General features: G+C 34.3%; 46 protein-coding genes. 30 read left to right on the forward strand and 16 right to left on the reverse strand.

Annotation, left to right across the window (positions count from 1 at the left end; translation table 11 throughout):
* Nucleotides 1-460 precede the first annotated feature (460 nt).
* From mnmM to MWH28_RS11610, 6 genes are all read left to right on the forward strand, one after another.
* Complete coding sequence (mnmM, locus tag MWH28_RS11585) at nt 461-1,024, forward strand: tRNA 5-(aminomethyl)-2-thiouridylate-methyltransferase MnmM (protein WP_248619542.1); 564 nt, start codon at nt 461-463, stop codon at nt 1,022-1,024.
* A 138-nt stretch (nt 1,025-1,162) separates the two neighbouring features.
* On the forward strand, nt 1,163-1,522 hold the full coding sequence (locus MWH28_RS11590; protein ID WP_248619543.1) for a four helix bundle protein: 360 nt from the start codon (nt 1,163-1,165) through the stop codon (nt 1,520-1,522).
* A 274-nt stretch (nt 1,523-1,796) separates the two neighbouring features.
* Nucleotides 1,797-2,741, forward strand: a complete 945-nt coding sequence (gene mnmL, locus MWH28_RS11595; RefSeq protein WP_248619544.1) for a tRNA modification radical SAM protein MnmL/YtqA — start codon at nt 1,797-1,799, stop codon at nt 2,739-2,741.
* Nucleotides 2,742-2,756: 15 nt separating this feature from the next.
* Entirely contained in the window at nt 2,757-3,803 is a 1,047-nt protein-coding gene (locus MWH28_RS11600; RefSeq protein WP_248619546.1) for a GGDEF domain-containing response regulator, read from the forward strand.
* Between the two features lie 46 nt (nt 3,804-3,849).
* The gene (locus MWH28_RS11605; protein WP_248619547.1) at nt 3,850-3,996 is read left to right on the forward strand and encodes a hypothetical protein; all 147 of its coding nucleotides are present in this window, start codon (nt 3,850-3,852) and stop codon (nt 3,994-3,996) included.
* Between the two features lie 12 nt (nt 3,997-4,008).
* Nucleotides 4,009-4,203 (forward strand): hypothetical protein, encoded by a 195-nt coding sequence (locus MWH28_RS11610; protein ID WP_248619549.1) that lies wholly within the window; start codon nt 4,009-4,011, stop codon nt 4,201-4,203.
* A 144-nt stretch (nt 4,204-4,347) separates the two neighbouring features.
* On the opposite strand, the gene MWH28_RS11615 is transcribed toward MWH28_RS11610, so the two are convergent.
* From MWH28_RS11615 to MWH28_RS11640, 6 genes are all read right to left on the reverse strand, one after another.
* On the reverse strand, nt 4,348-4,998 hold the full coding sequence (locus MWH28_RS11615) for a DUF3786 domain-containing protein (protein WP_248619551.1): 651 nt from the start codon (nt 4,996-4,998) through the stop codon (nt 4,348-4,350).
* A 42-nt stretch (nt 4,999-5,040) separates the two neighbouring features.
* Nucleotides 5,041-6,477 carry a VWA domain-containing protein gene (locus MWH28_RS11620; protein WP_248619552.1) on the reverse strand — a complete coding sequence of 479 codons (1,437 nt, stop codon included), beginning with the start codon at nt 6,475-6,477 and terminating at the stop codon, nt 5,041-5,043.
* A gap of 188 nt (nt 6,478-6,665) precedes the next feature.
* On the reverse strand, nt 6,666-7,544 hold the full coding sequence (locus tag MWH28_RS11625; protein WP_248619553.1) for an AAA family ATPase: 879 nt from the start codon (nt 7,542-7,544) through the stop codon (nt 6,666-6,668).
* A 153-nt stretch (nt 7,545-7,697) separates the two neighbouring features.
* Nucleotides 7,698-8,348, reverse strand: coding sequence for a DUF3786 domain-containing protein (locus tag MWH28_RS11630; RefSeq protein WP_248619554.1), 651 nt, complete (start codon nt 8,346-8,348; stop codon nt 7,698-7,700).
* 154 nt (nt 8,349-8,502) lie between these two features.
* Nucleotides 8,503-8,967 (reverse strand): hypothetical protein, encoded by a 465-nt coding sequence (locus tag MWH28_RS11635; RefSeq protein WP_248619555.1) that lies wholly within the window; start codon nt 8,965-8,967, stop codon nt 8,503-8,505.
* Nucleotides 8,968-9,242: 275 nt separating this feature from the next.
* Complete coding sequence (locus tag MWH28_RS11640) at nt 9,243-9,482, reverse strand: YkuS family protein (RefSeq protein ID WP_248619556.1); 240 nt, start codon at nt 9,480-9,482, stop codon at nt 9,243-9,245.
* Between the two features lie 365 nt (nt 9,483-9,847).
* Here MWH28_RS11640 and MWH28_RS11645 point away from each other — a divergent pair, with 365 nt between their 5' ends.
* A complete protein-coding gene (locus MWH28_RS11645; protein WP_248619557.1) occupies nt 9,848-10,996 on the forward strand; it encodes an EAL domain-containing protein in 1,149 nt (382 codons plus the stop codon).
* A gap of 11 nt (nt 10,997-11,007) precedes the next feature.
* Here the strand turns inward: MWH28_RS11645 and MWH28_RS11650 are convergent, their stop codons facing one another.
* Both MWH28_RS11650 and MWH28_RS11655 read right to left on the reverse strand, forming a co-directional pair.
* A complete protein-coding gene (locus tag MWH28_RS11650) occupies nt 11,008-11,448 on the reverse strand; it encodes a hypothetical protein (RefSeq protein WP_248619558.1) in 441 nt (146 codons plus the stop codon).
* Between the two features lie 136 nt (nt 11,449-11,584).
* Nucleotides 11,585-12,259 (reverse strand): hypothetical protein, encoded by a 675-nt coding sequence (locus MWH28_RS11655; protein ID WP_248619559.1) that lies wholly within the window; start codon nt 12,257-12,259, stop codon nt 11,585-11,587.
* A gap of 288 nt (nt 12,260-12,547) precedes the next feature.
* On the opposite strand from MWH28_RS11655, the gene MWH28_RS11660 reads away from it, so the two are divergent.
* Nucleotides 12,548-13,147 (forward strand): hypothetical protein, encoded by a 600-nt coding sequence (locus tag MWH28_RS11660; RefSeq protein WP_248619560.1) that lies wholly within the window; start codon nt 12,548-12,550, stop codon nt 13,145-13,147.
* A 30-nt stretch (nt 13,148-13,177) separates the two neighbouring features.
* Entirely contained in the window at nt 13,178-13,882 is a 705-nt protein-coding gene (locus tag MWH28_RS11665; protein ID WP_248619561.1) for a DUF5714 domain-containing protein, read from the forward strand.
* Between the two features lie 279 nt (nt 13,883-14,161).
* On the opposite strand, the gene MWH28_RS11670 is transcribed toward MWH28_RS11665, so the two are convergent.
* A complete protein-coding gene (locus MWH28_RS11670) occupies nt 14,162-14,365 on the reverse strand; it encodes a cold shock domain-containing protein (RefSeq protein WP_248619562.1) in 204 nt (67 codons plus the stop codon).
* 292 nt (nt 14,366-14,657) lie between these two features.
* On the opposite strand from MWH28_RS11670, the gene clpB reads away from it, so the two are divergent.
* From clpB to MWH28_RS11685, 3 genes are all read left to right on the forward strand, one after another.
* A complete protein-coding gene (gene clpB, locus MWH28_RS11675) occupies nt 14,658-17,237 on the forward strand; it encodes an ATP-dependent chaperone ClpB (RefSeq protein WP_248619563.1) in 2,580 nt (859 codons plus the stop codon).
* A 288-nt stretch (nt 17,238-17,525) separates the two neighbouring features.
* Nucleotides 17,526-17,699, forward strand: a complete 174-nt coding sequence (locus tag MWH28_RS11680) for an aspartyl-phosphate phosphatase Spo0E family protein (protein ID WP_248619564.1) — start codon at nt 17,526-17,528, stop codon at nt 17,697-17,699.
* A 582-nt stretch (nt 17,700-18,281) separates the two neighbouring features.
* Nucleotides 18,282-19,754 carry an SLC13 family permease gene (locus MWH28_RS11685; protein ID WP_248619565.1) on the forward strand — a complete coding sequence of 491 codons (1,473 nt, stop codon included), beginning with the start codon at nt 18,282-18,284 and terminating at the stop codon, nt 19,752-19,754.
* 49 nt (nt 19,755-19,803) lie between these two features.
* Here the strand turns inward: MWH28_RS11685 and MWH28_RS11690 are convergent, their stop codons facing one another.
* The 4 genes from MWH28_RS11690 to MWH28_RS11705 all read right to left on the reverse strand — a co-directional run bounded on the left by MWH28_RS11690 (nt 19,804) and on the right by MWH28_RS11705 (nt 23,137).
* Nucleotides 19,804-20,877 carry an HD-GYP domain-containing protein gene (locus MWH28_RS11690; protein ID WP_248619566.1) on the reverse strand — a complete coding sequence of 358 codons (1,074 nt, stop codon included), beginning with the start codon at nt 20,875-20,877 and terminating at the stop codon, nt 19,804-19,806.
* 281 nt (nt 20,878-21,158) lie between these two features.
* Nucleotides 21,159-21,458 carry an AzlD domain-containing protein gene (locus MWH28_RS11695; RefSeq protein ID WP_248619568.1) on the reverse strand — a complete coding sequence of 100 codons (300 nt, stop codon included), beginning with the start codon at nt 21,456-21,458 and terminating at the stop codon, nt 21,159-21,161.
* Nucleotides 21,455-22,201 (reverse strand): AzlC family ABC transporter permease, encoded by a 747-nt coding sequence (locus MWH28_RS11700; RefSeq protein WP_248619569.1) that lies wholly within the window; start codon nt 22,199-22,201, stop codon nt 21,455-21,457. Before MWH28_RS11700 ends, MWH28_RS11695 begins: the two co-directional genes overlap by 4 nt.
* A gap of 60 nt (nt 22,202-22,261) precedes the next feature.
* Nucleotides 22,262-23,137 (reverse strand): permease, encoded by an 876-nt coding sequence (locus MWH28_RS11705; protein WP_248619570.1) that lies wholly within the window; start codon nt 23,135-23,137, stop codon nt 22,262-22,264.
* 522 nt (nt 23,138-23,659) lie between these two features.
* On the opposite strand from MWH28_RS11705, the gene MWH28_RS11710 reads away from it, so the two are divergent.
* From MWH28_RS11710 to MWH28_RS11755, 10 genes are all read left to right on the forward strand, one after another.
* Nucleotides 23,660-24,913 (forward strand): GGDEF domain-containing response regulator, encoded by a 1,254-nt coding sequence (locus tag MWH28_RS11710; RefSeq protein WP_248619571.1) that lies wholly within the window; start codon nt 23,660-23,662, stop codon nt 24,911-24,913.
* Between the two features lie 105 nt (nt 24,914-25,018).
* Complete coding sequence (locus tag MWH28_RS11715) at nt 25,019-25,744, forward strand: hypothetical protein (RefSeq protein ID WP_248619572.1); 726 nt, start codon at nt 25,019-25,021, stop codon at nt 25,742-25,744.
* A gap of 459 nt (nt 25,745-26,203) precedes the next feature.
* Nucleotides 26,204-26,449 carry a hypothetical protein gene (locus MWH28_RS11720; protein WP_248619573.1) on the forward strand — a complete coding sequence of 82 codons (246 nt, stop codon included), beginning with the start codon at nt 26,204-26,206 and terminating at the stop codon, nt 26,447-26,449.
* Nucleotides 26,450-26,480: 31 nt separating this feature from the next.
* Nucleotides 26,481-26,864 carry a DUF2721 domain-containing protein gene (locus MWH28_RS11725; RefSeq protein ID WP_248619574.1) on the forward strand — a complete coding sequence of 128 codons (384 nt, stop codon included), beginning with the start codon at nt 26,481-26,483 and terminating at the stop codon, nt 26,862-26,864.
* An 11-nt stretch (nt 26,865-26,875) separates the two neighbouring features.
* Nucleotides 26,876-27,334: a DUF2721 domain-containing protein gene (locus MWH28_RS11730; protein ID WP_248619575.1), complete on the forward strand. Its 459-nt coding sequence runs from the start codon at nt 26,876-26,878 to the stop codon at nt 27,332-27,334.
* Nucleotides 27,335-27,765: 431 nt separating this feature from the next.
* Nucleotides 27,766-28,716 carry a diguanylate cyclase domain-containing protein gene (locus MWH28_RS11735; protein ID WP_248619576.1) on the forward strand — a complete coding sequence of 317 codons (951 nt, stop codon included), beginning with the start codon at nt 27,766-27,768 and terminating at the stop codon, nt 28,714-28,716.
* Between the two features lie 32 nt (nt 28,717-28,748).
* The gene (locus MWH28_RS11740) at nt 28,749-29,048 is read left to right on the forward strand and encodes an Hpt domain-containing protein (protein ID WP_248619578.1); all 300 of its coding nucleotides are present in this window, start codon (nt 28,749-28,751) and stop codon (nt 29,046-29,048) included.
* Nucleotides 29,049-29,079: 31 nt separating this feature from the next.
* The gene (locus tag MWH28_RS11745; protein ID WP_248619579.1) at nt 29,080-31,092 is read left to right on the forward strand and encodes a PAS domain-containing hybrid sensor histidine kinase/response regulator; all 2,013 of its coding nucleotides are present in this window, start codon (nt 29,080-29,082) and stop codon (nt 31,090-31,092) included.
* A gap of 62 nt (nt 31,093-31,154) precedes the next feature.
* On the forward strand, nt 31,155-31,598 hold the full coding sequence (locus MWH28_RS11750; RefSeq protein WP_248619580.1) for a PPC domain-containing DNA-binding protein: 444 nt from the start codon (nt 31,155-31,157) through the stop codon (nt 31,596-31,598).
* Between the two features lie 45 nt (nt 31,599-31,643).
* Nucleotides 31,644-32,246, forward strand: coding sequence for a DUF2846 domain-containing protein (locus MWH28_RS11755; RefSeq protein WP_248619581.1), 603 nt, complete (start codon nt 31,644-31,646; stop codon nt 32,244-32,246).
* Nucleotides 32,247-32,319: 73 nt separating this feature from the next.
* Here MWH28_RS11755 and MWH28_RS11760 read toward each other — a convergent pair whose 3' ends face one another.
* Both MWH28_RS11760 and MWH28_RS11765 read right to left on the reverse strand, forming a co-directional pair.
* Nucleotides 32,320-32,784: a chemotaxis protein CheX gene (locus MWH28_RS11760; protein WP_248619582.1), complete on the reverse strand. Its 465-nt coding sequence runs from the start codon at nt 32,782-32,784 to the stop codon at nt 32,320-32,322.
* A 20-nt stretch (nt 32,785-32,804) separates the two neighbouring features.
* Nucleotides 32,805-33,209 (reverse strand): bacteriohemerythrin, encoded by a 405-nt coding sequence (locus MWH28_RS11765; protein WP_248619583.1) that lies wholly within the window; start codon nt 33,207-33,209, stop codon nt 32,805-32,807.
* A 353-nt stretch (nt 33,210-33,562) separates the two neighbouring features.
* Here MWH28_RS11765 and MWH28_RS11770 point away from each other — a divergent pair, with 353 nt between their 5' ends.
* Nucleotides 33,563-34,867, forward strand: a complete 1,305-nt coding sequence (locus MWH28_RS11770) for a four-carbon acid sugar kinase family protein (RefSeq protein ID WP_248619584.1) — start codon at nt 33,563-33,565, stop codon at nt 34,865-34,867.
* Nucleotides 34,860-35,849 carry a 4-hydroxythreonine-4-phosphate dehydrogenase PdxA gene (gene pdxA, locus MWH28_RS11775; RefSeq protein ID WP_248619585.1) on the forward strand — a complete coding sequence of 330 codons (990 nt, stop codon included), beginning with the start codon at nt 34,860-34,862 and terminating at the stop codon, nt 35,847-35,849. Before MWH28_RS11770 ends, pdxA begins: the two co-directional genes overlap by 8 nt.
* 455 nt (nt 35,850-36,304) lie before the next feature.
* Here pdxA and MWH28_RS11780 read toward each other — a convergent pair whose 3' ends face one another.
* The gene (locus tag MWH28_RS11780) at nt 36,305-37,300 is read right to left on the reverse strand and encodes a DUF3231 family protein (RefSeq protein ID WP_248619586.1); all 996 of its coding nucleotides are present in this window, start codon (nt 37,298-37,300) and stop codon (nt 36,305-36,307) included.
* A gap of 384 nt (nt 37,301-37,684) precedes the next feature.
* Between MWH28_RS11780 and MWH28_RS11785 the strand changes: the two genes are divergently transcribed.
* From MWH28_RS11785 to MWH28_RS12925, 6 genes are all read left to right on the forward strand, one after another.
* Nucleotides 37,685-39,568 (forward strand): sigma 54-interacting transcriptional regulator, encoded by a 1,884-nt coding sequence (locus MWH28_RS11785; RefSeq protein WP_248619587.1) that lies wholly within the window; start codon nt 37,685-37,687, stop codon nt 39,566-39,568.
* Nucleotides 39,569-39,821: 253 nt separating this feature from the next.
* A complete protein-coding gene (locus tag MWH28_RS11790) occupies nt 39,822-40,115 on the forward strand; it encodes a UxaA family hydrolase (protein ID WP_248619588.1) in 294 nt (97 codons plus the stop codon).
* A gap of 19 nt (nt 40,116-40,134) precedes the next feature.
* On the forward strand, nt 40,135-41,292 hold the full coding sequence (locus tag MWH28_RS11795; protein WP_248619589.1) for a UxaA family hydrolase: 1,158 nt from the start codon (nt 40,135-40,137) through the stop codon (nt 41,290-41,292).
* A 122-nt stretch (nt 41,293-41,414) separates the two neighbouring features.
* Nucleotides 41,415-42,362: a 2-keto-3-deoxygluconate permease gene (locus MWH28_RS11800; RefSeq protein WP_248619590.1), complete on the forward strand. Its 948-nt coding sequence runs from the start codon at nt 41,415-41,417 to the stop codon at nt 42,360-42,362.
* A 174-nt stretch (nt 42,363-42,536) separates the two neighbouring features.
* Entirely contained in the window at nt 42,537-42,878 is a 342-nt protein-coding gene (locus MWH28_RS11805; RefSeq protein WP_248619591.1) for a single-stranded DNA-binding protein, read from the forward strand.
* A gap of 223 nt (nt 42,879-43,101) precedes the next feature.
* Nucleotides 43,102-43,236: a hypothetical protein gene (locus tag MWH28_RS12925; RefSeq protein WP_282580220.1), complete on the forward strand. Its 135-nt coding sequence runs from the start codon at nt 43,102-43,104 to the stop codon at nt 43,234-43,236.
* Nucleotides 43,237-43,526 lie beyond the last annotated feature (290 nt).

Raw genomic sequence — 43,526 nt, forward strand, 5'->3', positions numbered from 1 at the left:
CTCCGGAACGAATAAGAGTTGCCTAATAATAGGTGCAAAAACTTAATTACTAAACTTCGTTCAAATCTTTCTAGTACTACATTGCTTTTTTAGGGTGTGCGAAGTAAGAGAAGCCTCCGTTGCTTGTCTCGGAGGTGGTTCACCAGAAGCCCGAGGGGAACTATAAAAAGTATAATTGAGTAGGTTAAATTAGGGAGAATTGTTCTTGGGATTTGCAGGATATTTTTAACTGAGGCGGAATAATTATAGTAAAAGCGTATAATATAGTTTACAGTTGACAGTGTACAGTTTACAGTGGATAGAAAAAATCTAAAAAGATAAAGATTTTTGAGAAGCATTATACCTATAGGTTTAGAGTGGTTTTGAATTTAGGGTTTCAACTGTCAACTGTAAACCGTAAACTGTACACTGATATTTAGTGGCATTTTGCCACTAAATATCTATAGGGAGGGAATTTAAGTTGAGATTACAGCAAGGGGTTGAATATTCTCACTCCATTTTAACAGAACAGTTATTTGAAGGGGCCAACGTAGTAGATGCTACCGTTGGCAATGGTAATGATACTGAATTTTTAGCAGAATTGGTAGGAGATGAAGGACAAGTTTGGGGCTTTGATATTCAACAGCAAGCAATTGAAACTACTAAAGATAAACTGGCAGAGTCTGGATTATTAAAGCAGGTAACTTTAATTCAAGATGGGCATCAGAAGTTGGCTTCATACATAAACGAAGAAGTTGATGGGATCTTATTTAATTTAGGTTATTTACCTGGAGCAGATAAGAAGATTACTACAACAGTAGAGACTACTTTACAAGCGGTCAAAGCTGGCTTGGAAATATTAACTAAAGGTGGAGTAATGATAATTGTAATTTATACTGGCCATCAAGCTGGAAAAAAGGAAGCAGAAGTTCTCTTAGAGTATGCTCAAGACTTAAATTACAAAGAATATAATGTACTACACTACCACTTTATTAATCAGGCTAAGAAGCCACCAGAAACAGTAGTTATAAAGAGCAGAGAATAGTGAATAGTGAATAGTGAATAGTGAATAGTGAATAGTGAATAGTGAATAGTGAATAGTGAATAGTGAATAGTGATCGGAGGAATAAAAACCCAAAGAAAGAAAATAATAATATAAAGATAACTTTGGGGGGGATTAGTGATGAGAGAAAAAAGTATAGCTTATCAGAAGGCATTTGATTTTTCAGTAGAAATTGTTGATTTGTATAAGTATTTGGTTAAAAATAAGAAAGAATATGTGTTATCTAAGCAGCTTTTAAGAAGTGGCACAAGTATCGCTGGAAATATCAAAGAAGGGATTTATGGTCAAAGTAAGAGTGACTTTATATCTAAATTATCTATTGCATTAAAGGAAGCTTCTGAGACTGAGTATTGGATTGAATTATTAGTAGAAACTGATTATTTGCAACAAGAAAAAGGGAGAGATTTAACTTCTGATGTAGTAGAAATCATAAAAATTTTAACTAAGAGTCTGAAAACAGCAAAGAAAAGCAGAGGATAGAAAAAATCTAAGAGCGGATTTTTTCATCACGAAGGGTTCGAAGAACCCGGAGGGAGAAGCTGGGAAACAAATGTATAATTTACAATGTACAATTTACAGTTAAAAACCAGGTGATAGAGAGTAATAGAAAAAATCTAAGAGCGGATTTTTTCATCACGAAGGGTTCGAAGAACCCGGAGGGAGTGAATAGAGGTTTGTGTTAAAAGGTTTTGAACTTAACTATTCACTATTCGTTATTAGTTATTAACTGCTTTTTACCGTGGGGGTTGAAAAAATGGATAAATATTATCGTTATTCTGATTACTTGAAGCATAAATATGGAACAAGGACTTATAAAATTCCAATTAATTTAGCACTGACCTGTCCTAATCGTGATGGGAATATAGCTGAGGGTGGTTGTATCTATTGTGGTGAGGGAGGAGCCAGTTTTTCTGAGGACCAAGAAGTAAATCGAGCTGAATTCTTAGAGAAAAAGGAAAGAATTGCTAAGAAGTATCGAGCTGAGAAGTTTATTGCTTACTTTCAAAATTTCACTAACACATATTTACCTTTAGAGCAACTAATGGGCAATATTAAGCAGGTGTTAGGAATAGATGAGGTTGTGGAGATTGCTTTGGCGACTAGACCAGATTGTACTAGTCAAGAGTATGTAGCCCAGATTATGGAGTTAATCGAGCAATCAACTTCTGAACCTACCCTTACCTTTGAACTAGGATTACAGTCAACTAATTATCATACATTAGAAGAGATCAATCGAGGGCATACGCTTGCTGAATTTATTGATGCAGTCTTGACTGCTCATCGCTATAATGCTGAAATAGGAGTCCATATCATACTGAATTTACCTGGTGATGATAAGCTAGATGCTAGAGAAGCAGCTAAGATAGTATCTTCATTAAAGGTAGAGAATGTAAAGTTACATGCGCTCTATATTAGAGAGGATACTCAGTTGGCTAAACAGTATCAGCAAGGACAGTTAGAGATGATCTCATTAGCTGAATATATTGATCGGGTGATTGAATTTTTGGAGTATTTAGATCCCAAGATAGCAGTGCAGAGATTGATTGGCAAAGCTCCTAGAGAAGGTACATTATTTGTAAATTGGGATTATAATTATGACCAGATCAATAATTTTATTATGGATGAGATGGAGCGAAGGGATAGTTGGCAAGGAAAGAAGTTTGATTATTTAGATGGTAAGGCTTTGTCTAAATTATAAAGGGGAGGCAGCTAAATGGAGATTTTGGTTGTTGATGATTCTCGATTTATACGGTTGTTGTTGGCCCAGATTCTTAAGGAGGAAGGCTATCAGAAATTACACCTTGCCAGCTCAGCTCAAGAAGCATTTAAGATTTTAGGTTTAGAAGGGAAGAAGGTGACTAAGAGTAAGATAGATTTGGTATTATTGGATATTGTGATGCCCCAAGTAGATGGAATTGAGGTTTGTCAGCGAATTAAACAAGATCCGGTTTTGAAGGATATTTCTGTAATTATGGTTACCTCTAAAACTGATGTTGATTCTTTAGAACGAGCCTTTTCGGCAGGGGCTATTGATTATATAACTAAGCCGATTCAAAAAGTGGAGTTATTGGCTCGGGTTAATTCGGTGCTGAGACTTAGAAAAGAAATAAAAAAGCGTAAAAAACGGGAAAGAGAACTTGAAGAGAAGACGCAATTATTAGAAAAGCTTAACCAAGAGATAGAAGATGCTAATAAAAAGTTGGAAAAGATGGCTTCGAGTGATGGTTTGACTGGGCTTGCTAATAGAAGGTTGTTTGATAATAAATTAGAAGAAGAGTGGAAGAGAGCTAGACGTCAAGCAGCCTCATTGGCTTTGATTATGATTGATATTGATTATTTTAAGGAATATAATGATACTTATGGACATCAAGCGGGTGATGAATGTTTACAAAAGATAGCTCACAAGTTTGAAGAGTTAGTACTGCGGCCTGCTGACTTGGTAGCTCGTTATGGAGGAGAAGAGTTTGCTGTGATTTTGCCTGAGACAGGATTGTATGGAGCTATTAAGGTTGCTGAGAGGATTAGAGTAGGGATAGAGGATTTGAAGTTGCCTCATCGCAGATCAGGGGTTTCCGAGTATGTAACAGTCAGTGCAGGAGTGGCTGCAGTTAAACCTGAGCGTGAAAAGGGTGCAGAAGAACTTATTGAAGCAGCCGATGATGCTCTTTACTTAGCTAAAGAAGAAGGTCGAAATCGGGTTAAAGCAGAGTCTAGGTTGGTTAATATATCAAGCGGAAGATGGAACAGTAATAGAGTTTAAAAAGGAAAGTCATTAGGTATAATAAAATAGGAAGGAGGTGCAATAAGTGAAGAAGTTTGTTAGTTTTCTTTATAAGTTGGCTAGAGTGGCTAATGATGTTGAGACATTATCTAGTGGTGATCCCAAAAGGGTGGCTAAGCGAGCTAAAAACAAGGTGATTGGTCGTAAATTAATCAAGAAATTAATGAAATAGGAGGAATGGATAATGAAAATAATTGAAGAAAAAAAGATTGGTGAAAAATTAACTGTTGGTGTTCATAAGGAACATGGTGAAATTGGGATTTTTATAGCTTCTGAAGATGTATCAGCCAGCTGTGCTTTTAGACCACAAGAATGGGAGAAGTTTGTTGGAGTGATCAATGAAGCAGATCGGTTGCTTAAAGAGAATGAAGCAGAATAAAATTGTCAGGTGACAATTTTAGTTTAAGGTTAAGTCTGAACTTAAAATTAAAATTAAATAATAAAAAACCCTTTTCTGAAATGTTAAATTAGAAGAGGGTTTTTTATTGGTTTTACTTAACCTTAAATTTGGACTCAGCCTTAGTTAAAGGTTTTTAATAATTCCTTTGAAAGCCCAAACAGGTACACTAGCTACAAAAGCTAAATCTTCTGTAGGAAGATAAGAGATTACTGAAGCATCAAAGAGAACACTGCCTGATGGAGGTAACTCATCATCTCCTTCCCAGATTACATAAGTAACTGGGATCTTAGGAAAGACAGGAATAGTAACACTAGCATCACCTAGATCAGCTGACTTTCCCCCTAAGTATTTAGCAGCAGGAACCAATTTATCAGCATTTTCACCAAATAATCTGACTAAAGGATTGGTTGCTCGCTTTTTAAAGGTGCTATAGTAAAAATCGCCTCCATTAGGCACTTCACGATAAGAGATCAATCTACCTTCAAGAGAAGCCCCGCTAGCTTGATTAAGATAATGCAAGATCAATACTTTGATTGGTAGTTGTACCTCTTGATCTTTAGCTGCAAAAGTTACCTCTCCTTCGGGATAGCTGATTAGATAATCTTCACCAGCCATGACTAACTTAAACTCCTGTTTAGCTTCATTATAGTCTGCTCCGCTGCGTTCAACTATTCCTTCAGGTTCGAGGGTAGTTAACTTTTCTTTTGCTTGCTTTAAAGCAGCAATGTAGTTGTTTTGCTTAATTTCAGTTTTAAATCTTTTCTCTTGAGCCATTTTTTTAGCACACTCCTTTTATTTGATAATTGATTTATAATTTTAAAAGAATTTCATCTTTGCAAATTCTTGGAGATGTTTAACTGTATAACACTCAGTCATTGTACTCATCTCTTTAAAGACTTGGACTGACTTTAAATCTTCCCATTCTGATTTTGGGAGAGTATTAAGCCAAATTAAGTCTTTAGTTTTATCTTTAATTTCCTTTAGAGTAGAAGCAGCATCATAGAGTTTGATTGTCTTTGTATCACTCATGATGATCAAATTAGTTTCAGGAGTTACTAATTCCATATAATTTTCCTTAAAGGTTTTTAATGATGTGTTAAGATCGGTTGCTGATCCCCATTGTTGGCTATTAGTAATGATTTGATTCATCGTAACTTCAAAAGATTCTGTACCAGTAAAGTAATCGGTGATACGTTCTAAATCTTCTGAAAAAATAAAGCTTTCAATATCCTTGACCACGCTAGAAATTCCATAAATAAATTGTAAAATAAAAGTGGCGTAACGAGCCATAGAGTCTGATGCATCACAGATCAATAAAAACTTTGGTTTTTGAATCTTCTTTTCTTTATATTTAAGCTCAAATAAATTTCCACCATATTTAATATTATTTCTGATCGTCTTTCTTAGGTCTATCTTACCTGTCTTTTTATTCTGGCGGAATCTACGAGAAATTTTAGTTGCTAATTTATAAGATAAATCTTTAATTAACATTGTTACTTGAGGTAGATCCTCTTTAGGAATTGATTTAAAATCTTTAGCAGCTAAATTATCACTATTATTCTCAAGGTTAGAAATGACATCTTCAATTACTCGATCCATCTCTAAATCACCAGTTACTTCATGCTGGATAGGTGGTTTAGCTTGATTATCATCATCTTCTTTTAACCTTCTTTGCCAATAGCTTAAGCTACCACCGATCAATCTCTCTAAAGCGGGTTTAGTATGAGATGAATGGCGTAGATGGCCCGGGAAACTATTTTCGATATAATTTTTAATTTTTTCTTTGGTCTCTGGATCTAACTTGCTATAGATCTCTTTTTGTTTTTCAGTCAATTCTAACTCTACTTCTTCTGTTTCTACATCTTCTCGGACACTATCTTTTTCAAACTTTAATTCTTCAGAAGCTTCTTGTTTGGCTGCTTCTTGTTCTTCAATCTTTTCTTGATGTTGGGTCTGTTTTTTTTCTTTAATCTCTTGAGGGATGAAAAATGAGTCGAAAGCTTGATCAAAGATCTCTTTTTCATGATGATTTTTGACCAGTAGTGAGCGTAAAGTAACTTTAAACTCTTCTTTATTAATGATATCTATTAATTGTAATGATTGCAAGGTCTCGATTGATTCAGCTAGGCTGATTCTGATGCCTAGCTTTCTTAAGATTTGAATAAATTTGACCAGATTGTGTTCAATATGATTGACTTTTGCTTGACTAGTCATCTCTTGAATTTCTTCTTCTAAATTCTGCTGGGAGCTCAAAGTACTACCTCCTTTCAAATGTAGTTGACAATGTATAATGAACAGTGTACAGTTAAAGAAAAAGACCTTAAAAGATTAAAATTCTTGAAAAAGTTTATAATTACACATGTAAAATAATTTAGACTTTAAGGTTTAAATGTTTTTAATTGTTAACTGTAAACTGTAAATTGTAAACTATACACTGATATTTAGGCTCGCATTTTTTGAGTCAATTCTTTGGCCCCTAATTCTTTAAAGACATCAAGGTCATGTTTAGTCTTAAATAATAATGCTTGGGTTCTTTGAATCAACTCTGGACTTAATCGATCAGCATCTAAGCTTACTAGAGCACGAGCCCAGTCTAAAGTTTCAGAGATAGATGGTTGTTTTTTGAACTCAAGGTTGGCCCGTAAGTAACTAACGGCTGCAGCTATATCGCGAGATAACTCTTTTCCAATACTTGGAACCTTAGTTTGGATGATTTCGATCTCCTTTTCCATAGAAGGAAGCTCGACATATAAGAAGATACAGCGTCTTTTTAAGCCATCAGATAATTCACGATCAGCATTACTAGTTAGGATTACAATTGGTCGTTGTTTAGCTTTGATTGTTCCTAATTCGGGAATAGAAACTTGAAAGTCTGATAATAACTCAAATAAGAAAGCCTCAAATTCTTGGTCTGTTTTATCGATTTCATCGATTAATAAGACAGGTCTTTTATCAGTTTGAATAGCTTTCAGAAGCGGTCTTTCTAGCAGATAATCTTCTGAGAAGATATCATCTGTTAGTTGTTCTTCTTCTGGATTATTCTTATTAAGTTGAATATTAAGTAACTGTTTTTGATAATTCCATTCATATAAAGCTTTATTTTCATCTAATCCTTCATAACATTGTAGCCTAATTAACTCTGTATCGAAAGCATTGCTTAAGACTTTAGCAATCTCTGTTTTTCCTACTCCAGGTTCACCGGTGATTAAGATTGGTTTTTCTAATTCTAAAGCTAAATAGACGGGAATAGTGATCTCGTCACCACAGATATAATTTTCTTCTTTAAAACTCTTTTTTAAATCTTCTTTAGTAAGTTTCAATTTTTACTCCTCCTTAAATTAGATGATAGCTGAAATTTTAGAATTTTTAAATTAACAACTATATTATAACTAAAAGCTGGAAATAATTATATGAGCTAAATCACATTTATATAAGGGGCGTTTAACTTTTGTAGTTAATTTGATTGAGTTTTATTACTGTTCGCTATGTTTGAGTAATAAATAGGTTGTATACTCACCTAAAAAAGCTAGATCTTCTGTATGCAGTTTGGTAATTGCTGAAGAATCAAAGAGAATATTGGATGATCCTGGTAATTCATCATCGCTTTTCCATAATATATAGGTTAGTGGAATGCTAGGTAATACTTCAATAGTAAAGCTTAGATCACCTTTAGTTAAAAACTTTGCCCCTAATTTTTGAGCAGCTGATTTTAACTGTTCAGGATCAGAGCAGAAATTATCACTGATCGGGTTGATTGCTTCACGCTCAAAAGCAGCATTATAAGCAGTTCCACCAGGTAATTTGCGATAAGGTATTAATTTATCTTTGAGTGGCCAATCGTTGGCCCGTAATAGGTAATGTAGAATAACAATCTTCAACCCTGATTTTATTTCATTATCTGTAGGGCTGGTTATTTTACCAGTTGGATATTCGATGTAATACTGCTTATTCAATGCTGGAAGAATAAATTGTTTGCTATCTTCTATAAATTTAATTCCAGTTCTATCAGTAATTTCTTGAACTGGAGTACGGGCCAACCGTTGCTTAGCTTTTTCGATAGCAGGTTTATAACCTGCTGCTTGATCACTTTCAAAAGTTATTGATGAATCAGTTGGAGGCGTCATTTGATCAACTCCTTCAAAATTAGATTTAATTCTCTTTAATTATACCAATTATAAGTAATATAATCAATTAATCTAAATGTGAAGTTTTTAATTATTAAGAGAATTGTGAACTTTTAAGTTGGTTTTTGACGCCAAAAGATTAGGTAGGGATTTGTTAATAAGCGTGGCTATCCAATAATTCTGGTTCAGCAAGTTTAAGTGCAACCCAAGCAGTAAGAGGGCCAAAGATTGCATGTAAAATAAGATGGAACATATATTCGGCAGTAGTAATCGGTTCAAGGGTAACCAAGGGTGTGTGGATAACTATTCCAAATACTAAGATCCACGCTGCTAAGCTGACAGCTAACCCTTTGATTAAGTAGTAATCAGTACCTGTTAAATATAGTAAATAGACTACAATTACACCTAAAAGGCCGATTGTAATATAATGAGTAACTAATCCAATAATAAAGCCATAGGGAGCATCTATTTCAGGAAAGTATAAAGAGGTAGCAATATCCCAGATGGTATAATGGTTAAAATTTAATTGATGGCCTATATACTCGATAATATTTAAAGGAATACTAGCAAGTATAGCTGCTATAATACCTAATAAAAATTTATCGTTGATTTTGAACATACTTTAACTCCTTTAATTATTTTTTTGAATATTGTTAACTTAATTAGAGTTACTTATTCAGAACACCTTAAGTTTAATTACAATATTGTATCAGTTATGTGTGCGAGTGTGAGTGAGGTCAAAAGCATAAGGACTAAGGTTTTGCTTTTACTCACACACACTACTCACACTGACACTAAATATCAAAAACATGCAGGTGATCAGATAAGTTTAGTAAAAATATTATAGTAGAGTAAAAAGCTAAAAGCAGAGCCATTGGCTCTGCTTTCTGTAAGTTAGATCAAGCGATTTTCTAATTGCTCTCTTACTTGTTCAGCTGACATACCTTGAGCATTGATGATTTGAGCATTAGTTTCAGTGTCAGCGATATCCATTGTGTTATTATCTGCTCCAGTTAAGATGATTGCATCGGCATTTTGCATATTTTCTTGAGTTAAGTTTACTACGTCATGGTCAGTAGCTTGTAATTCTTCTTTAATATTGTTGAGATCACCTTCAATTGCAATTCTAGACATATTTATGTTACCTCCTATAATTGTTCTTATTTATTAATAGTGTGGGTGTTAGTCGATTAAAAAATACATGGGATTACAATAATGTGTCAGTTATGAGTGTGAGTGAGGTCAAAACCATAAGGTCTAAGGTTTTGCTTTTACTTACACACATTACTCACACTGACACTTAATCTCAATTAATTTTTAAAATTAGATGTCAATAAAAAAAGGCACCCCAAGTGGGGTGCAATTAAGAAAATTAATAAGACATTTACTGATCTATAATTATACCATACCAATTAACTAATGATCAACAGTTTTTACTAAAAAATAATTAGTATGACAATTTTGAATAAACATAAGTATCTACAAAGGGGTGAATAAAATTGAAAAAATATTCATTAGTGATCAAATTGGAAAAGCCAACACAGATGAAGGAGATTTTTGGAGAAAGTGTAATTGCAGAGGCGAATAAGAATTTAGAGCAATCATTACAAGAGTTAACAGCTAAGTTATTAGCTAGACATACTATTATTTCCCAAATTGAGAGTGAAGAATTTGGGATTTGGAGCCTTGAGTTTGCGATGGATGAACTTGATCCATTGATCGATGTAGAGGAACAATTAGAATCATTGACTAAAACAGGGATTGAGTTGATTCATCAAAACTTAAGGGAGGAGTTTGGAGCTGCTACTGGAGGTAGGATTGAGTTTGAAGTCTTAATCTCTTCTGTAGAAGATGATAAGGGTTGTCAATTAAAAGAGGCAGAAAGGATTTCAGATTCCGATTTACTTTATAAAGATTTAATTACTAAACAAGAGTTTAAAGAGATAATTGAGTCTAAGCAATTAAATACTTATTTTCAACCTTTGCTTTCTTTAGCAGATAAAAAGGTTATAGGCTATGAAGCTTTGACTAGAGGGCCAATGGATAGTGAGCTCTTTTCAGCTGCAAATTTATTTGGAGCAGCAGCTTACTTTGATTTGACAGAGCAGTTAGAGTTAGCAAGTATTGCTCAGGCTTTAGAATGGGCTGAGCAGTTTGGGGATAGATATAAGATTGCTTTGAATGTTGGCCCTGAATTATTAAAGGCTGATAAATTTTATCAATTTATCAGCCAAGAAAAATTTAAACCTATCTTGCCAGCGGTAATTTTGGAGATTACTGAACATTTACCGGTAGAGAAGGTTAAGCAACTGCAAGAAAGAGTTGAGCAATTAAAGGAGCTAGGCATTGAATTTGCGTTAGATGATCTAGGCTGTGGTTTTTTTGATCTAGAAACCGTTAAAAGATTAGAGCCAGCAATTGTTAAGTTATGTATTACAGTAATCAATAAAATAGATCAAAGCCAGGACGTACAACAGAGTATTTATCAGACTGTCGAGCGAATTAAGAAGTTAGGAGCTCAAATTTTGGGTGAGGGGGTTGAACGAGAGGAGCAGGTTGAAGCTTTGCAAGAAGGAGGATTTGAGTTGGCCCAGGGGTATTATTTTGCTAAGCCTCAGCCGGCTGAAGAGATTGTAAATGAATTATGATTTGTTTAAGACTACTCTTTCTTTTGTTCTAATCTATCTAAAATTGCTGCTAAAATTATTCCCCACAAAAAAGCAGAAGTTACATTTATCAGACTGGTTGTTGCCGAGATGTCATTAAGAGGGGCGATTTGATATAAAATAGCAATAGAGCGAAAAATAAAAGTAAGCAAAAAAGCATATAGTCCTCCTTTTAAAATATGTCCTTGTGAGCCTGAATAGGGGGTTGAAAGGCAGAAGAAAATACCTAAAGAACCTGTCCATAGAATTTGAATGATTAAGATATAAATTATTTCAAAAGTACTATCTGGAATACGGCCGAGCATAACAAGGCTTGTCCAATCAATGAAACGGATTTCTGTTAAGTTAAAGATATAAAATAAGATTAAATTAAGTGAGTTCATAATAATGGCACTGATTATTCCAGCAAATAATCCCCGATATGTTCTATCCATAAAAACTATCCTCCCTTATAATTCATGGTAATATTTTTAGCAGGGATGAAGTTAATTATGCAATAAATTTGATTAAGATAAAAAAAGAGAAGATTAGCAATTGCTAATCTTCTCTTCACTCTAATTTATTCTTCTTTTAATAATCAACTTTTAAACCTAATGAAAATCCTAATTTTGCATCTCCAGCTGCACCAATTGCTCGATAAGCTATTTGCCCTCTGAAATTTCTTTTTAGATTGAACTCCATTCCGACTTGACTATCAAAGAACCAACCACCTTCTTCGCCAGGTTCATAAGCTAAATTTAAATCAGAAAATAGATTATGATCATTCCATCTAGATCTACTTAAGACTCCAAATACTAGATAGGTTTTATCCAAATGCCTATCTTCCTCAATTGGTCTTCCTTCTTCATCTCTATACTCTCCTCTATAATTTTTGAGACCTACTTGAACAGCATTCAGAGCAGAATCAGTGACAAATAACCTATGTCGAGGTATGTACTGAGCTTTAATATCTAAAATAGGTCCGCCTAAATGAAAAAACTCTCCAGGTTTTTGATAAGGAATCAGAAAATCCATAGGTTCATCAGTATCATTGGGAATTGTTAATTTAAAGTTAAGAGAAGTCTGTTCATCAATTCCCAATCCAACTAAAAAAGATTGTAATCTTATTCGTTCATCAACTCGGAAACTGTCTATTTTATAAGTCCGTTTTCCTTCCCCCGTTGTAAAAGTGGCAAATGCAGTTGTTGAAAAGCTTAACATTAATAATATCACTAATAATAGAGTTAACTTCTGTTGTTTAATCATTATCTTGACTCCCTTCTTTCTGACTATAGTTTAAATAACTAGATATGTAATGATAAAGAGTTGAAAATAATTGAAACTACGACCTAATTGACTTTTTAATTTCTCAGCTATGTCTATAAGTACTATTCTAGATAATTGAGTAAGTTCCTTGTTAATAAGTAATTTAATATTAGTTTTAACTAGTTGAGGAGATCTAAGATAAATGATGCAGGAAAATAAGATTTAAGCAAGAATATATATTTTATACATAGTTATAGGATTAATTTTAAGATTTGGAGGAGAATATTAATGAAAATAAAAAAAGTATTTATTTTAGTTTCTTTAATTCTACTATTAAGTAGCAGTAATCTTTTGGCTTCGACTTTAAATTTAGGAGAGAATGTTTATAGAGTACAGGTATTACGCTTTCAATCTGGAGAAGGTGATTTTATCACGGTTGATTTGGGTTATGGAGTTAATAATTATTCAGGATATGGGCTCAGTTTTACTGCTCCTTATGGAGGAGATACAGATGGTTCTGGAGTAGCTAGTATAGAGTATCAATTTGTCCCAGAGAATATACGAGAAGCAGAACAGAATTTTAATTGGGCCCTTAAGGTGGGAGCTACTAGCGGAAATATTTTAGAAGAGGATGATGAAGCAAGTAGTGGAGGATTGAAATTTGGATTGATTATGGAACGTGAGTTTGATAAAGATGCAGAAGTTTATTTTGATTTAGATGTAACTTCTGATTTAGTTGGAATTTCAGATTTTATAGTAAATGCTGAATTAGGGATTGGCAAAGAGTTAGCTGAAGGGATCAAAGGAGTAGTGGCTGCTAGAATGTTAGGGGGAGAAGATTTAGACTCGAATCATGGGACTACTTATGGTCTTAAAGTTGAATTTTAAATAAGCTAATTAATAAAAAGGGGAGTTAAGATGTCAATTAAAGTTGAAGAGAAAGTGGATTGTTTGATCTGTGGAGTAGAAGTTACATATTTAAAGCAAGCACGTGAAGTTAGTTGTTATTATTGTGGTGTTGAAGAAGAAGCTTATTTTTGTTGTGAAGACGGTCATTATGTCTGTAATCAATGTCATGCTCAAGATGCATTGGCAATTATAAAAAATACCTGTTTAGTTACTCATGCAAAGGATCCAATTGACATTGCGGAAAGGTTGATGGAACATCCTCAAATCTCGATGCATGGGCCAGAACACCATGCTTTAGTTCCTGCTGTTTTAGTAACTGCCTATCAAAATTATGTAGGACAACAAGATAAGAAAGCTATTACAGAAGCAATTAAGCGGGGGCAGGAAGTACCGGGAGGCTATTGTGGTCTGTATGGAGCTTGTGGTGGAGGGATTGGAGCGGGAGTTGCCGTCAGTATCTTATTAGAAGCGACTCCACTAACAGCTGATGAACGTTCCCATGCTAATTGGATGACTGCTCAAGCTTTAGAGGCTATTGCAGATGCAGGAGGAGCTAGATGTTGTAAAAAAGCAACTCGGGTTGCTTTAGAAGAGGGGGTAAGTTATTTATCTGATCTTTTTGATCTAAATTGGGTACAAGAGTTGGATTTAGATGTGAAGTGTAATTATATTCAGTATAATCGGGAATGTGATCTTAGTTGTGATTATCGGTAATTACAATAATGTGGCACAAAAGTGCCACATTATTGAGTTGACAGTTTACGGTTTACAGTTGACAGTTAAGATCAAAATCTTAAAATCTTAAGAGCCATGAAAAGCCTTAGAATTATAGGTTTAGATTAGTTTTGGGTTTAAGTTTTAAATGGTTTTAACTGTCAACCGTCAACTGTTCACTGTCAACTGATATAAAGTGTAACTTTTATTTATCATGACAAAAAAATAAAAGCCTCGGAAAATTCCGAGGCTTGATAAAACATCGTAATCTATATTAATTTATAGTTTGACGACGCTTTCAGCTTGAGGTCCACGATCTCCATCGACGACTTCAAACTCTACAGCTTGACCATCTTCTAAAGTCTTGAATCCATCTTCTTCAATTGCAGAGAAATGTACAAATACGTCGTCTCCTTCTGCTCGCTCAATAAATCCATAACCTTTTTCTCCATTAAACCACTTAACATTACCTTGTTCCTTCATTTAAATAATTCCTCCTAAATAATTAAAAAATCAAACTGACAAGTATGTTTTTTATCAGTCCTCTTAATAATACCACATGATTTAAGATTTGTCAATTGATTAACGGAAATAATTTAAGGTTTTAACTATACACTGCCAATTATAAATTGCACACTGATATTTATTGACATTTGAGGTTTATTTTTTTATAATATTATTAGCACTCACTCCTATCGAGTGCTAATAATATTTGCTTGATAAGTGTATAAAGTTATAAAGGAAGAGGAAAAAATATATTTGGAGGTGCTTATCAATGAAGATGGATAACTTCACTATTAAGGCTCGAGAAAGTTTGATGGAGGCTCAGCAATTAGCAGAGGATTATCAAAATCAAGAAGTTTATCCTGTTCATTTATTGCTTGCTTTGTTGGAACAAGATGATGGAATAGTAAGACCGATTTTACAGAGGATGGAGCTAGATTTAGATAAATTAGAGTTGGGATTAAAAGAGAGAGTTGATAAATTTCCTCAAGTTTATTCTGAACAGGGGGAGTTATATACTTCACAGCAGTTAGCTCGAGTTTTACGTCGGGCCAACAAAGAAGCTAAAAAGTTAGAAGATGAGTATGTCTCTACTGAACATTTTTTACTGGCTATCTTAGCTGATGGCAAGAGTAAAGCAGCTAAGTTGTTAGAAGAGAAAGGAATTGGAAAAAATCAAATTAAAAGAGCAATTGAGAAGATTCGAGGTGGAGAAAAAGTGACCAGTCAAAATGCTGAGGGCCAATACCAAGCTCTAGAAAATTATACTATTGATCTAACTGAGTTAGCTAGGGAAGGTGAGCTTGATCCAGTCATTGGGCGTGATGAGAAAATTAGAAGAATAATGCAGGTCTTATCCCGAAGACGAAAGAATAATCCAGTCTTGATTGGAGAGCCGGGAGTAGGAAAGACTGCGATTGTTGAGGGATTGGCCCAGCGGATTATTAATGGTGATGTACCTGAACCTTTAAAAGAGAAGAGAGTAATCTCTTTAGATATGGGTTCATTAGTAGCAGGGACTAAGTATCGTGGTGAATTTGAAGATCGTTTAAAGTCTGTATTAAAGGAGATCAAAAAAGCAGAAGGTCAGATTATTCTCTTTATTGATGAGATGCATACTTTAGTAGGAGCAGGTGCTACGCAAGGGGCAATGGATGCTGCCAACTTATTAAAGCCGGCTTTAGCTAGAGGAGAATTACATTGTGTTGGTGCTACTACTTTAGAAGAGTATAAGCAGCATATTGAAAAGGATGCTGCATTAGAGCGAAGATTTCAGCCGGTATTAATTGAAGAGCCATCTATTGAAGATACGATCTCAATCTTACGGGGGTTGAAAGAAAAGTATGAAATTCATCATGGAATCAAGATTCAAGATAGTGCTTTAGTAGCTGCAGCTCAGCTATCGGATCGTTACTTAACTGAACGCTTCTTACCAGATAAAGCAATTGATTTAATTGATGAAGCGGCCTCTAAAATAAGAATTGAGATAGATTCAATGCCGATTGAGATTGATGAATTGGATCGAAAATTAAGGAGACTCGAGATTGAACGTGAGGCATTGAAGAAAGAAGAGAATCAAGGTTCACAGGAGAGGTTAGCAGCCCTTGAAGAGGAGATAGCTGAGTTGAAAGAAGAGATTAATCCATTGAAAGCAAAATGGGAAAATGAAAAGGAGCTTGTTCAAAAGATCCAAGATCTAAAAGAAGAGGTTGAAGAGACCAAGATTGCTGCTGAAGCTGCTGAAAGAGAGGCAGATTATGAAGAGGCAGCTCGGTTGAAGTATGGTAAATTACATCAATTACAACAGAAGTTAGAGGAGACTCAGCAAAGATCAGAAAAGCTAAATCAAGAACGCGATCTGGTTAAAGAAGAAGTTCAACGTGAAGATATAGCGGAGATAGTAGCATCCTGGACAGATATTCCAGTGACTAAGGTAATAGAAGAAGAACGAGAGAAGTTAGTACAATTAGAAGATGAATTATCTAACCGAGTAATAGGTCAAGGTGATGCAATTGAAGCAGTCAGTAATGCCATTCGTCGCTCTCGAACTGGGTTACAAGATGAAGATCGTCCTTTAGGTTCCTTTATCTTCTTAGGGCCAACAGGTGTTGGTAAAACAGAATTAGCTAAAACATTAGCTGAGTATTTATTTGATGATGAGCAAGCAATGGTTCGTTTGGATATGTCAGAGTATATGGAACGCCATGCTGTTGCTAAATTGATCGGTTCGCCTCCAGGATATGTTGGATTTGAAGACGGAGGACAATTAACTGAACAGATCAGACGGAAACCTTATGCAGTTGTTTTATTAGATGAGATAGAGAAGGCTCATCCTGATGTCTTTAATATCTTATTACAGCTTTTAGATGATGGATTGTTGACCGATAGCCATGGAAAAGAGGTTGACTTTAGAAATACAGTAATTATTATGACTTCTAATCTCGGTTCACATTATATTCAAGATCTAACAGAAGAAGCTGAAATAGAAGAGAAGGTAACTGAAGCATTGAAGGAGCACTTTAGACCGGAGTTTTTAAATCGAATTGATGAACAGATTATCTTCCACTCTTTGACTAAGGAGCATTTAGATCAGATTATTGAGATCAAATTAGCTGAATTGGAAGAGAAGTTAGCTAAGCAGAATTTAACACTAGAATTGACAGCAGATGCTAAAGCTCAAATTGGAGAGTTGGGCTATGATCCAGCCTATGGTGCCCGTCCACTACAGAGGGTGATTCAAAAATATATTAAGGATCGCTTAGCAATGATGTTACTTGAAGAGGAGTTAGAAGAGGAAGATAAAATTGTAGTTGATTATACGGAAGATGAATTTCAATTTGAAGTAAGTTGAAGTTAATTACAATTTAGTTTAAGTTTGAGTTTGAGGCTAAGCCAACCGTTAAAAGCATAGGGGTTTAGGATTTACTTAAACTTAGACTTAGCCTTAAACTTAAGCTTTATATCAATAAATTTCAGCCAGGCAGTCTAATTGGTTAAGATTAGGTTGCCTTTTTCTATTTTTTATGGAAAAATTGAATTTATAGTTGAATATTGTAATTTATTACTATATAATATAGAAGAATTTATCACTAATCATATCTAATAAGTAGAAATTAACTTTATAAAAGGAGTGTTAATCATGGATTTGGATTTATTAAAAGAAGAGATTGAAAGAAAGAGAAGAGAGTTAAATTCTACAATGAAAAATGGTAATCAAAAAGCAGCTTTAAAAGTAAGTCGCGAATTAGATCAATTGATTTGTGAATATATGTCATTGGAAAATAATGATACTGTAATGGTATCTTACGCATGAATTATATGACTAGTAAAAATATTATAAAAGAGGTTTTCTTTGTGCCATAGTAAAGAAGCACTAGTAGATTTAAATTTGCTAATGCTTCTTTTTTATTTTATAAGGTGTAATTATATTACAATATTGTGTCACTTTCGATATGCTATTAACATGAGGAAAGTTTCTCGTTCGGAAAGATTTTTTCTGAGTTTCTAAGACTCACCTCCAATCAAACAAGAGCAAGTTAATTTTAAAATAGGAAAATTAACTAATTCATGCTCTGATTTGATTTCCGGTTCATCAAGAAACTAAACGAAAAAATCTAGATGTCACTGCGAAACATTCCTCATGATAGTTTGGATTTGTTTTAATGATTTTAACTGTCAACTGTACACTGTAAACTGTCAACTGATATAAAGTGGCAAAGTGCCACTTTATATCAATTAATTTTAAGAAAGGCTCCTTTTTATTGCTAGCTTAATCTTAGATTTAAATTTTCACTAAAATAAAGGAATTTAGAATTAATTGTCGAAGTATAACTTAGAAGGATAATTATGTAAAAATGAAAGAGTTTGCTTATGCACAGAGAGAGGAGATAAAATTATGGATGAGATCAGTAGTGGGAGGGAGCTTGTTGATAGGTTTGGAGTAAATGTCGAAAAATTCAAATATATTATGGTTGGCCCGTTAATATTTTTCTTGATTCTAGTTTTACCAGTTTTAGGGATGGAGTGGCAGGCACGAGGAGGACTTGGGATTTTAGTTTGGATGGCTTTGTGGTGGACGAGTGGACATATTGCTGTTGCAATTACAGCTTTGGTACCATTTGTAGTAACGACCTTTATTCCAATTGCTCCAGTAGAGGAGCTAGTAACAGTTTTCAGTCATCGGATTGTATTTTTAATTTCTGGTAGTTGTGCAATTGGAGCTGCTTGGCAAAGGTGGGGTTTGGCTAAGCGGGTTTCTTTAAAGATCTTAACAGTGGTAGGAAATAGTGCTCGGAAGCAGATCTGGGTCTGGTTTTTATTATCTACCGTGTTAAGCTCAATTATAGCTGATACGGTAACTGCTGCTGTCTTTATTCCTGTGGCAGTTACCTTATTATCTTATTTAGGGTTTGAAAGTAATTCAGAACGATGGGAGAGTCCTGTAGCAACAAATATTTTATTGGCTATTGCCTGGGGTGCTTCGATAGGTAGTTTACCGACTCCATTAGGGGGAGGGCAGAATCTACTTATTTACGAATTTTTATCTGAAGCAGTAGGTCGAGATATTTACTTTTATGAATGGACATTGAGGATGTTACCCTTTACCTTGGTTTTCATTCCAATTATTGGGTTGTATCTAACTTATATCCTACAGCCACAGGATGAAAAATTACCAGGAAGTAAGGAGTTTTATCAAGAAAAGTTGGATGAATTAGGGGGATTAAGTAAAGGAGAACTCTTTTCAGGGGTGATCTTCTTAATAGCTGTACTGATTGCTTTTACAGAGCCATTATATAGATCTTATCTACCCAATTTAGATCCTGCTTTTGTCTTTTTTAGTTTAGCGTTGTTATTATTCTTTATTCCAACAGAGACAGAGGAGAATGTTCTTTCTTTAAAGAGTATATCGTACTTTCCAATCACAATTTTAATAGTTTGGCCCAGTGCTTTAGCTTTGGCTAAGGTCTTAGAACATTCGGGATTTATTGATATTATTGGGGGGTATCTGACTGGTTTTGCTGAATATAATGGATTGCTAACCTTTTTAGTTTTTTGTGGGGTAATAGCTGTTTTGACCAATATTTCAACCAATACTGCTTCTGCTGCCTTACTGGTACCAGTTGTAATTCAGTTGTTTGTAAGTCAAGGGCTAAATCCAGTACCAATTGTCTTTGCTTTGATTACTGCAGTTAATTTATCTTTTGCTATAGCTTCAGGAAATGGGTGTTTAGCTGTTAGTGCAGGATATGGAGTTAATTTAAAGACGATGTTTAAACATGGGATGATTATTGCTGTTATAGGTTGGGTGATTTCAGCTGGATTAGCTTATTTTCTCAATAGTACCTTGCCCTGGTGGGGCGTAATTTAAGATGTTATTTAAAAGGAGAAACCAAGATGGTTTCTCCTTTTGTTTCTAATTAGCCAGTCTTAATTGCCGATTGATTATTAATTATGTAAAGGTCATTTTTATCTTGTAAATCGATAGTTCTATATGTTTTCAGTTCTTGTTTATTTTGATCACTGATTATTCTAACAATTGGTTTCATTGGTGACTGTTTATTTTGTTCTTTCACAATAGCTTCTTGCCCAGTATTTAGTGTAACTAGTGTGCCATTAGGATAGAGGGCAATATTATCAATAAATTTATTAACTAAGTTTTGATCAAAGTGGGTATTGCTATGTTCATGCAAAAAATTTACTGCTTTATGCACGGGCCAACGTTGACGATAACACCTATTGCTAGTCAAAGCATCAAAGACATCAGTAATAGCTACAATTCTACCAAATTCATGGATATCTTTCCCTTTTAACCCTTCTGGATAGCCCGTACCATTTACTTTTTCATGGTGATTTAATATTGCAGCTCTAGATAGAGGGCTGATTTCATAATGATCTTTTAATTTTTGATAACCTAAAGTTGGATGCTCTTTAATCAATTTAAACTCTTCTTGTGTAAGTTGATCAGGTTTATTTAATACTTCTATGGGGATTTCTATTTTTCCAATATCATGTAAAACAGCTCCAATACCTAATTTAGTCAACCTTTTTTTAGGGTAATGGAGTTTTTGTCCGAGTGAAACCGATAAAATAGCGACATTTAGTGAGTGATTGAAAGTATAATTATCAGTAGTTTTGATATCAGTTAGATGGATTAAGGTAGTATTATCTTCTAAGATACTATTAACTATGGTTACAATCGATTTTTTAACTTTTTTGATATTAACTCTTTTTTGTGAAGTAATATCTTCAATAACTTCTTTAATAACTTTTTTGGTCTCTTCTCTAATTTCTCTATCTATAGTATGCTTTATCTCTATCCCTTCAGATTTTTTATCATTAATATAGACTTCTGTGATACCAAGGTCTAATAATCTATTCTTATACTTATGCAATTGTTGACAGTCAGCTTGCAGTAAAATTCTATTACCTTGGTAGATTGATTTTGCTAGTACCATATCAGGTTTTAAATTTTTTACACTTACTAATCTCATATTTCTCCTCCTTGAAGTTCAAACAGAGTCGTTTATTTAAATATTATTCTATATTAGTAATATTATTCCTAGATTTCATTGTTTTAATAAGTGTAATCGGATTACAATATTGAGTTGACAGTTTACAGTTTACAGTTAACAGTTAAGATCAAAATCTTAAGAGCTATGAAAAGCCTTAGAATTATAGGTTTAGATTGGTTTTGGGTTTAAGTTTTAAATGGTTTTAACTGTCAACCGTTAACTATTCACTGTCAACTGATATAAAGTGGCACTTTGCCACTTTATATCAATAACTCCCCAATAAAAGCCCCTACAATCCCTCCAATTACTATCAGTAACAGATTAGGAGCAATTAAAGCAATAATAATTGCTATAATCCCTCCTAGGATTGCTGATAATAAACTTCCTGTCGACGATAAAATTCCAGGAAAGATAAGAGCCCCTAAAGCAGCATACGGGATGAACTCTAAGAAACGATTGAGAAAAGGAGGTAAATTAAGTTCTTTAAGCAAGACCATTGGTAGGGCTCGTGGGATATATGTTACGGCGGTCATTCCTAAGATTAAGTAAAATAGATTCATTCTGCTTCAACCCCTTCTGGAAATAAAACTGTTCCTATTGCAGCTGCAATTGTAGTACTGATGATTACTTGCCAACCTGTAGATAGAGAACTGAAATTATAATCTAATAATGAATTAGAAATGATAGCAATTAAAGCAATAATCAAGATCGGCGGTGATTTTTTTAGACTAGGTACTAATAGTCCAATGAACATAGCATAGAGACCAATTCCCATACTATTTTGAATCAATTCAGGAAGATTAGTTCCTAACAAAACACCTAAAATAGTACCAAGATTCCATGCTCCATAACTGATTAGATTTAGACCTAATAAAAATTGAGGACCTAAATTTTCATTGCTTTCCAAAGAAGCTACTGAGAATGTTTCATCAGTGACACCAAAAGCTAATAAACTACGCCATCTGTTAGATAATGCTGGATTCAATTTTTGGCTTAGTGAAGCTGACATTAGAAAGTGGCGTAAGTTAATAATTAAGGTTGTCAGAATAATTTCCCAAGCTCCAGTATGTAGCATAAGTAAATTGACAGCAATAAACTGGCTGGCCCCAGCAAAAACAAATAAGGACATCATGATACTGATATAATATGGAATGCCTGCTGAATTAGCCATTAAGCCGAAAGTGATTCCAATTGGAATATAGCCTAAGGCAATGGGAATCCCTTTTTTAATTCCTGCTAAAAAAGAAGGTTTGACTACGGTAGTAATTAGTTTGTGATTTAAAGTTTTGATTTTATCGACCATATCTGTCTCTCCTTATATAAATTATTAAAGTGATTGATTTAGTTTTATCTGTCTTCTTTGTTAAACTAGGGAATTAAAAAGATAACCAATTATAGTAGCAGTTATAATAATACTAATTCCATAAGCAACTAACAACTTTCTTTCAAAGAGCTTAGCAAGGATAATAAAGTTAGATATGCTGATTCCGGAACCACCTATAATTAATGCTATTGCAGCTCCTAAACCCATTCCCATTTGAAATAGAGTAAAGGCAATCGGAATCATAGCTTCTAAACTGAGATAAATTGGTGCTCCTATTAAAGCAGCAAGCGGAACTGCTAATGGATTATCAAGGCCAACTATCCAAGTAATAAAGTTTTCAGGTACAAAGCCATATAATAAAGAGCCAATAATCATACCAGCCATTAAGAAAGGAAAGAAGTCCTTGAAAAAGAGTAGAGCAAAGCGTAGCACACTCTTGGTCTTTGATTTAAAGAATTCGAACTTATTAGCTGTTGTTAGTTCTTCCCTGTGTGGAAGCTTTCTTTCTCCTACAGCTGTCACTTCTTTTAGATGTTCTTCTAGACCCATCTTTTCTAGAATAATTCCTCCTATCATAGTAGCAATTAGTGTAGCTATAACATAGACAACTGTAACTTCCCAGCCGAATAAAATGCTCAATAAGATAATAGCTACATAATTAATCAGTGGTGAAGCAAGTAAGAAGGACATAGAGCTACCAAAAGGAACCCCATCTTTGAGCATTCTTACTAATAAAGTAATAGTAGAAGGGGCACGAAATGGTGTCAAGGATCCAAAGGTACTGGCTAAAAAGTGACTCATTACAGTATTTCTATTGCAGAGAGATCTTTTTATTCTCTCAGGGCTGAGATATTCTTGAATTAAGCCTACGAAAAAAGTTGATAAAATAAAGAGTGGGAGTAAATAAAAGGCCAAACCAACAAAATAACGTCCACTATCAATTAACGATTCTAAAATGATAAAACCTCCTTATAGATTACTAGTGCTCTCAGCAAATTAAAGCCTGCTACTATAGTGCTTTGCAGATAACTAAATTTCTCTGTCTTCCGTCTAATTGACACAAATACTTAAACCATCAATAGTTGCAAAGCATCTTAAGACTAAATATTAATTCTTTCAATATTTCCTTTTAGCTGAGAGTATTCATTATTTAAAACTTCAACTTTAAATTACAGATATAAGTTGTTTTCTCCTGCTCTAAAATTAAGATGATTTTATAACAAGGGTTGTGCAGTTGATTACATTATAAGTGATTATTAGTAATATTACAATATCAAGTTGACTGATTAGGATAAAAGTATTAATTTTTAGAGGGATAATTAGTATTAATGTAGAATATTTTCCATAAGGCACAGTAAGCTTAATAATATTTAAATAATATTCATATGATTTAATGTGGTTTAGAAATGGCTAATAAAGGCAGGAGGGGTTTTAATTATGATTTCTAAAGAAAGAAGAGTATTGGTTGTAGATGATGAAGCAAGAAATAGAGAGAAATTAGTTGAGATATTAGATGAATGGGAATTAATAATGGCTAAAGATGGGGAAAAAGCTTTAGAGGTTGCTAAAGCTGAACTGCCAGAGCTTATTTTATTGGATATTAAAATGCCTAGAATTGATGGGTATGAAGTTTGTAAAAGGCTTAAAGCATCAGAAACTACAAAAACTATACCTGTTATTTTTATGACAGTTGATGATGATAAAGAAGATGAAGTTTATGGTTTGGAATTAGGAGCAATTGATTATATTAGCAAGCCTTTTAATTCGAGGTTGACTAAAAAGAAGGTCAAAAATCATATTCAACATCAACGAGCAAAAAAGAAGTTAAGAAGATTTTCTAAGGTTGTTGAGCAGAGCCCTATCAGTATCATTATTACAGATCTTGCTGGTAGGATTGAATATGTAAATCCTAAATTCACAGAACTTACAGGTTATAGTTTGGAGGAAATAAAAGGAAAGAACCCACGGATATTAAAGACTGGCTATCACCCTGATTCACATTATGAAGAATTATGGAAGACGATTACTTCGGGTAAAGTTTGGGAAGGTGAACTTTATAATAGAAAGAAGGATGGCAATTATTATTGGGAAAAGGTTAAAATAACTCCTTTATTCAACCAAGCAGATCAGATTGAAGCCTTCATAGCTATTAAAGAGGACATTACAGAGGAAAAGAAAAAAGAGAGCAGACTTGAATATTTGGCGGATATTGATAAAATGACTAGGGTATATAATAGACGGGCTGGTTATGAAATATTAAAGGATTTGAAAAAAAGAGTAGATGATGAAGGAGGTTCTCTTGCAATAGCCTTTATTGATCTTAATAACTTAAAATTAGTTAATGATCATTATGGACATAATGCAGGTGATGAATTTATAACAACTGTAGTAGAGGCAACTAAGAACTCTATTCGTGAAGAAGATACAGTTGCTAGATTTGGAGGGGATGAATTCATAATAATCTTTGAAGATATAGGAGTAAAGGATGCTCAAAAAATATTGGAGCGCATCCAAGATAGGCTTCAAGAAAAAGAGCAAGAAGCTAGCTACCAGATGAGTATTAGTTATGGAATAGAAAAATATGAACAAGGTAAAGAGATGGATCTAGATCAATTGATATCTGCAGCGGATAATAAGATGTATAAGTTTAAAGAGGAATATAAGAAAGAACATGGTTTGTCGAATAGATAGATTAAAATTATATTGTTGAAATTGTTATAAATTAACATGGACTAGCTTTAGAAATTGAGTTAAGATAAGAAGTAGATACTATAAATAAATGAAGGAGAGTAAACAATGAAGCTCAAAATGATGGTAATTATTAGCTTGTTTCTTATCTTAGCTGTTGGTTGTAGAGGGCAGGAAAGTTATGAGCTATCTGGTCAAGTAGTAGATGGAACAGAAGTAGGAGTTGAGGATGTATCATTACATATTGGAGCTGATGGCTTAGTAAGGACTGATCAAGAAGGTAGATGGTCTAAGGTAGTTGAAGAAGAGCAATTAACTAAAGGAGAGGTCTTAATCAGACCTGCTAAGGAAGGTTATCACTTTATTCCTCAAGAAAAGAAGATAACTTCATTAAGGCAGGATATAGAGTTTGAAGCAGTCAAAAGTAGTTATTTTGAGGGAGATAATAAGATTTATGCGATAGAGTTGCAATCTCAAAAGAGGATTTTGCTTGAAGAGGTTCTGCCGGGGGAAGAGTATAAGATTTTATTTGATTTAGCAGCAACGGTCGAGAATGAAGAGCTAGCAAGATATTTAAGGGCTTTAGAGTTAGAGTATATTGATTTAGCAGTAATTAATAGTCCTTATCCTGGTGAAATAGAAAGGTTGATTGGAAAGTTTGAAGAGGTTGATCCAGAAGATGTAGTTGATCCAGCTATAGAAGGTACAGTAACTATTGTAGAGGATTATTTAGTTGAGTTAGCTGAAGATAACATTGAATTGATTGAAGGTAGATTTAATGAGCTTAAATGGTTGATTTCTAATGAAGAAGTTTTAGAGGAAGTTATAGAATAAGTGATAGTTTGATTAAGCAGATCTCATTTTTTATGGGGTCTGCTTTAATTTTTTACAATTATGTGTCACTTTCGATATGCTATTAACATGAGGAAAGTTTCTCGTTCGGAAAGATTTTTTCTGAGTTTCTAAGACTCACCTCCAATCAAACAAGAGCAAGTTAATTTTAAAATAGGAAAATTAACTAATTCATGCTCTGATTTGATTTCCGGTTCATCAAGAAACTAAACGAAAAAATCTAGATGTCACTGCGAAACATTCCTCATGATAGTTTGGATTTGTTTTTATGGTTTTAATGATTTTAACTGTCAACTGTACACTGTAAACTGTCAACTGATATATAGTGGCAAAGTGCCACTATATATCAATTCAGTGTAACTTTTGCAGGTATCTAGTTGATTATCAAGAAGAAGTTAATCATAGTCAAGATTCTTCTTATTGAGAAAAGGAGGAAGTTAAATGCTAACCATTAAATGTGCTAAATGCAAAGATAAGCTTTTGAAATATAAAAAGATTGGTCAAGGTAGAGTTTTGAGATGTTGGGAAGAAAAGATTAGCAGAATTTATGGTCAACTTGAAGATGATAAACTTTTATGTAATAATTGTGGTAACCTAATTGGTGAGGTTAAGACTAGAGCAGGAAGAAATTATATAGATATGAACCAAGAAGAGTTTACCTACAGTGGACGAAAGATTCCTAAGTAAGGTTAAATAAAATTTTAGGGTGTGATAAATCTTGGAACTTACGACTCCGTCTATTTTATTTTCTACTATTTCTTTATTAATGGCATCTTATATGATCAGGTTTTCAAGGGCTTATGAGCTAATAGATAATTTGCTTGTAAAGCTTAATGATAAAGAAGGGAAAGAGCAGAAGTGTATTAGAGAACAGATAGATTTGTTATCAAAACGAATTATCTATATTAGACGATTACAATACTTTGCTATCTTTTCTTTAATAGCTTCGACAGTATCTATTTTTTTGTTATTAGCTCATAGATTAGTTATGGCTCGAATAGCTTTTGGTTTAGCAATTATATTCTTCTTATGCTGTATTCTAATAGTATTGATTGAAATTTATTATTCTGTAAAGGCAATAGATATTAATTTAAAAATATGAGGTGATAAATGATGGAATTTGATTTAACAACTCCGGCTTTGATATTTTCGATGACTTCACTATTACTGCTAGCATATACAAATAGATTTTTGGCTTTAGCAAAGTTGATCAGAGAGCTTCATAGTAAAGCAAAGAAGAATGGAAAGGATCGAATTATTGACTCTCAGTTGGCTTCATTGAGAAAGAGGGTTAAAGTGATTAGAAATATGCAATTTTTAGCTATTTTATCACTTTTCTTTTGTGTTCTTTCTATGCTGCTATTATTTTTTGGTAGCCAAATAGGTGGCAAGGTCTTCTTTGTAATAGGGCTTGCAACTTTACTTGTTTCTTTAATCTTTTCAGCTATTGAGATAAATCTATCAGTAAATGCTTTAAATATTCAGCTCAGTGAGAGTGTAGAGTATAATTCAACAGTTGATAAAGGGGATGAATTAGAAATCATTTCTTCCGATTCAACAATAGAAGGCTGAGCTTTAAATTTGACATTTTAAGGTTGATTTTATGGAAATCTGTTTACTTAGTAAATCTGGAATCCAGCATTAGCAGGTAATTTTAAAAAACAGAAATACTATAAAAGTTCAAAAAACAGAAATATTATTATTACAGAGATTACTACAGAGACTACAACAGAGATTACTGTACAAAGAAGAAGAAAAAGAGGGCTTGAAATTTTTAAAAAATTATATTATTGACCAGCGTCTTAGGATGCTGGTCTCTTTTTAATTAAGTAAGATTATAAGGAATTAGGAGTTTAAAAGTTGTAAATATGTTTTTGTCTATTTAAGGTTGTTAATAAAAAAACAAGTGGTTTTATGTAGGAATTTTTTTGAATTTATAGAAATATGGTATTAAACTAGGTTGAGATTAGGTATGAGAGAAGTCTTATTAAAAGGAGGAAAAGATGAAGATTCTGATTGTTGATGATGTAGAAAGTATTAGGAAATTATTACTTCATATTTTAAAAGAAGAAGGATATAAGAGGTTATTTTCTGCTCAGTCAGCAGAAGAGGCTTTTGAAATTTTAAAGGCGGAAGAGATAGATTTAATTTTAATGGATATTATGATGCCTGATTTGAATGGAATTGAAGTTTGTAGAATTATAAAGAATGATTTAGGATTGACAGATATTAAGGTGATTATGGTTACAGGCAAGACAGATACTGATTATTTAAAAGAAGCTTTTGAAGCTGGAGCAATGGATTATATTGAGAAGCCGATTAATAAGGTAGAACTTTTGGCCCGAGTGAATTCGGTTGTTGAATTAATTAAGAAGGAACAGGAGTTACAACAGACGGTCGAATTATTAGAGGAGGCTAATAAAGAACTAGAGCGGATGGTCTCTATTGATGGTTTGACTCAAATTGCTAATAGAAAGTTTTTTGATAATACTTTAAAAAAAGAATGGGGTCAAGCTAGGCGTAGAAAGAGTAAATTGGCTTTATTGATGTTGGATATTGACAACTTTAAAGACTATAATGATACTTATGGTCATCAAGGAGGAGATGAGTGTTTAAAAGAGTTGGCAAAGTTATTTGAAAGGTTGCTCTTTCGTTCGGGAGATTTAGTAGCACGTTATGGAGGGGAAGAGTTTGCTATTATTTTACCAGAAACTGATTTAAAGGGGGCTAAAGAAGTAGCAAATAGGGTAAGAGAAGGAGTAGAAGGGTTGCAATTAGAACATAAAGCTTCTAAGGTTTCTGATTATGTGACAGTCAGTGTAGGGGTAGCGGTAGCAGAGCCGAAATCTAAAGATGGAGAGAAGGACTTAATTGAAGCTGCAGATAGAGCATTGTATAAAGCTAAGGATGCTGGAAGAAATAAAGTTAAGGTGGCTTCAGAAATTATCAGCTAAATAGAATTTTAATTGGAAAGGGGTTATTAAAAATGAAAGGTGATAAGGTATATGTTGATCGGGATTTAAAGGCTTTAATTCCACAGTTTATGAATAATCGTAAAGAAGAAGTGAAGCAATTAAAGGAATTATTTGCTACTGATAACCTTGAGGAGATTGAAAGTTTGAGTCATGCAATTAAGGGTACTGGTGGAGGTTATGGTTTTGATAAGGTGACTGAATTAGGACGTAAGATTGAACAGGCTGCTGCTCAAGAAAAGAGAGAGCAGATCAAAGAGTCTATAACAGAGTTGGAAGAGCACTTAGAGATGGTAGAGATTATTTATAAATAGATTAGTGTACTTAAAAAAGGGGGGACATGATATGGCTGAGCTTAGTTTTGAGCAGGAGTATGAAACTATATTTAATAATACTCAGGATACTTTATATTTAATTAAGGTTAAAGAGACAGGAAAGTTTGTTTATATTAAATTGAATGATACTGCTCTAAAAATGTCTGGATTGAGGAGAGAAGAGGTAATGGGTAAGACCCCTGAGGATTTATTTGGGCAAGAAGCAGGGCAGTCTATAACAGAACAGTGTCAAAAATGTGTAAAGAAAGAGCAAGAAGTTTCCTTTGAACTGCAGTTAAAGTTCCCGAGCGGACAAAAATACTTGGCTAATAAATTTAAACCTATAACTAATGATGGTCGAGTAACTCATATTGTTGGTTCTAGTGTTGATATTACTGATCATAAGGCAAAAGAAAAGGAATTAAGGATTAAAAATATTGAACTTGAACAGGTTAAAAATGAAGCAGTAGAGGCTTCCCGGGCCAAATCTGACTTTTTAGCTACTATGAGCCATGAAATCAGAACTCCTATGAATTCAATTATTGGTATGACTGAATTACTATTAGAAACAGAATTGGATAAAGAGCAGGAGAAGTATATTAAGATACTTCAAAATTCAGGTGATAATCTGCTTACTTTGATCAATGATATTTTGGATTTATCTAAGATAGAAGCAGGGAAGATTCAGTTGGAGGAAGTAGCTTTTAACTTGATAGAAACGATAGAGGATATAGCTGAAATAATGTCGGTGAAAGCTTATAAAAAAGGGCTTGAACTGCCAGTTAGAATTACCCCTAAAGTTCCAGAGTATGTCTTAGGAGATAAGACAAGACTGAAACAGGTTTTAATTAATTTGATTGGAAATGCTATTAAATTTACTGAAGAAGGGGAGGTAGTGGTTCAAGTTGATGCAAAGCAGGAATTAGAATTAAACTCAGGTGTAGAACTTATTTTTAAGATTAAAGATACAGGAATTGGTATAGTAAAAGATAAACAGAAAAAGATATTCTCCAGCTTTACTCAGGCTGATTCATCTAGTACCCGTAAGTATGGTGGTACAGGCTTAGGGCTGACCATTACCCAAAAGTTGGTTGAGTTGATGGGTGGCAATATAGGGGTAGATAGTAAACCTGGTGAAGGAAGTATATTCTATTTTACTATTCAACTACCAATTCAAGAAGAAATGAAGGTTGAAAAGAAAACTTTTAACTGTAGATATAAATTTGAAGATTTAAAGATACTTGCTGTTGATGATAATTCGACCAACCTATTGATTTTAGATGAGATATTGACTGCTAAAGGGGCCAAAGTAACTTTAGTAGATAATGTTGATTCAGCCATAACTAAGTTAAAGAAGAGTGTTGAAGAGGATGACTTCTATCAACTTGTATTATTGGATTATATGATGCCCATAAAGGGCGGTTTTGCATTGGTTGAATATATTCGAGAAGACTCTAAATTAAATCAACTCAAGATTATAATGTTATCATCAAATTTTGAGCGTCAAGCTAAGAAATCTTCTCTCAGCCAAGAAGTAGACGAGTTTTTAATGAAGCCAATTCGTAAAAAAGAACTTTTAAATAATATAGCTGAGGTAATGGGAATTGAATACTTTGAAGGGGCCAAAGAGGATAGAATAGAAGATAAGGATGCAAAAAGTGATAATGTTGATGATAAACAACTTAAGATTTTAGTGGTAGAAGATGTTAAGGATAATCGATTGTTAATTAATGCTTATCTTAAGAAGACTGTTCATCAATTAAAGATGGTAGAGAATGGAGCTGAAGCAATAAAGGAGTTTAAAGAGGATGATTATGATCTAGTATTAATGGATATCCAAATGCCTGTAATGGATGGTTATCAAGCTACTAAAAAGATAAGAGACTGGGAAAAGGAGCAGAATTTAGAAGAAACCCCTATAGTAGCTCTTACTGCTTATGCTCTTGAAAAGGATATTAAAAAGTCATTAGAGGTTGGTTGTAATCAACATCTATCTAAGCCAATTAAGAAAGAGGAATTGTTTGATTTGATAGCTAGTTTCTAAATACAGCTTTCTATTAATATCAAAAAGATTTAACTCTTTAAAGTTTTATAGGAGGAGAGAAAATGAAGTATACTGAAGCAAATCTTGGTAGAATATTCATATTACGCCTTGAAGATGGTGATAGCATTCCAGAAACAATTGAAGAATTTGCAGTTAAAAAGGATCTTAAAGCAGCAACTGTATTATTTATTGGTGGAGTTGATAAAGATAGTAAGATTATCGTTGGCCCAGAAGATGGAACTGCTCAAACCCCAGTAAAGATGGTAGAAAATCTAGTAGGTGTTAGTGAGGCTTTAGGGGTAGGAACTATCTTCACTAATGAAACAGCTGAACCTAAATTGCATCTACATTCTGCTTGTGGTCGTAGCAAGGAAACAATCACTGGTTGTACTAGAGATGGAGTTGATATTTGGAAGATTGGTGAGGTGATAATACTAGAGTTGCTTAATTCTTCTGCTCGCAGAGAGATTGATCATGAAACAGGTTTTGAATTATTAGAAGTTTAAGATTTCAATCTACAGTCTGTTTTTTACTATAAGGAGGAGGAGTAAATGGAAGCTAGTGCAAAGATAAAGTTGCTCAGGACTTCTCAAGCTGTTAATAGTGGTAGGGATTATGAAATTTATCTTAATGGTGAACAGGAAGGTGAGATTGCTAATGGAGAAGAAGAGATAATTGAAGTTAGGCCTGGGGAGCATGAGATTTATGTCAAAATTGATTGGTGTAAGAGTAAGAAGATGATATTAAATTTAGATGAGGATGAAGAGGTCAAATTGATCTGTGGTAGTAAGCTAGTAGGATGGAAACAGTGGTTAACTCTTTTTTATTTCTTTACTACAGATAAATTCGTTTATCTAGATTATTATAGTCAAGATCTGACCCTAGATTATGATGAAGAGACTTGGGGAGAGATTAGAGAAAAAGGTTTCTTGTATTTTATAATCAAGGAGGGAGTTATAGGTTGGGGATTACCAGTTGGAGGTTTGGTTGTACTGGTTGATATTCTAACCAGCTTAGGAGAGATTACATTCTATGAAATTATATTAGAGATTTTAAATACTTTGGCTATCTTTTCAATTGGAGGAATTATCTTTGGGGTAATTATGTGGGTGCTTTCTACAAGAGAAGAAGAGAAGAAAGAGATCTCAAATTAAGCAAGAATGGAATATTAGTTACTTAGTGTTAAGAAAAGAAAAAAGCTACGGGCCAACCCCATAGCTTTCTTTCTTAGCAGTTACAAAGGCCGATATTAACTTCAAAAGCTCCAAAGTCAGTCTCAAGTGGCATAATAGAGATCTCTTCACTTGATAGTGAAATCTTATTATCAACTCCAATAATCACTTGAGGGGGAGTAATATCACAACAGTAGTCATTTTGGTTAAGTTCTGTCATGGCATTACCACAGATAATATTTCCTAATTCACCGACAGCAGAGGTAACGAACTTATCGATCCCTGTTATTTCCATACCGGACATTTCTTGGACTATCTTAAGTGCCATCTCCTCTGAAAAGCTGAAGATAATAGCTCCTTCTAGCTCACCTGTTACACCAATCGAGATATTGACCTTCTTAGCTGAGATCAACTCTTCAGTGACGGTCGTTGGCCCTTGTTCGATCTCTTCTAATTGAAGAATATTATTTAAGACCTTATTAGTAGCAGTAAAGATCGGTTCTATATAATCAGTTGTCATTTTAAATCCTCCTTTAAAGATTAATTTTGAACATAATCAGCAATTCTTTGGTCCTCATCAGCAACGTGATTGATCAGCCACGTCAATAACTTACCGCTAAATTCCATGATCAGATCTTCATTGCATTTATCCGCTTCAAACTCTTCTTTAAACTTTAGAATCTCTGCTTTGAATCTCTCATGGACTTCTTTGTGCTCTTCATAATCTGGATAATTATACTCTTGTTGTACCTTTTCTTCAGAATCAAAATGGACTACAACATACTCGCCCATAAAATCAAGTGTCTTTTCGATCTCTTCGATCTTATTTTCAATTGGCTCATCATTACGAACAATAGTTAAAAAACTGTTCAAGCGGTTGAATAACTCTTTGTGCTGTTGGTCAACCTGATCGATACCTATTTTGTATTGTTCCTTCCATAACATGGCGTTCACTCCTTTTTAATAATAATAATGATTCCTGTTATTATATTGATATTCAATAAACTTTAAGAAAATCCTTTAAATTATGGAATTTAATTTATTATAATTATGAAATGTTTTTTCATAGAAAGCTTAAATACGTTGCATGATAAAACAAATTGTTTAATTATGCAACATTTAATTTTGTTTAGTAATTAAAGTTAATTTAGTAGAATCAACGATTAAGGTTACTAGATGCTTATAATTAAGACTTTGGCTTAAAGTGAATCTTATGGCATAGTTATTGCATTATTAAATTCTATGAAGTAGAGAATTACTAGAGGTTGATTATATATAACTAGCGTAGGAGGGATTAGATGGCGATAAAGTTAGCAATAATTGCAGATGACTTTACTGGAGCTAATGATACAGGGGTTCAATTCAGTAAGAAGGGACTTAAGACATTAGTAATATCTCAACTTGATAGGATTAAAGAGCTAGATTATCAAGCTGATGTAATCGTTGTTGATACAGATAGTAGATTTGATAATCCACAAGAAGCTTATGACAAGGTTTTTGAAGTTAGTAAGAGTTTGAAAGATTTAGGAGTCAAGCATATCTATAACAAACTAGACTCTACTTTACGAGGAAATATTGGTTCTGAGATAGAAGCTGCTATGCAAGCAGGTGATTATGAGGTAGCAATAGTTGCTCCAGCACTTCCTTCTAATAGTAGATTGACGATTGGAGGAATTCAGTTGGTTCATGGGGTAGCATTAGAGCAGACTGAGATTGCTGATGATCCAGTAACTCCAGTTAATCATTCCTATATTCCGGATATTATCAAAGAACAGACTGCTAAGAAGGTGGGGGTTATTAATTTAAAAGACCTGCTTAAAGATAAAGCTAAGTTGCAAGATAGGTTGAAAAAAGAGATTAAAGCAGGGTCTGAAGTGATCGTGATAGATGCAGTGACAGAACAAGATTTAGATCTGATTGCTAATACTGCTGTAGAATTAGAAGAGGAATGTCTGTGGGTTGGCTCGGCTGGTTTAGCAGAGGCCCTGCCGACAAATCTAGATTTGGTTAAGCCAGAGGTGGCTAGTCAAAAGGAAGGTGGGGTAGTAGGTATCGCAGGAAGTGTCAGTGATGTAACTAGACAGCAGGTTGCTTATGCTGAACAAGACTTAGATCATTTAGAGATAGTTGATCTTAAGGTCGATGATCTATTGCAAGGAAGATATGAAGAGGAATTAAACAGAGTCTTAGAGCAGACTAATAAATTGCTAGTCAAGGGTAAGAATATTATTATTAGATCGGCTAAGAATAGAGAGTTGGTAGCTCAAGCTAGAGAGATTGGTCAACAGAATCAATTGAGTAATTTTGAGGTCAGCCAAAGAATTGCTCAATTTTTAGGAGAGGTTACGCGAGAGCTTTATCTAGCTGGTCAGCTTAAAGGGTTGTTGTTGACTGGTGGAGATATTGCTGTCAAAGCTGCTTCATTGATCGGAGCCAACGCTACAGTCATCGAAGATGAAGTTTTACCAGGAATTCCAGTAGGATTCTTTAAAGGTGATAATTTGCCTAAGGTACCTGTAGTTACGAAAGCAGGGGCGTTTGGGGAGCAAGAAGCTATAGTTGAAATAATTAATTTTTTAGCTAGGAGGAATAATAATGAATAATAATGAGGGAATAATTGGGATAACTATGGGTGATCCAGCAGGGATTGGCCCGGAGATTATACTAAAAGCGATTAAAGATGATAGGATTCAAGAGTTTAGCAATCATGTAATTATTGGGGATGCTAATGTATTGGAGACTGTAAATCAGAAGTTAGATTGTGGCTTAAGGATAGAGGTTGTTGATTCAATTACAGAAGTTACTAATGAGTTTGGTATAGTCAATGTACTGGACTTGGATAATATTGCAGTAGAGAGTATTACTCCTGGAGAAGTGCAGGCTTCTTGTGGGAAAGCTGCAGTAGAATACATTATGCAGGCGATTGATCTAGCTAAAGAGGGTACAATTGATGCTGTAGTAACAGCACCGATTAATAAAGCGGCACTTCATCAGGCCGATTTTAAGTATCCTGGACATACTGAGATATTGGCTGAACAGACTGAGACTGATGATTTTGCGATGATGTTACATTCTAAGGATTTGGATGTGATCCATGTTACTACTCATATGAGCTTGAAGCAAGTCTGTGAGACGATAGATCAAGAGCGGGTTGGGAAGGTAATTGAATTAGCAGATGAGACATTAAAGATGATGGGCCAACAGAATCCTAAGATTGCAGTAGCCGGTTTGAATCCTCATGCAGGGGAGAATGGAATCTTTGGTGATGAAGAGATAAAAGAGATTGGCCCTGCAGTTGAAGCAGCTAAAGAGGCAGGGATTGATGTTGAGGGTCCAATACCTCCTGATACAGTCTTTGTCAAGGCAGTAGCAGGTCAATATGATATTGTTGTTGTAATGTATCATGACCAAGGACATATTCCATTGAAGTTATTAGGATTTGATAGTGGAGTTAATATCACGACAGGACTTCCTATTATTCGAACCTCAGTCGATCATGGGACGGCATTTGATATTGCCTGGGAGGGAGTAGCGAAGGATATCAGCTTGGTTGAGGCTGTTAAAGCAGCGTGTAGTTTAATTTAAAGCAGTGAATAGATAACAGTGAATAATAAATAGTGGGAAGAGCAAAGATTAATTACAATTATGTGGCACTTTCGTGCCACAAAGCTGTGAGTCATGAGTAAACGATTTTTGTTACGGAGAGTCTTTTTAAGACTCGTAGGGTGTGCTATGAGCTAAAATCATTAAAAACATAGAAATTAAATATCATAGCCATATGTTTTAACGTATGGCGGTCGTTGTTAAAGGAATCTTTAAAAGGCATGAGCCACAGGTTTTAACCACTCCAAGAGTATTTCTTCATTCAGAAAAAACACTTCACTCAGGGCGCTGTAGCTTGGATTTAATGATAAAATAAGGATTTGTTTTTATGATTTTGAACTCTTACGGGTCTTATCAGACCCTTCATGAAAATCATAAAGACCATATCTGCTCACGACTCAAAGCTCATAGCTCAAAGCTAGTGTCATAAAATGACACTAGCTTTGTTTATGTCTTAAAGTTAAACGGCTCCAGCCTTTTGTTTTTCCATATTTAATTAACTTATTGAAGATATCAACTTCTTCTTGATATAGCTGGTTAAGGAAAGTTCTTAAATCATCATTTGTTATTGTTTCTATGATCGATCTAATGTGTAAAGTTATTGACTCTCTAATTCCTTGCAAAATTGTTCGATAGATAAAGATATCGGTTATGGCTTCCGGATCTATGTTTAATTTTTGATGAGCAGGTGCTGCATCAGGTAGTGGAACTTCAAATTTTTGTGCTTTCTTTTCAAGTGTTTTAATCTGTTTTTGAAGTGTTGACTTACCACTTTTGATGATTTGCTTAAAATCTGGATCATGAACAAATCCTAAAAAGAGTGCAGTCAGTTGTTGTTGGTCATACCTTAAAGCAAGAAGTTGAGATAAATGAGATCCCTCACTTGTTGCTAATTCTTCTTTAGTGGTTGGTTTATAAGTTTTTAAGCTAGGAGCTACATCTGTCCAACCTTTTAATTTAGCATATTTATGAAGTTTATTATAATCTTTCAAATGACTACTGACAAAGTTTACAAATTGATTTCTTAAATTATCATTAAATGTACTGCTAGCTATAGTTCGATTTAATGAATATAATTCAGCTATCATATCTGAATTAATTCTTCTGAAGATATGTTTATCAGTTATTGCATCAATCTGAGCAGAAAATTTTATATCTTTTGGCGGTTTAGAGGGTACAGGAACATTAAATTTTTCACTCAGTTGTTCTAGAATTTTTATTTGGTTGTTATACTTTCTGATATGGTGATCAAGTAATAACTCAAGATCACGATCATGAACAAAATTTTTATAAAGTTGGTTAGTCTCTCTACTTGTATATCTGACCCTTAATGAATCCCATAAATTATAAGCTTCCGCTGTAGATAGTTCTGGTTGATTGGTAATTGATTTTTTGAATAATCTTGTTGGATGTAAAAAATCGGAAAATTCCATTTAGAATTCCTCCCATCGAATACTAGTATTCCTTAATTGAAAGAATAAATGTAAGCTTTCTTTAGTTTAATTACAATATTGTGGCAGTTATGTGTGTGAGTGTGGGTAAAAATAATTTTGTAGGGGCAGGTCTCCGTGCCTGCCCGTGAAACAGAAATTAGCCATATGTTTTAACGTATGGCGATCGGTTGGTAAAATAAGATTTATTAAGGCTCGAGCCACAGGTTTCAACCTGTGGTGGGATTTCGGAAGCCCGATTGGACTACAGGTTAAAACCTGTAGCTTGGACTTAAAAATAAAGGGCGAACACAGAGATTCGCCCCTACACAAACACATTATTGCACGAATGAAAAGTTACACTATATATCAATAAAGGAGGGACTTATGAAGGATAAAATATATTTTATCGCTCCGTATCAGAAGTTAAAAAGAATTGCTGATCAGGTAATTGCTAAAAACGATTTAGCAGTATCGACAGTTATGGGAGATATGCAAGGAGGAGTAGAGCAAGCTAAGAGATTAGTAGAGCAAGGAGCTGAGGTGTTGATCAGTAGAGGTGGGACAGCTTCTTTGATCAAAGATGAAGTTGATATACCGGTAGTGGAGATAATGGTAACTGGTTATGATTTATTGAAAGTTCTTTATAAATATCGAACAAAACAGACTGAAGTTGGGATTATAGGATACGAGAGTATAATCTCTGGTACCAGAACGATTGCAGAGATCTTAGATATTTATATTGATTATTATACACTGGTCAAGGAGCAGCAGGTAGAAGAAAGAATCCAAGAAGCTATGAACAACGGAATTAAGACTATCATTGGGGATACAGTAGGGGTTAAGGCAGCTAAAAAGTATGGATTGAAGTATGAATTGATCAAATCTGGACGGGAAGCCATCTTAAATAGTATTCAAGAGGCGGAAAAGATCTATGAAGCGACCTTGTTAGAAAGAGAAAAGAAGGAGAAGTTGGATACGATCTTAGACTCTGCTCATGAAGGAATAGTAGCTGTTGATGATAAGGGAATTATAACAGCATTTAATCCTAGAGCACAGAGGTTGTTTAATAAAAGGAAGGGGCAGGCATTAGGAAAGAAGGTAGAAGAGATAATTCCTAATACTAAATTAGATGAAGTGATTAAGACAGGAGAAGAGCAGCTAGGTAGTATTCAGAATGTAGGTGAGGTCAAGATTGCTACTAACAGGGTTCCAATTAAGGTTGGAGAGGAGATTAAAGGGGCTGTTGCTAGCTTTCAGGATGTTACCAAGATTCAAAAATTGGAGCAAAAGATTAGACAACAGTTAAATAAGAAGGGTCTGACTGCTAAATATACCCTTGCTGATATTATTGGTAATAGTAGGAAGATAAAACAGATCAAGAATTTAGCCAAGGAGTATGGTGCAGTCAACTCTACTGTCTTGCTTAAAGGTGAGAGTGGAACCGGTAAGGAGTTATTTGCTCAAGGAATTCATAATTGTAGCCAGCGAGAGGGAGGGCCTTTTGTAGCAATCAACTGTTCAGCCTTGCCGACCAATCTATTGGAGAGTGAGTTATTTGGATATGAAGAAGGAACCTTTACCGGGGCCAAAAAAGGAGGCAAGAAGGGGTTGTTTGAGTTGGCCCATAATGGAACAATCTTCTTAGATGAGATCGGTGAAATGGATAAAGCTTTACAAGCTAGGTTATTACGAGTGATTCAAGAGCGAAGGATCATGAGGCTTGGAGCTAGGAAGGTGATTCCGATAGATGTCCGGATTATAGCTGCTACTAATAGGGATTTGCAAGCAGAGATCAAGCAAAGTAACTTTAGAAAGGATTTATATTATCGATTGAATGTATTAGATTTAACTATTCCTCCATTAAGGGATAGAAAAGAAGATATCGAGTTGATTGCGGAGTTTTTACTTAATAAGAAGAGTCGAGAATTGAATAAAAGTATTAGAGAGATAGATGATCAGCTAATGGAACTTTTGATTGATTATAGTTGGCCCGGGAATGTTAGAGAACTTGAAAATATAATCGAAAAGATGATTGTTATTGCAAAGTCAGAAGTTATTAAGAAGGATGATGTAGATTTTATAGTAGAGAGATTGGATCAGGAACAAGAGTTTAATGAGACTGGAACTTTGATCAATTTAGATGCTCCTTTGGAGGTAATAGAGCAGGAGATAATTAAAAAAGTGGTCGAACGGGAGGAGACTAAGACTGCTGCAGCTGAAAGATTAGGGATTACTAGAAGTACATTATGGAGGAAATTGAATAACTGATTAAAAAATGAAACAGACTGTTTAAAAATAAAACGGTCTGTTTTCTTCTTTAGAAAGATAGATAAGCTCAGTAAAAATAAATAATTTAAAGTTAAGAATTTATAACTTACTTAAATTGCTAGGCTTAAGAGAGGTTTTAAAAGATTTATAAATTTATTTTTAAAAAATAATCAGAATTGGTATATGACTTGCAATATTATATAACTGCAAGCACCAACAAGATAACTAATAAATTATCATAAGGGGGATTACAGTGAAGAATAAGAGTTTAGTAATGAATAGTAAGGATAATATTGCTACTGCTATTAAGGCGATTGAAGCAGGAGAAGAGGTTAAGGTTGAGGTTGATGGCCAAGTAGAAGAGGTTGTAATCAAGCAGGATGTACCTTTTGGTCATAAGTTTGCTTTGAGTGCAATTAAGAAAGGTGAAGATGTAATTAAGTATGGAGAGAGCTTAGGAGCAGCCAGTCAAGATATTGAGGCTGGAGATTATGTTCATGTTCATAATTTAGAGAGTAAACGTGGTCGAGGAGATCTAATTAAATAAAAATTTAGGAGGAATAATTATGAAAATAAAAGCTTATCGAAGAGAAAATGGAGAAGTTGGAATCAGAAAACATCTAGTCATATTACCTACATCTGTTTGTGCTAGTGAGACTGCAGTCAGGATAGCAGAGCATATTACCGAAGCTATACCTTTACCTCATCAGCATGGCTGTTGTCAGGTAGGAGCAGATGCTGACCAAACTGTTGATACATTAGTTGGATTAGGTAAGAATCCTAATGTTGCAGCAGTATTAGTTGTAGGTCTAGGTTGTGAAGGAGCAGAACCAGCAGAAGTGGCAGACAGAATTGCTCAAACTGGTAAAGCAGTTGAAAAGATAACGATTCAAGACTGTGGTGGAACATTAAAGGCGATTGAAGAAGGTACTAGAATAGCGAGAGATTTGGCTAATGACGTTGTGTTGATGGAGAAAGAAGAGGTAGATATCAGTGAAATTACATTGGCTATTGAATGTGGTGGTACCGATGCTACTTCAGGAATTGCAGCTAATCCAGCTGTAGGAGGAGCTTCTGATAAACTTATTGAACTGGGTGGAACTTCTATGTTATCTGAAACGACTGAGTTGATTGGAGCAGAACATGTTCTAGCTAAGAGAGCAGCTAGTGAAGAGGTAGCGGATCAACTTTTAAAGACAGTAAAGCATATTGAAGACAAAGCGATGCGGCTAGGAGTTGACATTAGAGGGGGCCAACCAACACCTGGTAATATAGAAGGTGGAGTGACAACGATTGAAGAGAAATCTTTAGGATGTATGTATAAGGCTGGAACGGCTACTATCGAAGGTGTCTTAGAGTATGCAGAAGCACCGACTAAGAAGGGGTTCCATATTATGGATACGCCGGGCCAAGACATTGAATCAATTACTGGAATGTTGGCTGGAGGAGCTCAAGTAGTAATCTTTACTACTGGTAGAGGTACACCGACTGGTGCACCGTTGGCCCCAGTAATTAAGGTAACTGGAAATTCTGAGACTTATCAAAATATGATCGATAATATTGATATTAATGCAGGAAAGATTATTGATCAAGGCTTGACACTAGAAGATCTTTCTGAAGAGATCTTTGCTACTATGGTTGATGTCTGTAATGGTAAAAAAACTAAGGCAGAATTATTAGAGCATCATGAATTTGGAATCCACAAATTAACTTCAACTTTCTAAACTGAGTCTTGATTTAGTTAGATGGTAGCTATGCTGCCATCTAAATTTAAAAGATGAGTTTTCACAATACTTTTAATATGCTAATAACTATTTTCAGCAAATTAATAAGGGGGAATATATTAATGAAGATTAAAGAATCAATCGAAAAAATACCTGGCGGAATGATGGTTGTCCCATTGATCTTTGGAGCTATTGTAAATACTTTTTTTCCACAACTTTTTGATATTGGTGGATTTACGACTGCTCTAACTAGAGATGGAGCCTTACCTTTGATTGGTGCATTCTTGGTCTGTATGGGAGCAGGGATTGAGCTTAAAGCAGCACCAGAAGCTATAAAGAAGGGTGGAGTTATTACATTAAGTAAGTTTTTAGTAGGTGTATTACTTGGGTTATTGGTAGCGAGGGTGATGGGAGATAACTTCTTAGGTCTGTCTTCTTTAGCAATAATTGCAGGGATGACCAATACTAATGGTGGTCTATATGCAGCTTTAGCAGGGGAGTTTGGAGATGAAACTGATATAGGGGCGATAGCTATTATCTCTTTAAATGATGGACCATTTTTAACGATGATTGCTTTGGGTACAGCAGGAGTTGCTACGATTCCATTATTAGATTTAGTAGCAGTAGTATTACCAATTGCAGTAGGGATGCTGTTAGGAAACCTTGATCCTGAGATGAGAAAGTTCTTAACCAGTGGCGGTTCAATGTTAATTCCTTTCTTTGCTTTAGCATTAGGAGTAGGCATTGACTTTGGAATGTTAGTTCGAGCTGGGATTCCTGGTATTATATTAGGTGTAATAACTAGTATTATTGGTGGATTCTTTAATATTATGGCTGATAAGGCAACAGGTGGTTCTGGTGTGGCAGGAGCAGCAGCTTCTAGTACAGCAGGTAATGCAGTAGCTACACCTGAAGCAGTGGCAGTAGCTGATCCTTCATTGAGTTCAGCAGCAGCGGCAGCAACTCCTCAGGTAGCAGCTTCAACGATAGTAACAGCACTTTTAACTCCAATAATTACAGCTTATATGGCTAAAAAGGTAGATAAGTCTGAAAAAGAAATAACTAGTTAAAAGGTTAAGTTTAAGTAAGAGCTAAATACGAGGGGAAATAAGTTGATTTAGTAAAAAAAGCCAGCAGAGTGCTGGTTTTTTTACTGACAAACCCAGAAATTAATGGAATATAAGTATATATATACTTATGATGGTTAAAATAATAAAGAATCTTGAAAAAAGGAGTTGAGAGTGATGTTAAACCAAGTTAATTTGGTCGGAAGGTTAGCAAGGGATCCTAAGTTAGTTGAGATGGAAAGTGGTAGTAAGAGAGTGAATTTAGTTGTAGCTGTGGAACGTGATTATAGGAACAAAGATGGTGAGCGGAAGACAGATTTTATTTATGTAACAGTCTGGAATCGATTGGCGGAACAGTGTGACGAATTTTTATCTAAAGGAAGATTGATTGCAGTTCAAGGTCGAATTGAGGTCAGTAGTTGGAATGATCAAGAGACAGGTGATAAGAAGTATAGAACTGGTATTATTGCTAGGGAAGTTAAGTTTTTAGATAGTCCACGGGAGGAAGTAAGTGCTTAGAAATTAGATCAACCCTGTTTTTATGGGGTTGATCTTTTTTAGTAGAAAGATAATTATAAAAGATTAAAAATATTGAAAAAATTAGTATATGTTTTATAATAATAGTAACAAGTAATAAATAGGTAATAAAGGAAATCAAACGGACTAATAATTAAAAAAGGTAATTGACCACCTCTATTAACTAACTTATGGTATCCAAGAACAGTTAGGAAGGGGGAGAAAAATGAAAAAGAACTCTAAGTCTAACAGTAAACAGGTTAATAAGCAAGATAAAACGAAGTATAATGAACTCTCTTTTAGGAATGATGATTTAGGGCCAACGATGAATTACTTATTGGATTTAATTTGGGGTAAATAGATAAAAAAGTTGCCGTTAGGCAACTTTTTTTATGCTCTGCAATTTTGAACTAATTATTAATGTTTTGCTGTAATAAACTTCAAAAAATGATAACCTAAGTCATTTTCAAGGTAGTCATCAGCAGTTTTTTTAGTAATTAAATTATAAAAGTCCAGTTTATTAAGGGATTGTTGAACCATTTCAGTTTGAGTATTACTTGTAAAAAAATCCTTATCGGTGTTTGTCAAGTAAGTTGTCGCATTTAATTAAAAATTTCTTTGAATACTTTTCATTCAGAACTCCAGTTAGGA

The organism is Natroniella sulfidigena (genome assembly GCF_023223645.1).
Taxonomy (GTDB): Bacteria; Bacillota; Halanaerobiia; order Halobacteroidales; family Halobacteroidaceae; genus Natroniella; species Natroniella sulfidigena.

Coding starts and splice junctions, on each gene's coding strand:
- MWH28_RS11750 (WP_248619580.1), top strand. CDS start 31,155: ATGAAGTATACTGAAGCAAATCTTGGTAGAATATTCATATTACGCCTT.
- MWH28_RS11665 (WP_248619561.1), top strand. CDS start 13,178: ATGTCAATTAAAGTTGAAGAGAAAGTGGATTGTTTGATCTGTGGAGTA.
- MWH28_RS11795 (WP_248619589.1), top strand. CDS start 40,135: ATGAAAATAAAAGCTTATCGAAGAGAAAATGGAGAAGTTGGAATCAGA.
- MWH28_RS11655 (WP_248619559.1), bottom strand. CDS start 12,259: ATGATTAAACAACAGAAGTTAACTCTATTATTAGTGATATTATTAATG.
- MWH28_RS11610 (WP_248619549.1), top strand. CDS start 4,009: ATGAAAATAATTGAAGAAAAAAAGATTGGTGAAAAATTAACTGTTGGT.
- MWH28_RS11770 (WP_248619584.1), top strand. CDS start 33,563: ATGGCGATAAAGTTAGCAATAATTGCAGATGACTTTACTGGAGCTAAT.
- MWH28_RS11615 (WP_248619551.1), bottom strand. CDS start 4,998: ATGGCTCAAGAGAAAAGATTTAAAACTGAAATTAAGCAAAACAACTAC.
- MWH28_RS11715 (WP_248619572.1), top strand. CDS start 25,019: ATGAAGCTCAAAATGATGGTAATTATTAGCTTGTTTCTTATCTTAGCT.
- pdxA (WP_248619585.1), top strand. CDS start 34,860: ATGAATAATAATGAGGGAATAATTGGGATAACTATGGGTGATCCAGCA.
- MWH28_RS11760 (WP_248619582.1), bottom strand. CDS start 32,784: ATGACAACTGATTATATAGAACCGATCTTTACTGCTACTAATAAGGTC.
- MWH28_RS11720 (WP_248619573.1), top strand. CDS start 26,204: ATGCTAACCATTAAATGTGCTAAATGCAAAGATAAGCTTTTGAAATAT.
- MWH28_RS11735 (WP_248619576.1), top strand. CDS start 27,766: ATGAAGATTCTGATTGTTGATGATGTAGAAAGTATTAGGAAATTATTA.
- MWH28_RS11700 (WP_248619569.1), bottom strand. CDS start 22,201: ATGGTCGATAAAATCAAAACTTTAAATCACAAACTAATTACTACCGTA.
- MWH28_RS11635 (WP_248619555.1), bottom strand. CDS start 8,967: ATGTTCAAAATCAACGATAAATTTTTATTAGGTATTATAGCAGCTATA.
- MWH28_RS11630 (WP_248619554.1), bottom strand. CDS start 8,348: ATGACGCCTCCAACTGATTCATCAATAACTTTTGAAAGTGATCAAGCA.
- MWH28_RS11660 (WP_248619560.1), top strand. CDS start 12,548: ATGAAAATAAAAAAAGTATTTATTTTAGTTTCTTTAATTCTACTATTA.
- MWH28_RS11730 (WP_248619575.1), top strand. CDS start 26,876: ATGGAATTTGATTTAACAACTCCGGCTTTGATATTTTCGATGACTTCA.
- MWH28_RS11685 (WP_248619565.1), top strand. CDS start 18,282: ATGGATGAGATCAGTAGTGGGAGGGAGCTTGTTGATAGGTTTGGAGTA.
- MWH28_RS11710 (WP_248619571.1), top strand. CDS start 23,660: ATGATTTCTAAAGAAAGAAGAGTATTGGTTGTAGATGATGAAGCAAGA.
- MWH28_RS11755 (WP_248619581.1), top strand. CDS start 31,644: ATGGAAGCTAGTGCAAAGATAAAGTTGCTCAGGACTTCTCAAGCTGTT.
- MWH28_RS11680 (WP_248619564.1), top strand. CDS start 17,526: ATGGATTTGGATTTATTAAAAGAAGAGATTGAAAGAAAGAGAAGAGAG.
- MWH28_RS11785 (WP_248619587.1), top strand. CDS start 37,685: ATGAAGGATAAAATATATTTTATCGCTCCGTATCAGAAGTTAAAAAGA.
- MWH28_RS11740 (WP_248619578.1), top strand. CDS start 28,749: ATGAAAGGTGATAAGGTATATGTTGATCGGGATTTAAAGGCTTTAATT.
- MWH28_RS11640 (WP_248619556.1), bottom strand. CDS start 9,482: ATGTCTAGAATTGCAATTGAAGGTGATCTCAACAATATTAAAGAAGAA.
- MWH28_RS11600 (WP_248619546.1), top strand. CDS start 2,757: ATGGAGATTTTGGTTGTTGATGATTCTCGATTTATACGGTTGTTGTTG.
- MWH28_RS12925 (WP_282580220.1), top strand. CDS start 43,102: ATGAAAAAGAACTCTAAGTCTAACAGTAAACAGGTTAATAAGCAAGAT.
- MWH28_RS11765 (WP_248619583.1), bottom strand. CDS start 33,209: ATGTTATGGAAGGAACAATACAAAATAGGTATCGATCAGGTTGACCAA.
- MWH28_RS11590 (WP_248619543.1), top strand. CDS start 1,163: ATGAGAGAAAAAAGTATAGCTTATCAGAAGGCATTTGATTTTTCAGTA.
- clpB (WP_248619563.1), top strand. CDS start 14,658: ATGAAGATGGATAACTTCACTATTAAGGCTCGAGAAAGTTTGATGGAG.
- MWH28_RS11650 (WP_248619558.1), bottom strand. CDS start 11,448: ATGGATAGAACATATCGGGGATTATTTGCTGGAATAATCAGTGCCATT.
- MWH28_RS11780 (WP_248619586.1), bottom strand. CDS start 37,300: ATGGAATTTTCCGATTTTTTACATCCAACAAGATTATTCAAAAAATCA.
- MWH28_RS11805 (WP_248619591.1), top strand. CDS start 42,537: ATGTTAAACCAAGTTAATTTGGTCGGAAGGTTAGCAAGGGATCCTAAG.
- MWH28_RS11695 (WP_248619568.1), bottom strand. CDS start 21,458: ATGAATCTATTTTACTTAATCTTAGGAATGACCGCCGTAACATATATC.
- MWH28_RS11670 (WP_248619562.1), bottom strand. CDS start 14,365: ATGAAGGAACAAGGTAATGTTAAGTGGTTTAATGGAGAAAAAGGTTAT.
- mnmL (WP_248619544.1), top strand. CDS start 1,797: ATGGATAAATATTATCGTTATTCTGATTACTTGAAGCATAAATATGGA.
- MWH28_RS11690 (WP_248619566.1), bottom strand. CDS start 20,877: ATGAGATTAGTAAGTGTAAAAAATTTAAAACCTGATATGGTACTAGCA.
- MWH28_RS11800 (WP_248619590.1), top strand. CDS start 41,415: ATGAAGATTAAAGAATCAATCGAAAAAATACCTGGCGGAATGATGGTT.
- MWH28_RS11745 (WP_248619579.1), top strand. CDS start 29,080: ATGGCTGAGCTTAGTTTTGAGCAGGAGTATGAAACTATATTTAATAAT.